Source organism: Streptomyces sp. NPDC111802, from assembly GCF_055634335.1.
The window spans coordinates 1-57202 of the sequence record NZ_JBVKCZ010000033.1; the positions used below are offsets into that span (position 1 = coordinate 1).

The following is a 57202-nucleotide window of genomic DNA, read 5'->3' on the forward strand; positions in this document are numbered from 1 at the left end:
ACGAACTACCCAGTGTCACCAAGGATGAAATCAGCCCAAACCGACCATCAGCGGGCTGCTGACCAGCAGAGTTCTGCTAATTCACTGGCATTGCGCGGACGTCACTGCGGATTGCCCGTCGAGACCTCGAAGGTCATCGTCGGCGGGTCGTCCGGGTCGAAGTCCGTGCGCACCTTGGGCGACTGCCGCATGACGGTGCCCTGCCCGTAGGTGTTCTCGTCGATGTCGACCTTCTCGTACTTCCACCCCGCCTCGTCGAGGCACTCCACTACCGATGGCCAGTACTTGAACGTGAAGTCCGGCATCGTCACCTTGTCCGGGTCGGAGTACGACTCCGAAGGCTCGGTGCAGTCCGTCGTCTCGACCGTCTTCGAGCTGTCCCCTTCGCGGTAGCCCGCCTTCTTCGTCACCGGGGACGTGGCGGTCGCGCCGCCGCTGGCGCCCGCGTCGTCGTCGGAGCCGCCACCGCCCTTCAGGGCGAGCGCCGCGATCAGTCCGACCACCGCGACCATGGACACCACGATCGAGCCGATGATCACCGGCTTGTTGTTCCTGCCGCCGCCCGAAGGGGGCTGTGTCCGGGGCGAGATGGAGTACGGCGGCGGCGTCGCATGGCCCGGCTGCGGGGAGTACGCCATCGGCTGGGGCGTCTGGAAGCCGGGCTGCTGCTGCGGGTAGCCGTAGGCCGGCGAGGGCGCGGACGGCGGCGGGGTGCCGTACGGGTTCGGGGCCGGGGCCGGGGTCGGCTGGTACGGCGACTGGACCGGGCCGCCCGGCGGGGGCGTCTGGCCGACCGGCGGGAACACCGAGGCGCCGACGCCCTGGCCGCTCTGCGTCTGCGCGCCCGGCACGATGCTCGGCGGGGCGGCCTGGAAGGACGCGGCCACGCGCAGGCACTCGTCGCGCATGGACTCGGCGCTCGGGAAGCGCTCGTTCGGGTTCTTCTTCAGGGCGCGGGCCACCAGCGCGTCCACGGCCGACGGCAGCGCGCGGTTGATCGAGGACGGAGCCACCGGCTCCTCCTGTACATGCGCGTACGCGATCGCCAGGGGGGAGTCCGCGTCGAACGGGAGCCGCCCGGTGACGAGTTGGAACAGCATGATGCCGACCGAGTAGAGGTCGGAGCGGGCGTCCACGGCCCGGCCGAGCGCCTGTTCCGGCGAGAGGTACTGCGGGGTGCCGACGACCATGCCGGTCTGCGTCATCGAGGTCACACCGGACTGCATGGCGCGCGCGATGCCGAAGTCCATCACCTTGACCACGCCACGCTTGTTCAGCATCACGTTGCCCGGCTTGATGTCCCGGTGGACCAGCCCCATCTCGTGGCTGATCTCCAGAGCGGCGAGCACATCCGCGGTGATCTTCAGCGCCTTGTCGGCGGGCACCGCGCCCAACTGCCGTACGTCCTCGTCGAAGACCGAGCTGAGCGGGCGGCCCTCGATGTACTCCATGACGATGTACGGCGTCGTCATGCCCCCGACGGTGTCCTCGCCGGTGTCGAAGACCGAGACGATATTGGTGTGCGTGAGTTTGGCCACGGCCTGCGCCTCGCGGCGGAAGCGCTCGCGGAACGCCTGCTCACGGCCGAGCTCGGTGTGCAGGGTCTTGATCGCGACCTGTCGGTCGAGCACGGAGTCGTACGCGAGGTGCACCGCCGCCATGCCGCCCTGGCCGAGCAGGTCGCGCAGCTGATAGCGGCCACCGGCCAGCGACCGCCCCGCGTTCGCGCCCTGTGTGCCGTCCTGGCTCATGTTCTGCGTCCCCCGTGCCTCTCGGGCGCCTGCGGCCGCTGGACCGAGTGGTCCCGAGTGATCCAATGTGCTATTCCCGGCCAAGTCTGCCCCACGGCACTGACAGGTCAAGCGCGGTGCCCGTTCCGTGACCGTACGCGAAGGGAGCGTCGCGGAAGCGTTACAGGGGCCGTACGGTCGCTGCACAGAATTTGCACGAGGGGACGGGGTACCGGTTTGATGGCCGGTCTGTCTCCGTCCGGTTGGGGCGACCGTCTCGGACCGGCGGCTTGCGCCGAGGCTGTAGCGTGGCCGACGGAGACCGTAACAACACCGCGCGCACCGCGGGCAGAAACGACGGCGAGGACCGATGGCACAGCAGCAGCGCGCTCAGGGCCCGTCCGACCCCGAGGCGGCTGGCGGCGGTATGTCAGACGCGCCGGAAATGTGGGGTAATGGCGGACTTGTCGGGGACGGCCGTTACAGGCTGACCCGCAGACTCGGCCGGGGCGGCATGGCCGAGGTGTTCGCGGCCGAGGACGTGCGTCTCGGCCGCACCGTGGCGGTCAAGCTGCTGCGCTCCGACCTTGCCGAGGACCCGGTGTCCAAGGCCCGCTTCACGCGCGAGGCCCAGTCGGTGGCCGGTCTCAACCATCACGCGATCGTCGCCGTGTACGACTCCGGCGAGGACTTCGTGAACGGCCAGAGCGTGCCGTACATCGTCATGGAGATCGTCGAGGGCCGCACCATCCGCGACCTCCTGATCAATGCCGAGGCACCCGGCCCCGAGCAGGCGCTGATCATCGTCTCCGGCGTCCTGGAGGCCCTCGCCTACTCGCACCAGCACGGCATCGTGCACCGCGACATCAAGCCCGCCAACGTCATCATCACCCACAACGGCGCCGTGAAGGTGATGGACTTCGGCATCGCCCGCGCCCTGCACGGCGCGCAGTCGACGATGACGCAGACCGGCATGGTCATGGGCACCCCGCAGTACCTCTCGCCCGAGCAGGCGCTCGGCAAGGCCGTCGACCACCGCTCCGACCTGTACGCGACGGGCTGCCTCCTCTACGAACTCCTCGCGCTCAGGCCCCCGTTCACCGGCGAGACCCCGCTGTCGGTGGTCTACCAGCACGTCCAGGACATCCCGACCCCGCCGTCCGAGGTCTCCGACGCGACGCCCCCGGAGCTCGACGGCCTCGTCATGCGTTCGCTCGCCAAGGAGCCGGACGACCGGTTCCAGACGGCCGAGGAGATGCGCGGCCTCGTCCAGTACGGCCTGCAGATGCTGTACGACCAGGGCGGCCACACCGGCACCTGGAACACCGGCCCGGTGACCATGCACGAGGGCCGCCACACCCCGGCCGCGGGCTTCGCCAACACGACCGTCATGGGCCATCCCGGCGACCCGGCCCCCGGTACGACGCAGATCCCGCAGCAGATCCTGCCCTCCGGGTACGGCGGCGGGGACGACGGCGGCTTCGAGGGGCACGGCAACCGGGGCAGCGGCCGCGGCAAGCTGTGGATCCTCGCCGTCCTCGCGGTGATCGCCATCGCGGCGGGCGTCGCGCTGGCGCTGAACAACGACGGCGGTGGCGGCGGCGGTAAGGGCACCACCCAGACGCCGACCACGTCCCAGACCAAGGACGAGGACAAGGCGACCGAGGAGCCGACCGACGAGGCGACCGAGGAGCCGACCGAGGAATTCACGGACGACGGCACCGGCACGGGCACCGACCCGGACTACACGCCGACGGAGGAGCCGACGCAGGAGCCCACCGAGGAGCCGACGCAGGAGCCGACGGAGGAGCCGACCACGGCCGAGCCGACGGAGGAGCCGACGGAGGAGCCCACCGAGGAGCCGACGGAGGAACCGACCACACCGCCGACGCTTCCCACCGCGCCGACGGACGGCGCCGGAGGCTGAGCGGCCTGTCGACACCGTCCCGCCGCTGAGCGGGACGAACCCTCACGCGCGCGTGTGCGGCCCGGGACGGGCTCCACGCGCGCGTGCCGTTCGCGGCACCCCGGCTGTCCGCGGAGACGCCGTCACGTCAGTCCGCGAAGGCGTCGCGGACCGCGTCGTACTCCCGGGTCCACCACACGGCCAGTGCCGAGACGGCAGGGAACTGCGGGTCCGCGCGGGTGTCGCCGCGCTCGTAGTGCCAGCGCAGCATCCAGAAGTCGTTGAGCCGCTCCCACCAGACACGGTGCACGGCCGCCGCGAGCTCGTCGGCGGTGGCGCCGGCCGTACGCCGGTACGCGCGCGCGTACGCCCGTACCTTCGCCAGGTCGAGTGCCCCGGTGGGCCGTACGAAGAAGATCGCGGCGGCGCGTACGGCCTCCTCCGCGCGGGGCTGCACGCCGAGGCGGTCCCAGTCGACGATCGCGGCGGGGGCGTCACCCCGGTAGAGCAGGTTGAAGGGGTGGAAGTCGCCGTGCACCCAGCCGACGCAGGCGCCGCGCGGGGGACGCCGGCCGGCGTGCCGCTCCAGGAGTTCGCGGCGTTCCAGGAGGCGGTGCCGGGCGAGTTCGTCGAAGCATTCGGCGGGGCGGTGGCGGCGCACCCGGGCGAGCAGGTCGTCGATGACGGTGAACGTCTCGGCGGGGTCGGCGCTCTCGACCGGCGCCCGCCCCTCCACCGGCATCACACGCTCCAGGCTCGCGTGCACCACGCCTAACAACGCCCCCAGCCGCTCGCACTGCCCGCGCGTCAGCTGGCCGCCGTGCCGGTGCCGGCCGTCGATCCAGGGGTGCAGGGCGTACGCGCGGCCGCCGACGACGGCGACCGTACGTCCGTCCCGGCCGGGCAGCGGCGGGGCCACCGGGACGCCGAGGTCGGCCAGGCGCTGGGTCGCCCGGTGCTGGCGGGCGATGGCGGCCGGGTCGGCCGTCTCGGGGTCGTAGTGGTGCTTGAGGAAGTAGCGGCCGCGGGTCGTGCGCAGCCGGTAGCCGCGGTTCAGCAGGCCCTGGTCGACGGGATCGCAGGCGAGGGCGGAACCGGCGGCGTACTGGCGGAGGAGGGCGCCCAGAGGGGGCGTGTGGGGCACAAGGGGTGGTACACAGGAGCGCGGCACGCGCCGATGCTAGGGCACCGGCGGATCCTGTGAGCTGGGCGTTGTCACAGCCAGTCGTTGCCAGTCGCCGTCAGTCACTTCCGGTCGCGGGACCGATCACCGGACGCCTCGCCATTCTTGATCGTCTTCTTGATCGTTTTAATCGAGCGGGAATACCGGGACATTTCATTCTTCGCATACGAGGCTGATGTCACATCGACTGAGTGATCTGCCCCGCGGCGACTCTTCCCGTGGCCTGGCTCACCGATATAACGTGCCGTTGTTCCGGCCCCCTGCAAGGCTGTGACCAGGAGTTGTTCCCGACTTTCGAGATTTACTTGGAAATCCAAGCAAAATCGCAGGTCAGGAGGGGTTTCACAGAAATGTGGAGCACTGGGTAACGTGCCTTTTGCAGGATGCTCGCCGGGGCACTTGTCACGCCTGTCCCCATCGAGCGCACCCACCCTGTGCGTCCGTAGGGCTTCAGGTGAGCCGCACTGGCACCCGGCGAACCCGGGCGCCGGACCGACGGAGGAGCACACGTGACCGTGGAGAGCACTGCCGCGCGCAAGCCGCGACGCAGCGCCGGTACCAAGAGCACGGCCGGCAAGACCACAACCGCAAGGAAAACGCAGGGCGCGGACCCCGAACTCGTGCAGTTGCTGACGCCCGAGGGCAAGCGCGTCAAGAACGCCGAGTACGACAAGTACGTCGCCGGCATCACTCCCGAAGAGCTCCGCGGCCTCTACCGCGACATGGTGCTCACCCGACGCTTCGACGCCGAGGCCACCTCCCTGCAGCGCCAGGGCGAGCTGGGTCTGTGGGCGTCGCTGCTCGGCCAGGAGGCCGCCCAGATCGGCTCCGGCCGGGCCACCCGCGAGGACGACTACGTCTTCCCGACCTACCGCGAGCACGGTGTCGCCTGGTGCCGCGGGGTCGACCCGAGCAACCTGCTCGGCATGTTCCGCGGCGTGAACAACGGCGGCTGGGACCCGAACAGCAACAACTTCCAGCTCTACACGATCGTCATCGGCTCCCAGACGCTGCACGCCACCGGCTACGCGATGGGCATCGCCAAGGACGGCGCCGACAGCGCGGTCATCGCCTACTTCGGCGACGGCGCCTCCAGCCAGGGCGACGTGGCCGAGTCCTTCACCTTCTCCGCGGTCTACAACGCCCCCGTGGTGTTCTTCTGCCAGAACAACCAGTGGGCGATCTCCGAACCGACCGAGAAGCAGACCCGCGTGCCGCTCTACCAGCGTGCGCAGGGCTACGGCTTCCCCGGCGTCCGGGTCGACGGCAACGACGTCCTGGCGTGTCTGGCCGTGACGAAGTGGGCGCTGGAACGCGCCCGCAGTGGCGAGGGACCGACGCTGGTCGAGGCGTACACGTACCGCATGGGTGCCCACACCACCTCCGACGACCCCACCCGCTACCGGGGTGACGAGGAGCGCCAGGCCTGGGAGGCGAAGGACCCGATCCTGCGCCTTCGCCGCCATCTCGAGTCCTCAAACCACGCGGACGAGGGATTTTTCGCGGAACTGGAGGCCGAGAGCGAGGCGTTGGGCAAACGAGTGCGCGAGGCGGTCCGCGCCATGCCGGACCCGGACCACTTCGCCATCTTCGAGAACGTGTACGCGGACGGGCATGCGCTCGTCGACGAGGAGCGCGCCCAGTTCGCCGCCTACCAGGCGTCGTTCGCGGACGTAGAGGGGGCCTGACATGGCAGCGGAGACAGTAAAGAACCTGGCTCTGGCCAAGGCGATCAACGAGTCGCTGCGCCACGCCCTGGACGCGGACCCCAAGGTCCTGATCATGGGCGAGGACGTCGGCAAGCTCGGCGGTGTCTTCCGGGTCACCGACGGCCTGCAGAAGGACTTCGGCGAGAGCCGCGTCATCGACACCCCGCTGGCCGAGTCGGGCATCGTCGGCACGGCGATCGGCCTCGCCCTGCGCGGCTACCGCCCGGTGGTGGAGATCCAGTTCGACGGCTTCGTCTTCCCGGCGTACGACCAGATCGTCACCCAGCTCGCCAAGATGCACGCGCGCTCGCTGGGCAAGGTCAAGCTGCCGATCGTGGTCCGTATCCCCTACGGCGGCGGCATCGGCGCGGTGGAGCACCACAGCGAGTCCCCCGAGGCCCTCTTCGCGCATGTGGCGGGCCTGAAGATCGTCTCGCCGTCCAACGCGTCGGACGCCTACTGGATGATGCAGCAGGCCATCCAGAGCGACGACCCGGTGATCTTCTTCGAGCCCAAGCGGCGCTACTGGGACAAGGCCGAGGTCAACCCCGAGGCGATCCCGGGCCCGCTGCACAAGGCGCGGGTCGTCCGCGAGGGCACGGATGTCACGCTGGCCGCGTACGGCCCGATGGTGAAGCTGTGCCAGGAGGTCGCCGACGCGGCCGCCGAGGAGGGCCGCAGCCTGGAGGTCCTGGACCTGCGCTCGGTCTCCCCGCTGGACTTCGACTCCATCCAGACGTCGGTCGAGAAGACCCGCCGGCTGGTCGTGGTCCACGAGGCACCGGTGTTCTTCGGTTCGGGCGCGGAGATCGCCGCCCGGATCACGGAGCGCTGCTTCTACCATCTGGAGGCCCCGGTGCTGCGGGTGGGCGGTTACCACGCCCCGTATCCGCCGGCGCGTCTGGAGGAGGAGTACCTGCCGGGCCTGGACCGGGTGCTCGACGCCGTCGACCGTGCCCTGGCGTACTGAGGAGAGGGTCGTGACGACGATGACTGAAGCGTCCGTGCGCGAGTTCAAGATGCCCGACGTGGGCGAGGGACTCACCGAGGCGGAGATCCTCAAGTGGTACGTCCAGCCGGGCGACACGGTCACCGACGGCCAGGTGGTGTGCGAGGTCGAGACGGCCAAGGCGGCCGTGGAGCTGCCCATCCCGTACGACGGGGTGGTCCGTGAGCTGCACTTCCCCGAGGGCACGACGGTGGACGTCGGTACGGCGATCATCGCGGTGGACCTGGCGGGCGGGGCGGCCCCGGCCGCCGAGGCGCCCGCCGCGCAGCCCGAGGCGCCGGAGGAGGAGCCCAAGTCGGCGGGCTCGGGCCGCCAGCCGGTGCTGGTCGGCTACGGCGTGGCCCAGACCTCGACGAAGCGCCGCCCGCGCAAGGGGGCCGACGTCCCGCGCCAGGAGCCCGCGCCCGCGGCGCAGGCCCTGCAGTCCGAGCTGAACGGCCATGGTCCCGCGGCGGAGGTGACGCCTCCCCGGCCGCTGGCCAAGCCGCCGGTGCGCAAGCTGGCGAAGGACCTGGGCGTCGACCTGGCCACGGTGACTCCCACCGGCCCGGACGGCATCATCACCCGCGAGGACGTCCACGCGGCGGTGGCCCCGCCGGCCCCGGCCGCCGAGCCGGTGGCGCAGGCCGCCCCGGCTCCCCCGGCCGCCGCGCCCGCCGCCGCCGCGGCGCCGGTGGTCACGTACGACACGGCTCGCGAGACCCGTGTCCCGGTCAAGGGCGTCCGCAAGGCGACGGCCGCGGCGATGGTCGGCTCGGCGTTCACGGCGCCGCATGTCACGGAGTTCGTGACCGTGGACGTGACGCGCACGATGAAGCTGGTCGAGGAGCTCAAGGAGGACAAGGAGTTCGCGGGCCTGCGCGTGAACCCCCTGCTGCTCATCTCCAAGGCCCTGCTGGTCGCGATCAAGCGCAACCCGGACGTCAACTCGTCGTGGGACGAGGCGAACCAGGAGATCGTGCGGAAGCACTACGTCAACCTGGGCATCGCGGCGGCGACCCCGCGCGGTCTGATCGTCCCGAACATCAAGGACGCCCACGCCAAGACGCTCCCGCAGCTGGCGCAGGCGCTCGGCGAGCTGGTGTCGACGGCGCGGGAGGGGAAGACCACCCCCGCCGCGATGCAGGGCGGCACGGTCACCATCACCAACGTCGGCGTCTTCGGCGTCGACACCGGCACTCCGATCCTCAACCCCGGCGAGTCCGCGATCCTCGCGATCGGCGCGATCAAGCTTCAGCCGTGGGTCCACAAGGGCAAGGTGAAGCCGCGTCAGGTCACGACGCTGGCGCTCAGCTTCGACCACCGCCTGGTGGACGGCGAGCTGGGCTCCAAGGTCCTGGCGGACGTCGCGGCGATCCTGGAGCAGCCGAAGCGGCTGATCACCTGGGCGTGAGCCACGGGTGACAGCGAAAGGGGCGGCCACTGTCGAGTGGCCGCCCCTTTGCGTGCGAGTGTCAGCAGGCGTCAGCTGATGCGGGCGTAGCCGTAGCTGATCAGCTTCTTCACGTCCGACGTGCGGTTGGCCTCCGAGGAGGCGGTCAGGACGGCGCCCATGACCTGCTCGCCGTTGAGCGTGGCGGCGAAGACGAGGCAGTACTTGGCCTCGGTGCCGGAGCCGGTCTTGATGCCGAGCGTGCCGTTCCAGCCGAGCAGGACGTTGGTGTTGGTCCACGGCGCCATCGTGCGGGTGGAGCCGCTGCTCGTGATCGTCTTGGCCGTGTACGACTTCGTCTTCACGACGGCCTTGAACGTGGTGCTCTTCATCGCGCTGCGGGCGAGCTTCGTCAGGTCGCGCGGCGTCGAGTAGTTGGAGCCATTGCTTATGCCGTCGAACGAGTCGAAGTGCGTGTTGGTCATGCCCAGGCTCGAGGCCATGGTGTTCATCTTGCCGATGAAGTTGGCCGTGCGGGCCTTGACCGTCGTGCCGGAGCCGAACTTGTCGGCGAGGGCCATCGCGGCGTCACAGCCGGACGGCAGCATCATCCCGTAGAGCAGCTGGCGGACGGTGACCTTGTCGCCGACGATCAGCCGGGCCGAAGAGGCGCCCTTGGAGACGATGTAGTCGCTGATCTCCCTCCGGATCGTCACCTTGGTGTCGAGGTTCAGGTTCGTCTGCGAGAGCACGACCTTGGCGGTCATGATCTTCGTGGTGGAGGCGGTGAGCCTCTTGGTGTCAGCGGCCTTGGTGAAGAGCGTCGTGCCGGTCGCGCTGTTCATCAGGTATCCGCCCGGGGCGGTGATGGTGGGCGCGGTCACGGCTTGCGCGGGAGCCGCGGTGAGGCCTCCGGTGACGAGCACCGCGCCGGTCGTCATGGCGACGGCGGCGGCTCTACGGATACGGAAGCCCTTGGTGGCTGTTAGCAACTGAAATACCCCGATTACGTCGAAATGCCCCGAAAGTGCGGCCGAGTTCGTGGGGAAGATGGTGGGGCCGCACGTGTGTGACACGTAAGTAGCACACAAGGTTGTGCAACGGCTGGCATCAATGTTGCTTTTTTGACCGAGGGTTTGACCGAGGGTTTGACCGGGGGGTTGGCTGAGGGCTTGGCTGCGGTCCGGATGCTGGACGAGCACTGCCATGCGTACGTGTTGTATCTATGCTGTGGCCATGCCTTCCGCCCCGCCCGCACCCGTGAAGCGGCCGCCCGCCGCCGACCGCGTCTACACCCACGTCAAACAGGGCGTCCTGGACCGCCGTTACGAAGGCGGGACGCTGCTCACCGAGGGCGAGCTGGCGGAAGCCGTCGGGGTCTCGCGCACTCCGGTGCGGGAGGCGCTGCTGCGGCTGGAGGTCGAGGGGCTGATCAAGCTCTACCCGAAGAAGGGCGCACTGGTCCTGCCGGTCTCCGCGCAGGAGATCAAGGATGTCGTGGAGACGCGGCTACTCGTCGAGGAGCACGCGGCGCGCAAGGCCGTCCCCGCACCGCCCGGACTCATCGAGCGACTCGAGGAACTGCTCGCCCGGCAGAAGGAACAGGCCGCCGCCGGCGACCTCGCCGCAGCCGCCGTCACCGACCGCTGCTTCCACGCGGAGATCGTCCGCAGCGGCGGCAACGAGATCCTGTCGCGGCTGTACGACCAACTGCGCGACCGCCAACTGCGCATGGGCGTCGCCGTCCTGCACTCCCACCCCGACCGGATCGCCAAGACCCTCGTCGAGCACGAGGAGATCCTTCAGGCGCTGCGTTCCGGGGATCCCGAGGCGGCCGTCGGGCTGGTCCACCGGCACATCGACTGGTTCTCGCATCTCGCGCGAGGTGACGAGCGATGAGGTCCGCCGCACTGCCCGGCGATCCTCCGGGCGGCCGCCGCGCCGTCGCCGTCTGGGGCATAGGCGTCTCGGTCTACTTCGTCGCCGTCATCTTCCGTACGTCGCTGGGCGTCGCCGGCCTCGACGCCGCGGACCGCTTCGACGTGAACGCCTCGGCCCTGTCGACCTTCTCGATCCTCCAACTGCTCGTGTACGCGGGTATGCAGATACCCGTCGGCCTGCTGGTCGACCGGCTCGGCACCAAGAAGGTGCTCGCCATGGGCACGGTGCTGTTCACCCTGGGCCAACTGGGCTTCGCCTTCTCCCCGTCGTACGGCATGGCCCTCGCCTCGCGTGCGCTGCTGGGCTGCGGCGACGCGATGACGTTCATCAGCGTGCTGCGGCTCGGCACCCGCTGGTTCCCGGCCCGGCGAGGACCGCTGATAGCGCAGCTCGCCGGTCTCGCGGGCATGGCGGGCAACCTGGTCTCCACGCTGGTGCTGGCCCGGCTGCTGCACGGGTTGGGCTGGACGGCCGCGTTCGCGGGCAGCGCGGGCGCCGGGGTCGTCGTACTCGTGCTGTTGCTGCTGTTCCTGAAGGACCACCCCGAGGGACACGAGCCGGAGCCGCTGCCGCACCTGGGCGCGGCCTACGTACGACGCCAGATCGCCGCGTCCTGGCGGGAGCCGGGCACCCGGCTGGGGCTGTGGGTGCACTTCACGACGCAGTTCCCGGCGATGGTCTTCCTGCTGCTGTGGGGGCTGCCGTTCCTGGTCGAGGCGCAGGGGCTGTCGCGGGCCACGGCCGGTGAACTGCTCACCCTGGTCGTCCTGTCGAACATGGTGGTGGGCCTGGTCTACGGCCAGATCGTCGCCCGGCACCACGAGGCCCGGCTCCCGCTCGCGCTCGGGACCGTCGCGGCGACGGCGACGCTCTGGGCGACGACGCTGGTCTGGCCCGGTCAGACGGCGCCGATGTGGCTGCTGGTCGTGCTGTGCGGGGTGCTCGGGGCGTGCGGGCCGGCCTCGATGCTCGGCTTCGACTTCGCGCGGCCGGCGAATCCGCCGGAGCGTCAGGGGACGGCGTCCGGCATCACCAACATGGGTGGTTTCGTGGCCTCGATGACGACGTTGTTCGCGGTCGGTGTGCTGCTGGACGCGACGGGCGGCGACTACGCGGTCGCCTTCTCGGTGGTGTTCGTCCTTCAGGCGCTGGGGGTCAGCCAGATCCTGCGGCTGCGGAAGCGGGCGGCGCTCAGAGAGCGGGAACGGCTGGTCGCCAGCAGGGTGGAGACAGTGCACGTTCCCGCTTGAGCCGGCGTGCGCGTGACTCAGAGGGCCGGGACCAGGGTGAGGTACGCCAGTCCCAGCACACCTCGGTAGCTCATCCACTGGGCGCGGTGGCGGTCCAGGCGTTCGCGGGTCTCGGCGGCCAGGGGGTGGTCGGGGTGCTGGGCCAGCCATATCTCGGCGTCCGCCTGGTACGCCGATTCGAACTCCTCCCACTCGTCGAGGCTCGCCGTCTCCGTCCACTCCGGACGGAAGCCCGCGGCGACCGCCAGGTCGAGGAGGGTGGCGAGGTCGTGGTGGTCGTCGGCAGAGGCTCCCGGCCACATGCCCTTGAGCTCGGCGGGGGTCGGGGGCCGCTGCCAGAAACCCTCGCCGAGCAGCACGCGGCCGTTGTCGGTGACCAGGCGGCGCAGTTCGCGAAGGGCCTCCGTGAGGTGGTCCGCCGCCTCGGCCGTGCCGAGGGCTTGGCTCGCTCCCACGCACAGGACCAGGTCGGCGGGGCCGCGCGAGGTGTTGGTGGCCGACTCCTCGACGAACTCGGCCCGCTGCCCGAGCCCTCTGTCCTCGGCGTTGCGGCGGGCGCGGGCGAGGTCGTCGCCGTTGAGGTCTATGCCGACGCCTGTCGCTTCCGGGGTGGCCGCGAGGATGCGGAGCATCAACTCGCCCCAGCCGCAGCCGATGTCGAGCACGGTGGCCGGGTTCGTACGGGAGAGGCGCTGTACGAGGGCGGCGGCGCGGGACTCCGACAGGGGGCCGTGGAAGGTGAGGCGGGTCAGGCGCGGGGGGTGCGTGGGTGTGGTGTGGGTGTCTGTCACGCCGGGACGGTAGCCGTGGGTGGGGGGTGGGCGACAGCGGTTTTCGCCTCCGTCGCCTCCGCCCGCCCCACCGAGTGGCCGTCCGGACGCCCGGAACTACTGCGTCACCGTGAAGTTGCGCAGGATCGCCTTGGTCAGGTCCGGGTCGCCCTCCGCCTTCAGACGGTCCGCCACCGCCTCCGGGGTCACCCGGCCGCAGGCCAGGCGGAAGTACGTCTCCCAGTCGAGGGTGAGGGTGGCGGCGGGGCCGAGGGCGGGGGCCGTTTCGAGGGTGCCGCGGCCCTGGATGTCGATGCGGATCGTGCGCAGGAACTCGATCGGGCCGTGGACGTCGAAGACGATGGCCGAGCTGCGAGGGGCCTCCGCCTTGATGGCGACGACATCGGGCAGCTGAGCGAGGAGGTGGTCACGGACGATGTGCGCGCCGGGGGAGTCGAGGTTGCCGGGGCGGCCGAGGGCGGTGCGCAGGTCCTGTTCGTGCACCCACAAGTCGAAGGCGTGGCCCCGCATGGACTCTTCGAGGGTGAGCTCCGCGCCGAGCGGGCCGCGCACCTTCGTGCCGGGGTCGCGGGACTCGTTCCGCAGCTGGCGGTTGCGGCGGATGATCGTGTACTCCAGCTCGGACGTCATCTCCGGCGCCGTGTGGTGGCGGCGGACGTCGACCTGCATCTCCATGTAACGCTGGTGGTCGTTGGTGACGTGGAAGAGGTCGCGCGGCAGTGTGTGGATGGGGCGCGGGTCGCCGAGCATCTCGCAGTCCAGGCCGATGACATGGGACACGACGTCACGGACCGACCAGCCGGGGCACGGTGTCCGCCGGTTCCACTCGCCCTCCACGAGCGGCGTCACCAGCTCGGATATCGCTTCGATGGAGTGGGTCCAGGCGTCGGCGTAGGGCTGGAGGGTTGGATGCAGACTCACGGAACGGGACCCCTCGGCGGTTGGTACGTCGGTACGCGGGCAGGTTGTGGCGTCGGTGCCAGTGGGCGGCGGCTGCTGTCGGCGGGTGTCTTGAAACGCTAAGTTACGCTGCTGTGAGGCACCCCGGCAGTGCTTTCGTGTGACGATCGTAGGCCTGTGTGGAAGCCTGTGTGGACCGCTCGAATGCCAGGACGGTGGTAGTGTGCGCGCCTCTTTGCTCCAGATCGACGTCAATGAGGGCGAATCGGTCGAATCGCGTCGGGTGAGGGTCGCCTCTCTGGTACGGGAACAGGCCGGGGCGGATCTGGTGGTACTGCCGGAGCTGTGGACCACCGGGGCGTTCGCCTACGAGGCCTTCTCCGACGAGGCCGAGCAGCTCGAAGGGCCGACCTACGAGGCGATGGCGAAGGCCGCGAGCGACGCGGGCGTGTGGCTGCACGCGGGCTCGATCCCCGAGCGGGACCCTGACGGTCCGCTCTACAACACCTCTCTTGTCTTCTCCCCCTCCGGTGATCTGGCCGCCGCGTATCGCAAGATCCATCGGTTCGGCTTCGACAAGGGAGAGGCGGTGCTGATGGGCGCGGGCGAGGAACTGGTGACGGTCGCTCTGCCCGAGACCGTCCTGGGTGTGGCCACCTGCTACGACCTCCGCTTCCCCGAACTCTTCCGCGGTCTCGTCGACGCCGGCGCCGAGACCCTGGTCGTCCCCGCGGGCTGGCCGGAGCGCCGCCGGGCGCACTGGACGCTGCTGGCTCAGGCGCGGGCGGTGGAGAACCAGGCGTTCGTGCTCGCCTGTGGAACGGCCGGTACGCACGCCGGAGTTCCGCAGGCCGGTCACTCGATCGTGGTCGATCCGTGGGGCGAGGTGCTGGCCGAGGCCGGCGCGGGGGAGCAGGTCCTCACGGTGGAGTTCGACCCGGGGAAGGTCGCGGTGACACGGGATCAGTTCCCGGCGCTGAAGGATCGCGTGCTGGGGCTGGCGGCGCCGCGTCGCTGACGGCGCGCCCGCGGGCGGGTGCCCCGCAGGCTCGCCGCCTCAGTCGTCCCCGCGTTCCTTCTCCGCCAGGTGGATCACACACACGGTCACCGCGATCAGCAGCGCCGGGTCCGCGTCGTCCCGTACGACGTCCACGCCGTACGTCTCCCGCACGTGCAGCCATCGCCGGGAGACGACGGCCAGCAGTTCGCCGTCGTACTCGATGGCGAACTCCCGGTCCAGGATCTTGCCGCTGACGTCGAGTTCCGTGCTGCCGTCGGCCAGGGACACCCGGTAGTGGTTGCGCAGCAGGGACAGGCGTTTGCGGCGGATCGTCGCGAGGGGCTCGCCACCGCGCTCGATCACCATCGTGTCCCGCAGGGCGAACATCTTCTGGTGGATGTCGACGAGGACGTGCCCCTGGGTGTCCTTCAGCTCGAAGGTGTCCCGCAGCCGCATCGCCTTGCCGTCGACGAGGTACACCTTGCTGCCCCGGTCGTCCTCGATCCAGTAGTCGTCACCGAAGCCGAGGAGCCGGTCGCGTACGAGGAATCTCATGACACCAGAGGTTCCCCGCCGCCCGGTCCGAAACGCCGTCTGTAGGCCGACGGGCTGAGCCCGGTCTCGCGCCGCACGCGGGCGCGCAGGTTCGCCGCGGTGCCGAGTCCGCTGCGGGCCGCCACCACGTCCAGCCGCTCCTCGCCGCGCTCGATCAGCCGACACGCGAGCGCCACCCGCTCCCCCGTCAGCCAGGCCAGCGGCGTCGTCCCGAGCTGTGCCCGGAAACGCCGGTGCAGGGTGGCCGGCGACACCGCCGCACGGTCCGCCAGGCCGGCCACCGTCAACGGCTCCCCCAGCCGTGCCCGCGCCCACGCCAGCAGCGGGGCCAGCGACTCGTCCGGCACGTCCGGCACCGGCCGCTCCACGAACTGCCGCTGCCCGCCGTCCCGGTGCGCGGCGAAGACGAGCCGTCGGGAGACCGCGTTGGCGACCTCCGCGCCATGGTCCCGCCGTACGACATGCAGGCACAGGTCGAGCGCGGCGGCGCTGCCCGCCGCGGTCAGGATGTCGCCCTCGTCGACGAAGAGCACGTCCGGTTCGAGCAGCACCTTCGGATGGAGCTCGCGGAAGATGTCGGCCCACCGCCAGTGGGTGGTGGCGCGGCGTCCGTCGAGCAGCCCCGCCTCGGCGAGCGCGAAGCTGCCGGTGCACAGGCTGATGACGCGGGCCCCACGCGCGTGCGCGCGCCGGATGGCGTCGAGTACGGCCCCACCGCGCGGGACGACGTTGTCCGGGCGGCCGGGCACGACGAGGGTGTCGGCCGCGTCGACCGCGTCCAGTCCGGGCACGCCGGTCAGCGTGAAGAAGCCGTGGTTCATCCGCACCACGCGCGCGGGCGCGCACAGGGTCACGTCGTACAGCGGCCCGGCGAGGCCGAGCTCGGGCCGCGGCAGTCCGAACAGCTCGGTGGCGACGCCGACCTCGAAGGGGTTGGTGCCCTCGTCGACGATCACCGCCACGCGATGCGGTCGTTGAGAGGATCCTTGCGTCATATGCGATTCCTAGCACTCGTGGGAAGCGCGGGCCACCCCACAAGCTGGCCGCATGGAACCCATCTCCCTGGAAAAGGCCCTCGCGTCGTTCACAAGTACGTGGAGCCCCCGCATCGTCACGCGCGTCAACGACTACGACGTCCGCGTGGCCAAGGCCGACGGCGAGCACGTCTGGCACGTCCACGACCACACCGACGAGTTCTTCCTGGTCCTGGACGGCGAGCTGCACATCTCCCTGCGGGAGGCGAGCGGCGAGCGCACGGTCGTCCTGCCCAGGGGTTCCGTCTTCACGGTCCCGCGCGGCACCGAACACAAGCCGTACGCCCCGGCCCCCGCCGCGATCCTCGTCCTGGAACCCACCGGCACCCTCACCGTCGGCGACCGCCACGACGAGGTACCGGCCCATGTGGACGCCACGACGGGACACGCCCTGACCTGACTGTCAGTGCGGGGTGGCACCCTTGGGGCATGAACGACTCCGCCCCCCGCCGCGTCCGCGTCCGCGCCCCCGAACTGGTCGGCAAGGGCGGCTGGCTGAACACGGGCGACCGCTCGTACACGCTGGCCGACCTGCGCGGACGCATCGTCGTTCTGGACTTCTGGACGTTCTGCTGCATCAACTGCCTGCATGTCCTGGACGAGCTGCGGGAGCTGGAGCACAAGCACCGGGACACGGTGGTGGTCATCGGGGTGCACTCGCCGAAGTTCGTGCACGAGGCAGAGCACGAGGCGGTCGTGGACGCCGTGGAGCGGTACGGCGTCGAGCATCCCGTCCTGGACGACCCGGAGCTCGCGACCTGGAAGCAGTACGCGGTTCGGGCCTGGCCCACGCTCGTGGTGATCGACCCGGAGGGGTATGTCGTCGCGCAGCACGCCGGCGAGGGCCATGTGCACGCCATCGAGCGCCTGGTGACCGAGCTGGAGGCCGAGCACGCGGCCAAGGGCACCCTGCGCCGCGGCGACGGGCCGTACGTGGCGCCGGAACCGGAACCGACGGTGCTGCGCTTCCCCGGAAAGGCCGTGCTGTTGCCGTCGGGGAACTTCCTGGTCAGTGACACGACCCGGCATCAGCTGGTGGAGCTGGAGGGGGACGGGGAGAGCGTCGTACGGCGGATCGGTCAGGGCAGCCGTGGGCTCACCGACAGCACCTCGGTCCGCTCGCGGTTCAACGAGCCGCAGGGCCTGGCGCTGCTGCCGGACGGCTCCGTGGTCGTCGCCGACACGGTGAACCACGCGCTCAGGCGCTTCGACCCGGAGAGCGGCCGCACCACCACCCTCGCGGGCACCAGCCACCAGTGGATGCAGGGCGACTCGACGTCGGGCCCCGCGCGCGAGGTCAATCTGTCCTCACCGTGGGACGTGGCGTGGTGGCACGGCAAGGTCTGGATCGCCATGGCCGGCATCCACCAGCTGTGGGCGTACGACCCGGCCGACGGCACTGTCTCCGTCGCCGCCGGCACCTCCAACGAGGGCCTCGTCGACGGCCCCGCCACCGAGGCCTGGTTCGCCCAGCCGTCGGGCCTCGCGGCGACGCCGCAGCGGCTGTGGCTGGCCGACTCGGAGACGTCGGCCCTGCGCTGGGTCGACCTCGACGGCACCGTCCACACCGCCGTCGGCACCGGCCTCTTCGACTTCGGCCACCGCGACGGCGCCGCCGAACAGGCGCTGTTGCAGCACCCGTTGGGCGTCACGGCACTCCCCGACGGCTCGGTCGCGGTCAGCGACACCTACAACCACGCCCTGCGCCGCTTCGACCCGGCGACCGGCGAGGTCACCACCCTGGCGACCGATCTGCGGGAGCCGTCGGACGCGGTCCTGGTCGGGGACGACATCGTGGTCGTGGAGTCGGCCGGACACCGGCTGACCCGGCTGCGCCTGCCGGAGGAGGCCGTACGCGTCGAGGCGGTCGCCCACCGCACCCGGCGCGCCGCCACCGAAGTCGCCCCCGGCAAGCTCCACTTGGATGTGATCTTCCAGGCCCCGGCGGGCCAGAAGCTGGACACCCGGTACGGTCCGTCGACCCGCCTGCTGGTCTCGTCGACCCCGTCGGGGCTGCTGCGCATGGGCGAGGGTGCGGGGACCGATCTCTCCCGCACCCTCGAATTCGACCCCTCCGTCCCGGAGGGCGTCCTGCACGTCTCAGCGATGGCCGCGTCCTGCGACGACGACCCCGCTGACCAGTACCCGGCATGCCATGTCCATCAGCAGGACTGGGGAGTGCCGGTCCGCCTGGCCGAGGCCGGGGCGGACCGCCTCCCGCTGGTGCTCGCCGGGATGGACGGCGAGGCGGACTCTCAGACGCCGTAGCCGTCGCTGTACCCGTCCCGTCGATGGTGGTGGGGCTCCTCGCCCACGACCGGGGTCGAAGGCGGTACCACCACACGCCTGCGCCTGGCGATGCTGCTGAACGTCGTGACGCCGATCAGCCCGACGATCATCAGGATGATGCCGACCAGGTCGAGGTTGACCCCCTCCATGTCCCAGTCGGTCGCAAACGTGAGAATGGCTCCCGCGGCGATGAGGATGATGCATCCGCCGAGGCCCATGAGTGTCGCCTCCTGTCCGGTCCGGTCGTTCCGGTCCGGACCGCCGGGTACCCCGGTCGGCGGCACCCATGCGGCTGCCTCCGCGAACTACCCCTCCAGGAACGACACCAGCGAATTCGCCAGCAGCCACGGGTCGTCCACACCGCACAACTCCCGTGCGCTGTGCATCGAAAGGATCGCCACGCCGATGTCGACGGTCATGATGCCGTGTCGGGCCGCGGTGATCGGGCCGATGGTGGTGCCGCAGGGCATGGAGTTGTTGGAGACGAAGGACTGGAAGGGCACGTCCGCCTTCTCGCAGGCCGCGGCCCACACAGCGCGGCCCGAACCGTCGGTCGCGTAGCGGTTGTTGACGTTGACCTTGAGGATCGGCCCGCCGTTGACGCGCGGGTGGTGCGTGGGGTCGTGGCGCTCGGCGTAGTTGGGGTGGACCGCGTGGCCCGTGTCGGAGGAGAGGCAGACGGTGCCGGCGAAGGCACGTGCCTTGTCCTCGTACGATCCCCCGCGCGCGAACACCGAGCGCTCCAGGATGCCGCCCAGCAGCGGCCCGTCCGCGCCGGTGTCGCTCTGCGAGCCGTTCTCCTCGTGGTCGAAGGCGGCCAGCACGGGGATGTACGGCAGTCCGGCGCCCGCGGAGGCCACCGCGGTCAGCGCGGCCGTGCCCGCGTGGACCGACAGCAGGTTGTCCATGCGCGGGCCCGCGACCAGTTCCTTGTCCCGGCCCAGGTACGCCGGCGGCTCGACCGAGTGGACCATCAGGTCCCAGCCCGTGACCTCGCCCGCGGCCAGCCCGGCGGTCTCTTCCAGGAAGGCGATCAGGTCGCCGTCGCGCACGGTGTCACCGAGGCCCCAGACGGGCTGCAGGTGGCGCTGCTTGTCGAGCTTGAGCCCCTCGGCCGACACCGAGCGGTCCAGGTGGATGGCGAGCTGGGGGACGCGCAGCAGCGGACGGTCCACGTTCACCAGCCGTGACGAGCCGTCCCGCAGCGTCAGCCGGCCCGCGAGGCCCAGGTCGCGGTCGAGCCAGGAGTTGAGCAGCGGTCCGCCGTAGATCTCCACGGCCACCTGACGCCAGCCGTGCGCCCCGGTGTCGGGCCGGGGCTTCACCCGTAGGTTGGGGGAGTCGGTGTGCGCGCCGACGATCCGGAACGGCGTGTGGGGCGCCGCTCCCTCGGGGACGTACCAGGCCACGATCGCGCCACCGCGCAGCACGTACTTGCCACCGCTCGTCGCGTCCCAGGCGTCCGTCTCCGCGACCTGCCTGAATCCGGCCTTCTCCAGCCGCTCGGCGGCGTTCGCCACGGCGTGGTACGGCGACGGGCTCGCCGCCAGGAAGGACATGAGGTCGTCGGTGTGGCCGCGATCGAAGCGGGGGGGTTCGCTCATGGGGTTCACCTTAACGACGTACGAGGGCCCGCTCCCGGAGAAGGGGAGCGGGCCCTCGTAAGGGCGATGTGGAATGTCCGTGAGTGACGGGAACGACTGGCCGGAAAAGGGGCGGTGGTGACGCCCCTCGTCCGGCCAGATGGCCGCTCGTCCGGCTAGAAGGCCGCCTCGTCCAGCTCCATCAGGTCCAGGTCGACGCCCTCGGCGAGCTTGCGCGCACCGGTGACGCCCGGCAGGACGTTGGCCGCGAAGAACTTCGCCGCCGCGATCTTGCCCTGGTAGAACGCCTTGTCCTTGGAGGACGCCGACGCCAGCTTCTCGGCGGCGACCGCGGCACCCTTCAGCAGCAGGTAGCCGACGACGACGTCACCGGAGGCCAGCAGCAGGCGGCTGGTGTTCAGGCCCACCTTGTAGATGTTCTTGACGTCCTGCTCGGTGGCCGCGAGGTCGGTCAGCATCAGGCCGACGATCGCCTCCAGCTCGACGGCGGCTTTCGCGAGGTGCTCGCGGGCGCCGGCCAGCTCCTCGCCGCCCTCTGCGAGCGCCAGGAACTTCTTGATGTCCTCGGCGAGGGAGTTCAGGGCCGCGCCCTGGTTGCGGACGATCTTCCGGAAGAAGAAGTCCTGGCCCTGGATCGCGGTCGTGCCCTCGTACAGGGTGTCGATCTTGGCGTCACGGATGTACTGCTCGATCGGGTACTCCTGGAGGAACCCGGAGCCACCGAAGGTTTGCAGCGACTGGGCGAGCTGCTCGTAGCCCTTCTCGGAGCCGTAGCCCTTGACGATCGGCAGCAGCAGGTCGTTGAGCGCGTGCTCGGTCTTGGCGTCCTCGCCGGCCGCCTCCTTCACCGCGATCGCGTCCTGCACCGACGCCGTGTACAGCACCAGCGCGCGCATGCCCTCCGCGTACGCCTTCTGCGTCATCAGCGAGCGGCGCACGTCCGGGTGGTGGGTGATGGTGACCTTGGGCGCGGTCTTGTCCATGAAGTTCGCGAGGTCCGGGCCCTGGACGCGCTCCTTGGCGTACTCCAGCGCGTTCAGGTAGCCCGTGGACAGCGTTGAGATCGCCTTCGTGCCGACCATCATGCGGGCGAACTCGATGATCCGGAACATCTGGCGGATGCCGTCGTGCTTGTCGCCGATCAGCCAGCCCTTGGCGGGGTGCTGGTCGCCGAAGGTCATCTCGCAGGTGTTGGAGGCCTTCAGGCCCATCTTGTGCTCGACGTTGGTGGCGTAGACGCCGTTGCGCTCGCCCAGCTCGCCGGTCTCGAAGTCGAAGAGGTACTTCGGAACGAGGAAGAGGGACAGGCCCTTGGTGCCGGGACCGGCACCCTCGGGGCGCGCCAGCACGTAGTGAAGGATGTTCTCCTCCATGTCGTGCTCACCGGAGGTGATGAACCGCTTCACACCCTCGATGTGCCAGGAGCCGTCCTCCTGCTGGACCGCCTTGGTGCGGCCCGCGCCGACGTCCGAGCCGGCGTCCGGCTCGGTCAGCACCATGGTGGAGCCCCAGGTCCGCTCGACCGCGATCTGCGCGATCTTCTTCTGGACCTCGTTGCCCTCTTCGTGGAGGATGCCGGCGAACGCCGGGCCGGAGGAGTACATCCACACGGCCGGGTTCGAGCCGAGGATCAGCTCCGCGTACGACCAGATCAGGGACGGCGGGGCTACGGTGCCGCCGATCGCCTCGGGCAGGCCCAGACGCCAGTACTCGGAGTCCATGAAGGCCTTGTAGCTCTTCTTGAAGGACGCCGGAACCGGCGCGGTGTTCGTCTCGGGGTCGAAGACCGGCGGGTTGCGGTCGGCGTCGGCGAAGGACTCCGCGAGCTCGTTCTCGGAGAGGCGGGTCAGCTCCTCCAGGATGCTCTTCGCGGTCTCGACGTCCATCTCCTCGAACGGACCCGTGCCGTACAGCTTGTCGCGTCCGAGTACTTCGAAGAGGTTGAACTCGATGTCGCGGAGATTCGACTTGTAGTGCCCCATGGTCAACGACTCCGTAGCGGGATCGGCGAGGCACTTGGTTCCTCGCGCTAGTTCACGTACCAACAAGTAGCTACGATGATGCTACCCGTCAGTAATAAGACGCAACCCCGATCCGCAATCTGTGACAGGTCACACCGGAACCGTCAGTGTCGCCGTGTATCCCTCGGCCACGCCGCCGGTCACCGTCGCCAGCTGCTGGTCGTGGCCGTCGCTGAAGATGCCGTCGGTCTCCAGGGAGAGGCTGCTCAGATTGCGCACGCTCGCGTCGTAGCCGTCCGAGGCGTACACCGTGTCGCAGACGTCCCTGGGGAAGGCCAGCTGAGAGGTGTTCGTGATGGAGGTCGCGGCGGTGGCGTCCGCGAGGCTGCCGTACACCTCGAAGTGGATGTGCGGCCAGCGGCCCTGGTAGCAGGCCGGAAAGATGCTCTTGAAGGTGACCTGGCCCTTGTCGTCGGTCTCCTGCACACCGCGCAGGTAGTTCTCCTCGGTGACGCCCTCCGAGTACAGGGAGTAGTTGCCGTCCCGGTCGCAGTGCCAGAGGTAGACGGCGGCGCCCTCTTTCGGCGTTCCGCAGCCGGAGGCGGCGTCCACGACCGTGAGCGTGACGGTCAGCGGCACGCCCTCGGCGGTGCCGCCCGCCGAGTCGCCGAAGCTCTTGGTGATGTCGCTGCGCACGACACCGCTCTCCTTGAGGACGTTCACGCCGTTCGAGCCGTCGCCGGGGAAGGGACCGGCGGTCTCGTTCGGGATGGTCGCGCACTCGGCGGACGAGGAGGAGCCGGCGGAGCCCTTGGAAGAGGCGGCCGCCGAGGTCTCGTCCTGTGAGCTGCAGCCCACCAGCGGCACCAGGCCGGCCCCCGCCATCAACCGGATCATGCGGCGGCGGGCGAGGACGGGAAGGTCGTAGGAGAGGCCTCTGTCGTGCTCGTGGTCCTCGTCGTCGTGGTGTCGGTGCATGGTTGTCCCCTTGCCGGTGCGGTGCCGCTTCTGGCACTTCTCTCGATACGGCAGACGCTAGGAGCGGCGGCTGTGCGAAACCAGCGAGGGAACTGTCGAGTCGCTGTCAACCTGCTGTCGCTTTGCCGGCACCCCCGTACCCGCTCGCCCAGGCGGCCTCTCTCGGTACGCTTGCGCCCATGTATGGATACGGCCAGCCCATGGACGGCGGTGCTGCACAGCAGCAGTACGCCCCGCCGCAGCAGCCCATGGCCGGTGGCGTCGGCGGATACGGCCAGCAGCCGCCGCTCTACCCCGAGCCGTCCCCGCCCTCGCTCGCGGACGCGGTGCGGGCCTTCACCACCGGGCAGATGTCCGCCGAGGACTTCCAGCAGGTCTTCGCGACGTCCAAGGTGTACTGCCCGCGCGGCGACAACCCGGGTTTCCTCGCCCTGCACAACACCCAGCAGCCGGTGATCCCGATGTTCACCTCGCTGAAGGAACTGCGCAGGTACGCGGGCAAGGAGTCCAAGTACTTCGTCATCACCGGCGCCGAGGTGATCGACCTGCTGCCGACCGGCTACGGCTTCGTCGTCGACATGGAGGGCGAGCACCGCATGGTCTTCGACGCGAAGGCCGTCGAGCAGATGGTCGAGTTCGCGATGCGCCGGATGTACGGCTAGAACCTGCCGCCCTGCCGCCCTGCCTCGGCAGACGCAGGGCGAACTCCTCGTCGCACAGGCCCACGGGGTCCGTGCCGGCCGTGACGGCCTCGGCGTACCCGTCGGCGAGGTGCTCGTGGCCCGCGGCTGCCCCTGAACGACACCATCCAGCAGGCCGGAATCGCCCTCGGCATCGCGATCCTCGGCTCGCCGCCGCCGAGCGGCTTCGCGGACCGGATGCCCGAGGGGGTGCCGGAGGAGGCCAGGCAGTCGATCGCCGTGCGGTCTCCGGTGGCGGCGCCGGTCTGATCGCCGCCGCCTGCTGCCTTCACCGCCTCCATGTCCACCACCTGCTGCCACACTGAGCCGCTGCCGAAGCACCGGGTCCTCGTGATGAAGGCCGGCGTCCGCCCAGGGCGCCGGCCTTCGGCCGTGTCCGGGGGGAATGCCTTCCGGGTTTTTCCGGTTAGGGGTGGCAAGAAGTTCAATGCTCAACTAAACTTGCCGCACAAGGAGGTACCGACATGCCTGCAGTGACCGTCGAGAACCCGCTGACGCTGCCCCGTGTCGCCGCGCCCGCGGAGGCCGTGGCCCGTCCCGTGCTCGCCGTCACGACCGCGCCGAGCGGTTTCGAGGGTGAGGGCTTCCCGGTGCGCCGTGCGTTCGCCGGGATCAACTACCGCCACCTGGACCCGTTCATCATGATGGACCAGATGGGCGAGGTGGAGTACGCGCCGGGCGAGCCCAAGGGAACCCCCTGGCACCCGCACCGCGGCTTCGAGACCGTCACCTACATCATCGACGGGATCTTCGACCACCAGGACAGCAACGGCGGCGGTGGCACCATCACCAACGGCGACACCCAGTGGATGACGGCCGGTTCGGGCCTGCTCCACATCGAGGCCCCGCCGGAGTCGCTGGTCATGTCCGGCGGTCTCTTCCACGGCCTGCAGCTGTGGGTGAACCTCCCGGCCAAGGACAAGATGATGGCGCCGCGCTACCAGGACATCCGCGGCGGCAACGTCCAGCTGCTCACCACCCCCGACGGCGGCGCCCTGCTCCGCGTCATCGCCGGTGAGCTGGACGGTCACCAGGGCCCCGGCATCACCCACACCCCGATCACGATGATCCACGCGACCCTCGCCCCGGGCGCGGAGATCACCCTGCCCTGGCGCGAGGACTTCAACGGCCTCGCGTACGTCCTCGCGGGCCGCGGCACGGTGGGCGCGGAGCACCGGCCGGTCCACATGGGCCAGACGGCGGTCTTCGGCGCCGGCGGTGCGCTGACCGTCCGCGCCGACGAGCAGCAGGACTCCTACACGCCGGACCTGGAGGTCGTCCTCCTCGGGGGGCAGCCGATCCGTGAGCCGATGGCCCACTACGGCCCGTTCGTCATGAACACCAAGGACGAGCTCATGAAGGCCTTCGAGGACTTCCAGAAGGGCCGCCTGGGGACGGTCCCGGCGGTGCACGGCATGTCGGAGGGCGGGCTGTAACCCGCCCGGGTCCTCTCGGACTCACTTCCCAGGCCCGGAGCGGCACGCCCGTCGTGCGGTTCCGGGCCCTTCGCCATCCGTCACCCACCCGGTCCGCCCGCACACGACAGCGCCGCCCCGCGCATGATCCGCTGGAACCGTGTCGGCCCCCACCCCGCTGCTCCCCGACCCAGTCCGGCGGCTCGCCGCCTGGTGCGTCGTGGTGTTGCTCGTCGCCGGGGTCGTCTACCTCGGGATCCGGCTGGCGGTGGAGTTCAGCACCGCCGTAGTGCCCGTGCTGCTCGCGCTGCTGGGGACGGCGCTGCTCGGGCCGTTGCACCGACGGCTGGTGAAGGCCAAGGTCAACCGGTCGGTGGCCGCCGGGCTCACCTGCGTCGCCGTGGTGGCCGTCGTCGGCGGGGCCGTGTACATCGTCGTCGCCGCGATCGTGGACAGCGGCCACGAGATCGTCGCCTCGCTCAAGCAGGCGGGCGAGGACCTCGCCGAGCACTTCGGGGCCGCCGGGACCTCACTGGACGACCTCGCGTCCAACTCCCGGGAGCTGCTCACCAAGTTCGGCGGCACGGCCGCTTCCGGGGTCATCAGCGGGGTCAGCGTCGTGGGCGAGACCATCGCCATCGCCGTGCTCTCGTTGCTGCTCGTCTTCTTCTTCCTGCGGGACTCCGACCGCGCGGCCGACGTCCTGCGGTCCGTCGTTCCGCACGGGAGCGCGGACATCGTGGAGGCCATGGCCCGGCGGGCCTTCCAGGCCGTCGAGGGGTTCATGCGGGGGACCACCCTCATCGCCCTCATCGACGCCGTGTGCATCACGGTCGGGCTGCTGATCCTCGATGTGCCCGGCGCGGTCGGGCTCGGAGCGCTCGTCTTCGTCGGGGCCTACATCCCCTACCTCGGCGCGTTCGTCTCCGGGGCCGTCGCCGTGCTGGTCGCGCTCGCCGACCGGGGTTTCGTCGTCGCGCTGTGGGTGCTGGGGCTGGTGGTCGCCGTGCAGGTGCTGGAGGGGCATGTGCTCCAGCCCGCGATCCAGAGCCGGACCGTGCAGATGCACCCGGCCGTCGTCATGGTGGCGATCACCGCGGGGGCGTCCGTCGCCGGGATCCTCGGCATGCTGCTCGCCGTACCGCTCACCGCCGCCGCCACCGGCGTCGTGCACGAACTGAGAGAGCTCTACGGCAGCTCGACGCCCGCCGGGCCGGCGGCGCCCCCGGAGACCTCGGCGCCGTCGGACTCGTAGAGCTCGAACCAGATGCTCTTGCCCTCGCCGCGAGGGTCGACGCCCCATGCCTGGGCCAGCAGCTCGATCAGCATCAGGCCCCGCCCGGACGACGCCAGCTCACCGGGGCTGCGCCTGTGCGGCAGGTCGTCGCTGTTGTCCGTGACCTCGACACGCATCCGCCGGGCGCCGGGCTCGCCCCGCACCTCGGCGAGGAGAAGGGCGTCGGCGTCGGTGTGGACCAGGACGTTCGTCAGCATCTCGGACAGCAGCAGGACCGCCGAGTCGACCTGGTCCTCGGAGGCCCAGTCGTGCAGCATCTCCCGCAGCTGCAGGCGGGCCACCGCGACCCGCTCCGGCTCGGCCTGCGCGACCGACAGCACCGTGCGCCGGACCGTCGGCCGTACGGTCGCCGTGTCCCCGCAGCCGCAGCCCTCCCCCTCCCGCCACAGCAGCAGCACCGCTATGTCGTCCTCGCGCCGGTCGGCGAGCGGGCCGGTGGTGTGGTGCGAGGACGGGCCGTGGACGGCCTGGACCAGGGCGTCGGCAAGCGCCTCAAGGTCGCCGTCGTGTTCCTCCAGGATCGTGCGGATGCGCTTCCAGCCGGTCTCCAGGTCGTGGCCGCCGGTCTCGATCAGGCCGTCCGTGCAGATCAGCATGGTCTCGCCGGGCTCCAGGGTGATCCTGGTCGTCGGATAGTCGGCGTCCGGGTCGATCCCGAGGGGCAGACCGCCGGCCGTCGGGCGGGCGAGCACCGTGCCGTCGATCATGCGGATCGCCGGGTCCGGATGGCCGGCGCGGGCGATGTCCAGCAGACCGGTCGTGGGGTCGACCTCGACATACAGACAGGTCGCGAAGCGAAGGTCGGACGGGTCGTCGTCGAGGGAGCCGAACGTCATCCCGTGCAGGAAGCGGGAGGCGCGGGACAGAACGGCGTCGGGGCGGTGGCCCTCGGAGGCGTAGGCGCGCAGCGCGATACGGAGCTGGCCCATCAGGCCCGCCGCCCGCACGTCATGGCCCTGGACGTCGCCGATGACGAGGGCGAAGCGGCCGTTGGGCAGCGGGATCATGTCGTACCAGTCGCCACCGACCTGGAGCCCGCCACCGGTGGGCACATAGCGGGCGGCGACGCTCATGCCCGGTATCTCGGGGCCCAGCTGCGGCAGCATCGAGCGCTGGAGCCCGTCCGTCAGCTCCCGTGCGGTCTCGGCGGCCTCGGCGCGGGACAGGGCCTGGGCGAGCATTCGGGCGACCGTCGTCAGCACGGACCGTTCGTCGGGGGTGAATGCGACCGGATAGGTGAACGCCGCCATCCAGGCGCCCATCGTGCGGCCGGCGACGGTCAGCGGCAGGAACGCCCAGGACTGCCGGTTGAAGTGCGCGGCGAGCGGCCAGGTGAGCGGGTAGCGGTCCTTGTAGCGCTCGGGCGAGGAGAGATAGACGGCACGGCCGGTACGGACGACCTCGGCGGCCGGGTAGTCCGTGTCCAGGGCCATATGCGTGAAGGGGTCCTCGTCGCCGGGCTGATGGCCATGGTGGCCGATGATCGTCAGGCGGTCGCCCGTGACCCCGAACACCGCGAGCCCGTCCGGTGAGAAGCCCGGCATCGACAGTCCGGCCGCGACCCGCAGGACCTCCGCCGTCGACCTCGCCTCGGCCAGCGCCCGGCCCGCGTCCAGCAGGAACGCCTCCCGAGAGCGCCGCCAGTCCCCGGTGACCGCCGTACGCCCGGCCGAGGTGCCCGGAGCCGGTTCGGTGACCTCCTGGAGGGAGCCCGTCACCTCGTACGACCGCTTCTCGCGGTCGAAGGAGGCGTGGAAGCGGCTGCGGCCGACCCGGACGACCCGGCCCCGCTCGTCCATGATCCGCACCCGCACCTCGCCGAGCGTGCCCTCGGCGACGCAGAGCTGGATCACTCCGCTGATCTCGTTCCAGTCCACCGGATGCAGGCGGGAACGCACCTGGGCCTGACTGAGAGTGGCCTGCTCGGCGGGCAGTCCGAGGAGCCGTGCCGCCTCCGCGTCGACCGTCACCAGTCCCGTGGCCGTGTTCCAGTGCCACAGACCGGTCGCGAGGGCGGCGAGAACCGCCCCTACGCCGGGCAGGGGCTCACCAGTGCGCATTGCCCCACTTTAAGAAGAGGTGATCGCAGACTGCCACCGAAGCTGTACGGGGCATCTGTCGCGAGGGGCCAGGGGTGCGGCGAAATGGTGGGGAGGCGATCTTGGGGTGCCCGGTAGGCTTGGGGGGAGTTTCACGTGAAACAAGCCCAAGATCGACCCCAGATCCACGGGCGGAGAGATTCACGGGAACCACGCCCCCGATCCGCGAAGACTGGATGAACGACGATGCATCGGTACAGGTCCCACACCTGCGGCGAGCTCCGCTCCTCTGACGTCGGCACCGACGTCCGGCTGAGTGGCTGGCTGCACAATCGGCGCGACCTGGGCGGCATCCTCTTCATCGATCTGCGCGACCACTACGGCATCACGCAGCTCGTCGCCCGTCCCGGCACGCCCGCGTACGAGGCCCTGGACAAGCTGTCCAAGGAGTCCACCGTCCGCGTCGACGGCAAGGTCGTCTCCCGTGGCACCGAGAACATCAACCCCGACCTGCCGACCGGCGAGATCGAGGTCGAGGTCTCCGAGGTCGAGCTGCTCGGCGCGGCCGCCCCGCTCCCCTTCACGATCAACACCGAGGACGGGGTCAACGAGGAGCGGCGCCTGGAGTACCGCTTCCTGGACCTGCGCCGCGAGCGCATGCACCGCAACATCCTGCTGCGTACGGCGGTCATCTCTGCGATCCGCCACAAGATGACGGCGCTGGGCTTCAACGAGATGGCGACGCCGATCCTGTCCGCGACCTCCCCCGAGGGTGCTCGCGACTTCGTCGTCCCCTCCCGTCTGCACCCGGGCAAGTTCTACGCGCTGCCGCAGGCCCCGCAGCAGTTCAAGCAGCTGCTGATGATCTCCGGCTTCGACCGCTACTTCCAGATCGCGCCCTGCTTCCGTGACGAGGACGCGCGTGCCGACCGCTCGCCGGGCGAGTTCTACCAGCTCGACATCGAGATGAGCTTCGTCGAGCAGGAGGACGTCTTCCAGCCCGTCGAGAAGCTGATGACGGAGCTGTTCGAGGAGTTCGGTGGCGGCCGCCATGTCACCTCGCCGTTCCCGCGGATCCCGTTCCGCGAGGCGATGCTGAAGTACGGCTCCGACAAGCCGGACCTGCGGGCCCAGCTGGAGCTCGTCGACATCACCGACATCTTCGAGGGCTCGGAGTTCAAGGCGTTCGCCGGCAAGCATGTCCGTGCCCTGCCGGTGCCGGACGTCTCCGCGCAGCCCCGTAAGTTCTTCGACCAGCTCGGTGACTTCGCGGTCTCGCAGGGCGCCAAGGGCCTGGCCTGGGTCCGCGTCGCCGAGGACGGTTCGCTGTCCGGCCCGATCGCGAAGTTCCTCACCGAGGAGAACGTCGCCGAGCTGACCAAGCGGCTGTCCCTGGCCGCCGGTCACGCCGTCTTCTTCGGGGCGGGCGAGTTCGACGAGGTCTCGAAGATCATGGGCGCGGTGCGGGTCGAGGCCGCCAAGCGTGCCGGGCACTTCGAGGAGGGCGTCTTCCGGTTCTGCTGGATCGTCGACTTCCCGATGTACGAGAAGGACGAGGAGACCGGCGCGATCGACTTCTCGCACAACCCGTTCTCCATGCCGCAGGGCGGTCTGGAGGCCCTTCAGACCCAGGACCCGCTGGACATCCTGGGCTGGCAGTACGACATCGTCTGCAACGGCGTCGAGCTGTCCTCCGGCGCGATCCGGAACCACGAGCCGGAGATCATGCTGAAGGCCTTCGAGATCGCGGGCTACGACCGCGAGACCGTCGAGGAGAAGTTCGCCGGCATGCTGCGCGCCTTCCGCTTCGGCGCCCCGCCGCACGGCGGCATCGCGCCGGGCGTCGACCGCATCGTCATGCTGCTCGCCGACGAGCCGAACATCCGCGAGACCATCGCCTTCCCGCTCAACGGCAACGCCCAGGACCTGATGATGGGCGCGCCGACGGAGCTGGAGGAGGCGCGGCTGAAGGAGCTGCACCTGTCGGTGCGCAAGCCGCAGCCGAAGTAGGCGACAGCAGGCTGTACTTGGAGAAGTGGCTCGGAACCGGCGTCGGTTCCGAGCCACTTCTCTTTGTGCGCCACATACAGGGCTCTCACCCAGCCCCTACCTAAGCTTCTGACAGGCGCCGTCCCTAACTTCCCTGCACATGACGGGAAACCAGACGGCCGAAGGGCCGAAACACAAGCGGGACCTCACACGTCGCAAAGTCGTCGTCGCCGGTGCGGGAGCCGCCGTCGCGGTGGGCGTGGGAGGCACACTGGCCGCGGGTGCCTTCGCCGGTGAGACGGACGGCAAGGCCACGACAGCGTCGGCGAGCAGCAGCTCCAGTGCCGGGGAGACGTGCTACAAGCTCACCTCGGAGACCACCGAGGGCCCCTACTACATCGACGCCGACAAGCTCCGCCAGGACATCACCGAGGACAAGGAGGGCATCCTGCTCACCCTTCGCATCAAGGTGATCGACTCCGAGACCTGCAAGCCGGTCAGCAACGCGGCGGTGGACATCTGGCACTGTGACGCGCTCGGCCTGTACTCGGGCTACGAAAGCTTCTCGGGCGGCGGCGGGGGTGGCACCCCGCCCACCGACGCACCCTCGGGCACCCCGACCGGTGAGCCCCCGACCGGCGGCGGTGGCGGCGGGCACGAGGAGCCGACCAGCGACACCCGCTATCTGCGCGGTACCTGGCGGACGGACCGCAAGGGCTTCGTCACCTTCACGACCATCTTCCCGGGCTGGTACCAGGGCCGGTGCGTCCACATCCACACCAAGGTGCATGTGAGGGGCGAGTGGACGGACGCCGGTTATGAGGGCGGCACCACCTGCCACACCGGCCAGTTCTTCTTCGACGAGGAGACCGTTCTCCTCTCCGCCGAAGTCGAGCCCTACTCCACGAACACGACCACGCGCACCACGCTCGACGAGGACACGATCTACGACCAGAGCGGGACGACCGGCGGCCTGCTGAAGCTCAAGTACAACAAGAAGAACATCGCGAAGGGCGTCCTCGCCACCATCACGGTGGGCGTCGACCCCGCCACATCGTCGCCGTCGTGACCCCGGACGCGACCGACTCACGACGGTAAAGGCGCCCGGGGACATCGGTCTCCGGGCGCCTCCGCGAGGATCGATCGCTCGTCTATGACTCGTCTATGAAAGGGACTTGTAGCCGCTCCATCCGCTCGCGATCTGTGCCCGCGAGCCGAACGACCCCTTTCCGTCCCCGCTGTTGCGCCACGTGTTGCCGCTGGTGTCGCGCGAGACGATGTCCGGCCTGCCGTCGTCGGTGATGTCGCCGACGCCGACGACGGCGTTGTAGTTGCCGCCCCAGTCGGTGAACACCTGCACGCGGGCGGCGAAGGTGCCGTCGCCCTTGCCGTTGTAGCGCCAGAGGGTGTTCGCCGTGTCCTGGGCGAGGAGGTCGGGCCGGCCGTCACCGGTGATGTCGCCGACGCCGACGATCTTCTTGTAGCCCTTCCAGCTGTCGTAGAGCTTCACACGGGAAGCGAGCTTGCCGTCGCTGGTGCCCTTGTAGAGGTAGACCGTGCCGGTGGAGGCCTGGCGGGCGATCAGGTCCGGGCGGCCGTCGCCGCTGACGTCGCCGGGCGAGGTGAGCGCGTTGTACTGCGTCCAGCCGCTGCTCGCGAGGGTGGTGTACGACGTCGACGGCCTGACCGCCGCGCCGCAGCCCGGCTTGTACAGCCGCAGCGCGCCGCTGCTGTAGCGCACGAGGACGTCGTTGCAGCGGTCGCCGCTCAGGTCGCCGAAGGGGACGGCCGTGACGGTGGTGGGCCAGCCGGTGCCGGTGTACTTGTCGCCGAACTTGCCGGTGCCGGTGCCGCTGTGGAAGGTCAGGCCTCCGGAGGAGTTCAGGGTGAGCAGGTCGCCGCGGCCGTCGGGCCCGTCGGGGCTGACGAAGTCGTGGCGGACCGCCGAGCCCCGCTCCAGGTAGCCCTCGCCGGACGTCACCGTGACCGGTGTGGTGGTGCCTAGGCCGGTCGCCTTCAGCGTCCACGTGAACCCGCCGGTGGGGAAGTACGCCCCGCTCGACGTCCTGCCGTTCCAGGACGCCGACACCATCGCCGGGGTGGCGCCGCCGGTGAGTGTGCGGGTGGCCCTGCCGTTCGCGCCGCTCTGGACCGAGGTGACGGTCAGGGACCAGGAGGTGACCGGGCGGGACAGCAGCCACTCGCCGGTCCAGGGCATCGAGGGACCCGCGAAGCTGGTGGCCTCCGTGCGGAAGGCCGTCACCGCTGACGGGGTGACGCCGGTGGTGGCGATGTGCGTCTGCTCGAACTTGTCGAACCAGGCGACCAGGCCCGTGTACTCGTCGACCGTCCACCGGTAGCGCCGGTCCACGGCGAGCCCGGAGTCGGGCAGACCCGAGGCGACCACGCGCGTCGTGCCGGTGGCCGCGTCCGTCAGGACGAGCCGGTCGGCCTCGTGGTCGTGGCGGACGGTGAAGCCGTCGCCGAGGAGCACGTCACCGGGGGCGACCGGCCGGGAGGTCCTGGCCTTGGTGTCATAGACGCCGGCCGAGGCGGTCCCGCACGTCCAGTACACCCAGCGGCCCGCCGCCTGCAGCTCGCTCGGCACACAGCCGAGGCCCGGGACGTCCACGGTGGTGAGGGTCTTCCTGGTGACCAGGTCGTACGAGGTCAGCCTGCCGGGGGTGGTCGTCGCGCTCCACAGGGTGGAGCCGTTGAGCCCGGCGGCACGGACCGACCGCTTCAGGATCTGGCTGTACCCGAACTCGCCGACGTACTGCGCCGGCGTCGAGCCGCCCGAGTTGTAGACCGCGTAGTTGTCGGAGACGTCGACGATCGCGCCGTCGGTGGTGCCGTAGGACAGCGTGTAGTTGGACCACCCGTCGTGGATGGCGACCAACTGGTCCTCGTTCTCCAGACCGCTGCCGCCCTCGTCGCTGTTGTAGAAGGTGTTGAGGAAGACGTCCTCGGGCTCCCCGGTGCTGTTGCCCCACAGCGCGGAGCAGGCGGTGTCCGGGTACGGGCACGTGGTGGAGACCGGGTCGCCCTCGGCAGCGGCGGACGCGGTCAGTGCGGTGCTGCCGTTCGTGGTGAGCGTGCGCACGGACGTGGTGTCGCTGTTGGCGTTCCTGGGATTGTCCTCAGCGACGCGCAGACTGCCGCGGCTGAGCGCGAGGCCCGTCTTCTTGTTCTCGTACGGCGCGACCTTGACCAGCTTCTTCACCTGCGGGACGCCGTCGGCGCCGAGGCTCACGCGCTGCACCCACCAGTCGGACGCGGTGGTGCCGCCGGTGACGAGGGCACCGCCGTCGGGGGTGGCCAGCGGGGTGCCGTACGTGGCGGTGAGCAGGGTCTTCGTGGTGCCGTCGGTCAGGGAGACGGCCTTGACCCCGGAGGCACTGGTGAAGACCGCCCAGTCCCCGACGAGGGCGGGCACGGGCTTGGGGGACACATTGGTCTCCGCGCCGGCCACCGGGACGGTCTCCTCGGCCCCGAGTTCGGCGCGCGGCTTGAGGTGCAGACCGGCGGCCTCCGTGTACCAGCCGACGCGGTCGTCGCTGAGGACCGGCTCCGGCACGTCCTGGAGGCCGGTGAAGACCGGCGTGAACCGCGCGGTGGCGAAGTCCAGGTAGCCGACGGTGTAGGACTGGAGCTCGCCGTACTCGTTGTCGATGGGGTACGTCAGCAGGGCGCCGTTCTTGTCGCCGGTGCGCCCGTTGTTCCACTCCCAGTAGGCGTCGGCCGGATAGCCGGTGACGACGCGGTCGCGCTGCTGTCCGTCGACGAGGTCGACGAGGTGCAGGACGTGGCCGTCCAGCTGCTCGCCGTCGACGACGCCGTTGTACTCGACGGTGACGGTCGTCTCGCCGTACGTTCCCACGCGGTCGGCCGACTGGCTCAGGTCCACGGTCCGCAGCGGACCGCCGTCCGGGCTCCACAGGTAAACCGGGTCGCCGTACGTGCGGTGCGGCAGCGCGACGGTGTCGGCGCCCTGCCCGAACACGCCCGTGGCGCAGCGGGTCTGGATGTCGTAGCAGCTGGTGGTGGTCGGTGTGTAGAGCCCGGACGTGCCCTCGACGCCGACGGTGGAGCCGTCGTCTTAGTCCGTCCAGAGCAGGCCCGCGACTCCCGCCTGCCGGTGCAGGAAGCCGGTGTCGCCCGCCGCGAGCAGCCGCTCGGTGCGCCGGGTCTCGCTGTTCGGGTCGTCCAGGACGATCTCGGTGGTTCCGGCCGCGGCGGTCGTGGCCGCCTGCGCGCCGGTGTCCTCCGTGCTGGAGAACAGGGTGATCGATCCGGCCGCCACCGCCACGGCCAGTGCGGAGACGAGCGTGCTACGGCCCGCTCGTCTCGGGGCGTGTCTGCCCACGTGAGTTTTCCCTCCCCTGCGAGGACCCCCTGCCCTCGCACAAGTGCGCGGATATTACCAGTGGCATGTGCGGCCGGCGGGGCCTAGTCACTCGTCCGCGTCCGTCGGCGGCCGGAGCGCCTCCTGCTCCAGCAGCCGCTCCGCGATGTCGTCCGCCCACGCCCGCACCCACCCGCGCAAGGCCGGGACCGAATCCTCGGCCAGGCCCCGGGCGGTGAACTCCCGGTCGTCCAGCAGTTCCGTCGCCTCCAGACGGGACTGCAGGTCGGCCGGGTCGAACTCGTCCCAGGCGTGGCGGCGGCCCTGTTCCTCCAGGTCGGGGAAGCTCCAGTGGGCCGCGGCGGCGTAGACGTCGGTCAGGTCGCGGGCGGTGCCGCGGTCGGTCAGCGCGCGGACCTTGGTGCCGATGAGGTCTTCGAGGGAGAGGACCGGGCCCAGGTCGGTCGTGACGGGCGGATGCCAGAGGGTTTCCTTCAGCAGGTCGACCGGGTGCTCCTCCGCGCCTTCCACACCGGCGACGAGGAGGCGGGCGGAGAGCGGGTCGGTCTCCAGCGGCCGTACCAGCCAGCCGCGGGCCGTCAGGCCCGTGCCGACCACTGCCGCGACCCGGTCCATGGGCTCGGGCGTCTCGGTGGCCACTTCCAGCGGCCCCTCCATGGCGGCCGCCCGCGACGCCTCGGGCATCAGACCATGTGCCCGGACCGCGTACCCGCCGGCCAGGACGAGCGGGTAAGGGGCGCCGATCGTGAGGACGTCGGTCAGCAGGCGGCGGCGGAGCGGGATCATCGTGCGCCGATTATGACGGCCCCGCCGAGGTTGCCGACCTCGGCGGGGCCGGACGGCCTGACTACTTCGCCACGAACTGCGTAAGGATCGCCTGCACCTCGTAGATGTCGACGCCCTTGGTGAACGTCTTCTCGATCGGCGTCGGCGTCCCCGAGACCCAGATCTTCAGCTCGGCGTCCAGGTCGAAGGTGCCGGCGGTCTCCACCGCGAAGTGCGTGATGCTGCGGTACGGGATGGAGTGGTACTCCACCTTCTTGCCGGTGATGCCCTGCTTGTCGACCAGGATCAGACGGCGGTCGGTGAACAGGATGGTGTCGCGTATCAGCAGGTAGGCGGCGTGCACCTGCTCACCGTGGCCCAGCAGACGCGCGTAGTCCTGCTGCGCCTGTCCCTGGTCGATGGTGTGCGCGTTACCGAAGAGCGCCATGAATGGATCCCCCCACTTGATGGCTCTACATGATCTTCGCAATGTATAGCGCCTGGGAGGGGTCCAGGCATAGAGGCGCAAACGATCAGGTGTCGTACGAACCGTCCCAGGGCGCGCCGAAGCCCAGGTTGTCGGGATGGAGTTCGGCCCACGCCTCCTCCTCTCCGGTCACCAGGCCGAACAGCACGCCGTCGACGGTGAGTTGGAAGGGACGTATCGCGATGTCCGTGTATGTACGCCGGGGCAGGCTGCGCAGCAGGGTCGCGAGGTGGGCGCGGGCGCGCGCGAGGACCGACTCGGGGCCGTGCGGGGCGCGCTGCTGCTCGGCCCAGGTGCCGGCGCACCAGATCTCCGAGTCGCGGTACCTGCCCTCGGGGTCGAAGGTGTGCAGGACCGCGTAGAGGCGTTTGTGCTCTTCCCAACCGGTGTCGAGTTCGAAGCCCTTGGGGAAGGCGTAGGTGACCGACCCCATGAACTGCCCGTCCTCGTAAAAGCCGATCGCCTCGGTACGGCCGTGCGGCTCGTACGCGATCGGAATGACCTCAGGGACTGCCATGGCGGAAACCATACGGTCGTGCGGGGGGACATGGTGGCGGTGGGGTGGGATCGATGCCAACCGGATGGGCAACATCCGCGTGATGTACCCGAGTTGGGCACCGATCAGTCAAGAAATTCACGGAACGTCATCATCCGCAACTTCACCTGAACCAGGGCCCTACGACGCCGGCCTCTCCTCCAGGCGCGGGAACAGCACCGCGCCCTTGGTGACCGTCGTACCGGCGGGGAGCCTTCCCCAGTCGGCCGTCTCCTGGATCCTCTGGTCCCGGAGACGGCCCAGGGAGGCTTCCGCGCCCAGCGAGTCCCAGAGTTTCCGGGAGGTCTCCGGCATGACCGGGTTCAGCAGGACCGCCACGGCCCGCAGGGATTCCGCGGCCGTGTACAGGATGGTCGCGAGGCGGGCCCGGCCTTCGTCGGACGGGTCCTTGGCGACCTTCCACGGCTCCTGCTCCGTGATGTAGCCGTTGACCTGCTTCACGAAGTCGAAGACCGCCAGGATGCCGCCCTGGAAGTCCAGGTCGTCGCCGATCCTCCGGTCCGCTTCCGCGACCGCCCTGGTCAGGCCGTCGTGGATCGCCCGCTCGGCCTCGCCGTCGGCCGTCGCCGCGGGCAGCTCGCCGCCGAAGTACTTGCCGACCATCGCGGCGACACGGGAGGCGAGGTTGCCGTAGTCGTTGGCCAGCTCGCTGGTGTAGCGGGCGGAGAAGTCCTCCCAGGAGAACGAGCCGTCCTGGCCGAAGGCGATGGCGCGCAGGAAGTACCAGCGGTAGGCGTCCACGCCGAAGTGCGAGGTCAGGTCCTGCGGCTTGATGCCGGTCAGATTGGACTTGCTCATCTTCTCGCCGCCGACCATCAGCCAGCCGTTGGCCGCGATCCTGCCGGGCAGCGGCAGGCCGTTCGCCATCAGCATGGCGGGCCAGATGATCGCGTGGAAGCGGAGGATGTCCTTGCCGACGAGGTGGACGTCGGCGGGGAAGGTCGTCTCGAACTTCGCCGGGTTCTCGTTGTAGCCCACGGCCGTGGCGTAGTTCAGCAGCGCGTCGATCCAGACGTAGATGACGTGCTTGTCGTCCCAGGGGACCTTCACGCCCCAGTCGAACGTGGAGCGGGAGATCGACAGGTCCTGAAGCCCCCGCCGTACGAAGTTCACGACCTCGTTGCGGGCGGACTCGGGCTGGATGAAGCCCGGGTCGGCCTCGTAGTGGGCGAGCAGCCGGTCGGTGTACTCGCTGAGCTTGAAGAAGTAGTTCTCCTCCTTCAGGAGCTCCACCGGCTTCTTGTGGATCGGGCAGAGCTTCTGCCCCGCGTACTCGCCCTCGCCGTCGAGCAGCTCACCGGGGAGCTTGAACTCCTCGCAGCCGACGCAGTACGGGCCCTCGTAGCTGTCCTTGTAGATCTCGCCCTTGTCGTGGAGATCCTGGACGAACTCCCGCACCCGGTCGGTGTGCCGCCGCTGTGTGGTGCGGATGAAGTCGTCGTTCGCGATCTCCAGGTGCTCCCACAGGGGCTGCCAGGAATCGTGGACGAGCCGGTCGGCCCACTCCTGCGGGCCGACCCCGTTCGCCTGCGCCGTGCGCAGGATCTTCTGGCCGTGCTCGTCCGTGCCCGTGAGAAACCAGACGTCCTCGCCGCGCTGGCGGTGCCAGCGGGCGAGGACGTCGGCCGCGAGGGTGGTGTACGCGTGGCCCAGGTGCGGGGCGTCGTTCACGTAGTAGATGGGGGTCGTGACGTAGTACGTCATGACCTCACTCCATCACACTCCGCGGGCGGCCCTCACGTGCTTTTACGCCGCCTCGCCGCCGAAGCGCTCCTTGTACGCCTCCAGGTCCTCGTCCGTGAGCTTGGCGAAGAGGACCGGGGGGACGGTGAAGGGGGTGCCGACCGGGACGGCGGTCAGGGATTTCGCCTCGTCCGGGCTCACCCAGGTCGCGGTGTCGTCCTTGAGAGCGAAGGCCTGGCGCATGGCTGCCGAGGTGGCCGGGATGAACGGCTCGGAGACCACCGCGTAGAGGTGGATCAGGTTCATCGCCGTGCGCAGGGTGAGGGCCGCGCCGTCCTTGTCGGTCTTGATCTCCAGCCAGGGGGCCTTCTCCTCCAGGTAGGAGTTGCCGGCCGACCACAGGGCGCGCAGGGCCGCCGCCGCCTTGCGGAACTGGAGGGCCTCCATGTGGCCCTCGTACTCCGCGAGCAGCTCGGCGATCTGCTCGCCCAGCTTCGCCTCCGCCTCGCCGGGCTCGCCGCCCGCGGGGACCTCCTCGCCGAAGCGCTTCTTGGAGAAGGACAGGACGCGGTTGACGAAGTTGCCGAGGGTGTCGGCCAGGTCCTTGTTGACCGTGGCCGTGAAGTGCTCCCAGGTGAAGGACGAGTCGTCGGACTCGGGGGCGTTGGCGATCAGGAAGTAGCGCCAGTAGTCGGCGGGCAGGATCTCCAGGGCCTGGTCGGTGAAGACACCGCGCTTCTGGGACGTGGAGAACTTTCCGCCGTAGTACGTCAGCCAGTTGAAGGCCTTGACGAAGTCGACCTTCTTCCAGGGCTCGCGGATGCCGAGTTCCGTGGCCGGGAACATGACCGTGTGGAAGGGGACGTTGTCCTTCGCCATGAACTGCGTGTAGCGGACGTCGGTGTCGACGTCGTACCACCACGACTTCCAGTCGCGGTTCTCCGGGTCCTGGTCGGACCACTCCTTGGTCGAGCCGAGGTACTCGATCGGGGCGTCGAACCAGACGTAGAAGACCTTGCCCTCGGCCGCGAGCTCCGGCCAGGTGTCCGCCGGGACGGGAACGCCCCAGTCCAGGTCACGGGTGATCGCGCGGTCGTGCAGGCCCTCGGTCAGCCACTTGTGGGCGATGGAGGAGGCCAGGTGCGGCCAGACGCCGTCGTGGCGGGCGACCCACTCCATGACCTCGCGCTGGAGCTTGGACTGGAGGAGGAAGAGGTGCTTGGTCTCGCGGACCTCCAGGTCCGTGGAGCCGGAGATCGCGGAGCGGGGGTCGATCAGGTCGGTGGGGTCGAGTACGCGGGTGCAGTTCTCGCACTGGTCGCCGCGGGCCTTGTCGTAGCCGCAGTGGGGGCAGGTGCCCTCGACGTAGCGGTCCGGGAGGAAGCGGCCGTCGGCGGGCGAGTACACCTGGCGGATCGCCCGCTCCTCGATGAAGCCGTTCTCGTTGAGGCGGCGGGCGAAGTGCTGGGTGATCTCGACGTTCTGCTCGCTGGAGCTGCGGCCGAAGTAGTCGAAGGCGAGTGCGAAGCCGTCGTAGACCGCCTTCTGGGCGTCGTGCGCCTGCGCGCAGAAGTCCGCCACCGGCAGGCCCTGCTCCTTCGCGGCGAGCTCGGCCGGGGTGCCGTGCTCGTCGGTCGCGCAGATGTAGAGGACCTCGTGGCCGCGCTGGCGGAGGTACCGGGAGTACACGTCCGCCGGGAGCATGGACCCCACCATGTTGCCCAGGTGCTTGATTCCGTTGATGTACGGAAGGGCGCTGGTGATGAGGTGTCGAGCCATCGGGGGCTGCTCCCAGGTCGGTCTTCTTGCTGCTTTGCGAACCTTGAAATCGTAGCCGACATGGGTGGGCCGCCCGCTTCCCGTTTTGAGGGGTGGGAAGGGGGCGGCCGGTTGTCTCCGACGGTTGAGCGGTGGGTGTACGGGGGTTCTACGGCGTTACGGGCGCCAGGTGGCCAGGATGCCCTCGTAGACCTCCGCGTCCGTGAGCTCCTTCGGGGTCTCGCCCGCCAGGAAGTGGGACGTGTTGTCCAGCTTCAGTTTGCGGAGGTAGTCGAAGGCCTTGTGCTCCGGGTCTCCGAAGGCGACGAAGGAGAAGAAGACGGCGGGGTGGTTCTTCGCGGCGTCCGTGAGGGCGTGGGTGGCCGGGGTCTTCGCGTCGGGGGCGCCGTCGGTCTGGAAGACGACGAGGGCGTGGGTGCCGGGGGCTTCCTTGCCGTGGTGGGCGAGGACTTCCTCGACGGCGGCGTGGTAGCTGGTACGGCCCATGCGGCCGAGGCCGGCGTGGAGGTCGTCGATCTTGTTCTCGTGGTCGGTGAGGGTGAGCTCGCCGGTGCCGTCCACCTCGGTGGAGAAGAAGGTGACGTGGACCTTGGTGTTCTCGGGGCCCTGGGGGTCGAGGTGGGCGGCGAGGGCGAGGGTCTGCTCGGCGAGGGCCTGGGCGGAGCCGTCCTTGTAGTACGGGCGCATGCTCGCGGAGCGGTCGAGGACGAGGTAGACCTTGGCTCGGGTGGCTGTGAGGCCGGCCTGGGCGAGGGTGGTCGCGGCTGTGTCGTAGGCGGTGCGGAGGGTGGGGGGGATGGTGGCGTCCCGGCCTTCGGCCGGGTTTTCGTTCCCACCCGCACCACCCGTACCGCTTTCGTCGTCGGCTGCGAGTGGCCCCTGTGGGGCGTCCTCGCCGTCGGCGGCTGCGACCACGGGCTCCGGCTCGGGGGTGACGGCCACCTCGGGCTCCGGCTCGGGGGTGGCGGCCGCCTCGGGCTCCGGCTCGGGGGTGGCGGCCGCCTCGGGCTCCGGCTCGGGGGTGGCGGCCGCCTCGGGCTCCGGGGTCACCTCGGCGCCCGGCTCCTCCGCAGCAGCGACAGCCTCGGGCTCCGACACCGGCTCCTCGACGGCTGCGGGCTCCTCGGCCGCCGTGGGCTCCTCGACGACCGGCTCTTCGACTACGGGCCTCTCTGCGACGGGCTCCGCCGCGACGGGCTCCTCGGCGACGGGCTCCGCAGTTACGGGCTCGTCGGCGACCGGCTCCTCGGCGGCGGGGTTCGTCTCCGCGACCGGCTCTTCGGCCTCCGGCTTCTCGGCGGCGGGCGTCTCCGCGACAGGCTCTACCTCAGCCGGTTCCTCAACGGCGGGGGTCGTCTCCGCGGCCGGCTCTTCGACTACGGGCGTCTCTGCGACGGGCTCCGCCGCAGCGGGCTCCTCGGCGGCAGGCGTCTCCGTGACCGGTTCTTCGGCCTCCGGGTTCTCGGCGGCGGGTGTCTTCGCGACGGGCTCTGCCGCAGCGGGCTCCACCGCAGCGGGCTCCTCGGCGACCGGCGCCTCGACGGCAGGGGTCTCCGTGACCGGCTTCTCGGCCACCGGCTCGGCCTTGGCCGGCTTCTCGGTCACGGGCGTTTCCGCGACGGGCTCTGCCGCAGCGGGCTCCTCGGCCACCGGCGCTGCCTCGGCCGGCTTCTCGGCCTCCGGCTCCTCGGCGGCGGGCGTCTCTGCGACCGGCTCCACCGCAGCGGGCTCCTCAACGGCAGGCGTCTCCGCGACCGGCTCCTCGGCCACCGGCGCTGCCTCGGCCGGCTCCTCGGCGACGGGCGTCTCCGCGACGGGCTCCGCCGCAGCGGGCTCCTCCGCGACCGGCGTCTCCGCGACGGGCTCCGACGCGACCGGCGTCTCCGCGGCGGGCGTCTTCTCGGGTGTCCGGTCCTCGATCGTCGGGGTCTCCGCAGGCGGCTCCGTCGGCTTGGGGACCGTTACGTTGTCGAACGCCGCCGAGACCAGCTCGTGCTCGTCGCCGTCGTCCTCGTCCGGAGGCGTCGTGGCCTCGGTGCGGGACGGTGCCTGCGGTTCCGCGAGCCGGGGTTCCGGTACCTGGGCGGTGGCCGTCGGCTGGGGTTCCGGGGACGGACCGGGGACCGTCGGCTGCGGTTCCGGCGAAGGCGTCGTCGCACCCTCTGCTTCGGCGCCACGCCCCTTGCGTGACCGGCCGAATGCGTTCCGCAGGAGAGTGAGAATGCCCATGTGCGCAACCCTTCGCGTGAGTTGATGCCCGTAGATCCCTGGCCAGGACGGACACGTAAGGTTAGCGGCCCCAGATGGCGATCTTGGGGAGGGGCGGACACCTGGGGTCCCCATGAGTCAAGGGCCACATCAGGTCGATCGAGGGCGGCGCGGCAACTGCCGTACAGATACCTCTGGTTCACCGTCCGTTCATTCAAACGCCCCGCTGCCGCACAAACGTGCCCCTACCGTCCCCAAGGCTGCATTCAAGGGGAAGCAAGGGGAGTACCAAGAGCCATGCGTATCCAGTTGCCGATCGTCAGTACCAACAGTGACTCGCATCACGGTGGCAGAGCCGCCCTGACCTGCCGCTTCCGGTGTGGTGACGCCTGTTTCCACGAGGTGCCCAACACCACCGCCAACCCGTACGTCGGTGATGTGATCGCCGATGCCCTCAGCCGCCGTACCGTGATGCGCGCCGCCGCCGTCGTCACCGCGGCCTCCGCCGTGGGCGCCTCCGCCACCGTCGCCGCCCCGAAGGCGAGCGCCGCCGAGGACGCCGCGACCACCGCCGCCACGAGCACCCGCCACGCCTCCCGCGGCGCGCGCGGCCTGCGCTTCGAGCCCGTCGCGCCGAACACCGCCGACGCCGTGACCGTCCCGGGCGGCTACGGGCAGAACATCGTCATCCGCTGGGGCGAGCCCATCCTGCGCGGCGCGCCCGCCTTCGACCCGGAGAACCAGACCGCCGAGGCGCAGTCCAAGCAGTTCGGCTACAACAACGACTTCCTCGCCCTGCTCCCGGTCCCGGGCGAGTACAACCGGCAGATCCTCGTCGCCAACCATGAGTACACCGACGAGGTGATCATGTTCCGTGGTTACGACGCCGCCAACCCCACCGAGCAGCAGGTCGAGGTCGCCTGGGCGGCCCATGGGCTGTCCGCCGTCGTCGTCGAGGGTGACCGCAGGAGCGGGAAGCTCACGCCCGTCACACGGCACCCGCTCAACCGGCGTGTGACCGCCACCTCCGAGTTCAAGGTCACCGGCCCGGCCGCCGGCTCCGACCTGCTGAAGACCTCCGCCGACCCGACCGGCACCAAGGTCCTCGGCACGCTCAACAACTGCTCCGGTGGCGTCACCCCGTGGGGCACCACGCTGCACGGCGAGGAGAACTTCAACCAGTACTTCGCCAACGCCACCCGTGCGACCGACAAGCGGTACGGCCTCGGGACCGGTGCGACCGAGCGCAAGTGGGAGCGGTTCGACAAGCGCTTCGACGTGGCGCAGGAGCCCAACGAGCCGCACCGGTTCGGGTACGTCGTCGAGCTCGACCCGTACGACCCCACCTCCAAGCCGCGCAAGCACACCGCGCTCGGCCGCTTCAAGCACGAGGGTGCGACGGTCCGGCTGACCGAGGACGGCCGCCCGGTCGTCTACTCCGGTGACGACGAGCGCTTCGACTACTTCTACAAGTTCGTCGGCAGCAAGCGGATGAAGACGGGCAGCTCGCGCGCTGTGCGGGAGCACAACCTCTCGCTGCTCGACGAGGGCACGCTCTACGTCGCCAAGCTCACCGGTGACTCCCCCGCCATCGAGATCGACGGCACCGGCAAGCTCCCGGCCGACGGCGAGTTCGACGGCAGCGGCGAGTGGATCCCGCTGGGCACCGCGACCGCCGACGGCGCTGTCTCGCACGTCGAGGGCATGACCGCCGAGGAGGTCTTCGTCTTCACGCGCCTCGCCGGTGACAAGGTCGGCGCGACGAAGATGGACCGGCCCGAGGACATCGAGCCGAACCCGCACACCGGCAAGGTGTACGTCGCCCTCACCAACAACACCAAGCGCGGGGTCGACACCAACCCCAAGGCCGACGAGGCCAACCCGCGCAACGCCAACAAGCACGGCCAGATCCTGGAGCTGACCGAGCGCTGGAACCGCGCCGACAGCAAGAAGTTCGCCTGGACGCTGTTCCTGGTGGCCGGTGACCCGAACGATCCGGCCACCTACTTCGCCGGGTTCCCGAAGGAGGACGTCTCCCCGATCTCCTGCCCGGACAACGTCGCCTTCGACTCGTACGGCAACCTGTGGATCTCCACCGACGGCAACCAGCTCGGCTCGCACGACGGCCTCTTCGGTGTCGCCACGCGCGGTGACCGGCGCGGTGAGCTCAAGCAGTTCCTGACGGTGCCGAAGGGCGCGGAGACCTGCGGCCCGCTCATCCAGGACCGCCGTGTGCTCGTCGCTGTGCAGCACCCGGGCGAGATCGACGGCGCGACGGCCGAGAAGCCGCTGAGCGCCTGGCCCGACGGGGCCGGCAAGATCAACCGCCCGGCCGTCGTGGCGGTCTGGCGCGAGGACGGCTGCGACATCGGCGTCTGATCCCGCGGACACCGATCACGGGAGGGCTGGGACCGGCGGCTGCCGCTCACCGTCGTGTTCCAGCCAGACCCGGTACGCCGGCGCCTGCCGCGCCGCCTCCCAGTACGCCTCCTCCAGCGCGGGATAGACCCCGTCGAGGTCCGTCTCCGTACGGGCCGCGAGGAGCAGGCGTACCCCGAGCGGGTCGCCGTGCAGGCGCCGTACCGCCATCGTGGGGCTGTCGGCGTGGGTGGGCTGGCAGACGGCGACCACCTCACCGGTGGCGACCAGGGCGTCGGCCGTGTAGTAGTCGCCGTGCAGGACATGGGGGTTGACGCCGGCCGCGCGGAACATCCGCTGCACGGCGTCCCACTCGCCGTCCACCGTCGGGTCGACCATCCAGCGGTCGTCGGCCAGGTCACGCAGATGGACCTCGGACTGTGCCGCGGCCGGGTGGTCGGTCGGCAGGGACACGAACTGCGGCTCGCGCCGCATCAACACGCGTAGCCGGAGCTCCGGCGGGATGCGCAGCGGGCAGCCCTCCACCTCGTGCACGAAGGCGACGTCGAGCTGGCCGTCGGCGACCATGCGGAGCAGGGCGTTCGGGGAGACGTTCATATGGAGCGTGGGGTCCTGGCCGTGGCCGCGCAGCCGGCGCAGCCAGCCCGCCAGCGCCTTGCTCGCCGTCGAGCCGACCCGCAGCTCCGTGCCGCCCACCGCGGCCGCCCTCGCCTCCGCGACCAGGGCGCGCATATCGGCCACCAGCGGGCGGGCACGGCTGAGGACCAGGCGGCCCAGCGGGGTGGGGCGACAGCCGGTTCGCGCACGCAGGAACAGCTCGCCGCCCAGTTCCTGCTCGATCCGCCGCAGCTGTGTGCTGAGCGACGGCTGGGCGACACCCAGCTGGCGGGCCGCCCGGTGCAGACTGCCGGTGTCGGCTATGGCGCACAGTGCGCGGAGGTGTCTCACCTCGAGCTCCATGCCCTGGGAGACTAAAGCGGACGCACTGGTTTCACCAGCCGCACAAATCCCCCCTGATGCCCGCCAATTGGGGTCCTGATAGGGCCGGGCTATCACCGATTGCCATCATCACAGCGGCCAGACAGGCGCAGACACTCGCCTTGACGACTCACCCCCCACCTAGGAGTCATCGATGCGCATGTCCTTTTCCCTGTCCGCCCGTTCACTGACGGCGGTCGGTCTCGGTGTGGCGGCTCTCGGCCTCGGCTCGGTCGCTCCGGCGACGGCTGCCCCGGCCCCCGCGCACATCGGTTTCGTCGCCAAGTCGGCCGATTCCGACGCCAGTCGGGCCTTCTTCCAGGCGGTCCTGAAGTCCGTCGCCGAGAAGCGCGCCGAGAACCCGAGCGCCGCGGCCGTCACCGTCACCTACGACGCCTCCGGGGCGCCCACGTTCAGCGCGCAAATAGCCCGCAGCACCCAGATATGGAACAGCTCGGTGTCCAACGTCCAGCTCCAGCAGGGCTCGAACGCCGACTTCACCTACCGCGAGGGCAATGACTCGCGCGGCTCGTACGCCTCGACCGACGGTCACGGCAACGGCTACATCTTCCTCGACTACCAGCAGAACAAGGAGTACGACTCCACTCGCGTCACCGCGCACGAGACAGGGCACGTGCTCGGGCTGCCGGACCACTACGAGGGGCCGTGCAGTGAGCTGATGTCGGGCGGCGGACCCGGCCCGTCCTGCACGAACTCCCAGCCGGACGCCAATGAGCGGGCCAAGGTCCAGCAGCTGTGGGCCAACGGGTTCGCCGCCGCGATGGACAAGGCCCTGCACAAGACCGCCCGTCGGTAACACCGGTTCTCCGGACCCCACCCCCCACAAGGCGCGGTCGCCCTCCTGCACGGGGCGGCCGCGCCGATCCGCGCCCGGAAACGGTCGGCTTCAGCGAGGGGAAGCGATCGCGCGTGCCGCCGCCACCTCTTGCCGTAGGGGCTCCAGGACGCTTCCCGAAGGGCCGGTGAGGTCCGTGCGGACCGCGTACAGGGTCTCGGCCTCGCGCACTCCCTGCGCCAGCTCCCGCAGCTGAAGGGTCACTTGCGTCACTTCCGCGGGGGACGGCGATGGCGCCCCGTGGCGCACCCGCACCCCGGCCGCCGTCGTCGCGTCCACGATCCGCTCCACCGCCACGACCAGCGGCCACCACGCGGCCGCCCGGCGTCCGGTGGGCGGTGGTTCGGTCAGGGCGCGCTGGAACTCCGTGCGGATGGCGGAGAGGTCGCGGTAGAGCCGGCGACGCATCCGGGCGCGGGCCGACGGGTCGACTGCGGTCGGTCCGAAGGCGGCCTCCACATAGCGCGCCGTGTCGTCCACGGCGCCCGCGAGCCGGTCGCCGACCCGGGTGTGCCAGCTCTCCGGCCACAGCAGATACCCGGCGACGAGGGCGATGGCGCAGCCCAGCAGGGAGTCGGCCAGGCGGGGCAGCAGCAGCCCGGTGCCCTGGCGGTTCAGGACGTCCGACAGGAGCAGGATCACCGGCGTGATGGCGGCCGTCTGGTAGCCGTACCCGCGCGGGGTGAGCGCCGGGATCAGCGGGGCGAGGAGCAGCAGCACCGGTACGTCCCACCATCCGCGCGGCACCTCCGCCAGCACCGCCGCCGCGATCACCAGCCCGGCGACGGTGCCGAGGGCGCGCAGCAGGGCGCGGGAGAAGACGGAGCCGAAGTCGGGCTTGAGGACGAAGGTGATGGTGAGGGCGACCCAGTAGGAGCGGGGGACCGGGATGATCGACACCAGGATCTGGGCCAGCCCGATGCACAGGGCGAGGCGCAGGCCGTAGCGCCAGGAGGCGGCGGACAGGGCGACGTTGCGGGCGGCTCGGGCGGTGCGGATGCCGAGTGCCGCCGGGCGGCCGAGGCGGTCGTCGATGCCCCGGAGGTCGACGTCCGGGCCGGCGACGACCTCGGCGGCGTGGCGCAGGGCGTGGTCGACGGCGCGGGCGGTCTCGGTGGTGGGGGTGGGGAGCCTCAGGCCTGTCGGTCCCGTGTAACCGGTCTCGACGGCCGAGGCGAGATGCCGTACGGCCTGTGGGACCTCGGGCGGCAGCGGGGTGCCGCTGAGACGGGCGGCGGGGGCGGCCTCGACGACGGGGATGACGGCGTTCAACTGGGCGAGCAGCCGGGCGAGTTCGGGGCTGCGGCCGTGGTGGCGGGCGCGGTGGGCGAGGACGATGTCGTACGACTGGTTCAGGGACTGGGTGACGGCGTGCCGGGCGTCGTCGTACGCCTGGGTGCCGCCGCCGACCGCCGTCAGCAGGTCGGCGGCCGTCCGGTAGGTGTTCGCGACCGCGGTCCGCTCCGGCACCCCCGACCGCAGCGGCCAGGCCAGCAGCGCGAGGGCCAGGACGAGCAGCCCGCCGCCGGACATCAGCAGCGGCGCCAGCCACCACTCGCCCGGCATCGGCAGTCCCGCGCCCACCACGCAGGTCAGCAGCAGCACCAGCCCCGACGCGGAGGCGACCGCGCCGATCGTCGAGATCATCCCGGAGACCAGCGCGACGCCGGTGAGGACGGCGACGGCGAGCCACCCGCGGCCGTACACCAGGGCGCCGAGGGTGATGCCGACGGCGCCGAAGAGCTGCGGGATGGCGATGGTGGGGATACGGACGCGGTAGGCGGCGGCGGTGTCGCTGATGACGCCGTTGAGGGCGCCCATGGAGGCGAGGGCGCCGTAGAAGGGCCGGTCGACCGCGAGTCCGACGGCCAGCGGGAGGGCCATCGCGAGGGCGGCGCGGATCACGGCCGTCCGGTTGACGGGGGCCGGCTGGGCCCGGAGGTTGCGCACGAGCCAGTCGGGGGGTGTGAGGCCGATGGGGAGCTCGCGGGGCATGCGGCCCATTATGGGCACCCCTGTTCAGCTCATCGGCGCTGGTGGAGCGTGAGGTCGGCGACAAGGGCGCGGTGGTCGGTGTCGGTCAGGTCGAGGAAGCGGGCGGTGCGGACGGAGAGGTCGGCGGAGAGCAGGACATGGTCGATCTGCACGCCGAACGCCGGTGCGGTCCGGGCCGGCCAGCTGGGTGTGCGGTCGTGGCCGGCGAGCCGGGCGGCGTCCTGGAGGCCGGCGTCCAGGATGCGGCGGAAGGCGGCGTGGTCCTGGGAGGCGTTGAAGTCCCCGGCGAGGACGAGCGGTGTCCTTCCGTCCTCGGCGGCGAAGTCCCGCAGCTCACCGAGTTCCCGGCGCCACAGGTCGGTCCGGCCGGGCAGCGGCGGCATGGGGTGCGCGAGCTGGAGCCGTACGGCGTGTCCGCGTACGTCGGCGACGGCGCCGGGCATGGCCATGGTGCCGTCGATGCCGGCGGCGGGGTCGAGCGGGAACCGGCTGAGGACCACCGACCCCTCCGACCCGCCGGCCACCCGCGCCGCGCGGTGCGGATAGTCGCCGCCGAGGGCCTTCCTGAGCGTGGCGTCGCAGGTGTACTCGCACTCCTGGACGAACACGATGTCCGGCTTCTCCCGGCGCACGGCGGCGACGAGGGCGTCGGTCGCCTGCCCGAACTCGACGTTCGAGGTCAGCACCCGGAAGGAGACGAGCGGGGGCCCGCCGGGCTGGGTGGTCTTGCCGTACGGCTCGATGAACCAGGCCAGCAGCCCGAGCAGCACGACCGCCCACACGACACCGAACCACCAGCGCGAGAGCAGCGCGAGCAGCAGCCCGAAGCCGGCGGGCACCAGCAGCCAGGGCAGGAAGGCGAGGAACTGCGGGACCGGGGTGATCCCGTCGGTGTCGAAGACCCGGCACCCGACGATCACGCTGACGCCCAGGAACAGCAGCCCGGCCGGCCAGACACCGGCCCGCCGCCGGGCCCGTCGCTCTGGCATGTCGTCCGGGTGAGCCGTCCACTCGGCAGCCGCAGTATCCACGTCCCGGCCTTCCGTTCGCGGGTGGGATGCCCGAATCCTCCCTCAAAGGCGGGGGCCGTGGGGCGAAAGTTGCGCGGGGGCGGGAGGAGTCAGTCCCGGGGGCGCTTGTCGACACGCGCCAGGAACTCCCCCAGCGCGGCGTTGAACTCCCCCGGCCGCTCCAGGTTCGGCATGTGTGCCGCCCCCTCGATCACCCGGAGTACCGAGTCCGGGAGTGCCGTGTGCATGGCCTCGGCGTCCGAAACCGGGGTGTAGGCGTCGTCGGCGCCCACCACCACCAGGGCGGGGGCGGTGACGCGGGTCAGCAGGGCGCGGTAGTCGGGGCGTTCGGCGCGGCCGCGCAGGGCCGCCGCGGCGCCCTCGGGCGGGGTCGCCGTCATCATGCGGTGGACATGGGCCTTGACCTCGGCGGTCGCGTACGGCGCGACCATCTTCTCCAGCACCTCGTCGGCGTATCCGCGCATGCCCTCGCGCAGCAGCCGGTCCGCCATGGCGCCCCGCGACCGCTTGCCCTGCGCCGTCTCCGCCGCCGGGAAGGTGTCGGCGAGGACCAGGGCGCGGACGCGCTCGGGGAAGCGGGCGTAGCACTCCATGACGATCTGGCCGCCCATGGACAGGCCCGCCAGGGCGAAGGTCTCCACCTTCAGGTCGTCCAGCAGGGCCTCGATGTCCTCGGCGAAGGCGGAGAGCGGGGTGATGCCCGGTACGACCGGGGAGGCGCCGTAGCCGCGCAGGTCGGGGGCGATGACCCGACGGGTGGCCGAGAACTCCTCGATCTGCGGGGTCCACATCGTGCGGTCGAAGGGGTGGCCGTGGACGAGGACGAGGGGGACCAGCGAGGAATCCACGCCTTTGTCCTCGTATGCGAGGAAGGGGCTCATACGGACGACCCTAGATCGGCCCAACTCCTCGGTGCAATAAGATCTTTGCCCTCGGTGCAATGTCAGGGTGAGTATCCGGGTGTGTATCAGGGGGAGCATCAGGGGGAGTACGTGGAGGACTACCGGCGCATCGCCGATCGCATCGCCGACGAGATCACCGCCGGACGGCTGAAGCCCGGCGAACGACTGCCCCCGCAGCGGCTGTTCGCCCGGCGGCGCGGAATCGCCGGGTCGACGGCGGGGCGGGTGTACGCCGAACTCGTCCGGCGCGGGCTGGTCGTCGGCGAGGTCGGCCGGGGGACCTTCGTGCGGGCCGCTCCCGCGGGCGCCGGGCCGGCGCTCGTCGAGGCCGCGACCGAGGCACCCGTGAACCTGGAGCTCAACTACCCCTCCGCACCCGGCCAGTCGGCCCTCCTCGCCCCCGCCCTCGCACCCCTGCAACGCCCCGACGTCCTGACCGAGGCCCTGCGCCCGGCCGCAGCCACCGGCACACCCGCGGCCCGCCGGGCGGCCGCCGACCTGCTCGCCACCCCGGGCTGGCGCCCCGCCCCCGACCGGATCCTCTTCACCGGCAACGCCCGCCAGGCCGTCGCCGCCACCCTCGCCTCCCTGGTCCGGCCCGGCGGCCGGGTCGGCGTCGAGGCGCTGACGTACCCCGTGGTCAAGGACATCGCCGCCCGGCTCGGCATCACCCTGGTGCCGCTGGCCACCGACGAGGAGGGCCCGCGCCCGGAGTCCGTCGCCGCCGCCCACCGCACCGCCCCGCTGGCCGCGCTGTACCTCCAGCCGACCCTGCACAACCCGACCTCGGTGACGACGAGCCCCGAGCGCGGACGCCTGCTCGCCCGTACCGCGCTCGACCTGGGCATCCCCGTCGTCGAGGACCGCATCTGGTCCTTCCTCGCCGACGGCGACCCCCTCGCCGCCCACGCGCCCGGCCTCACCCATGTCGTCGACGGCCTGTCCAAGCGCGTCGCCCCCGGGCTCACCGTCGGCCTCGTCGTCGTACCGCAGGAGCGGGTGCGGGCGGTGGCGGAGGCCGTGCGGTCCGGGGGGTGGAGCGCGGGGTCGTTCGCGCTGGAGGCGGCCGTGCGCTGGATCGGGGACGGGACCGTGCGGCGGCTGGTCGCGGCCAAGCGGGCGGACGCGGCACGCAGACAGGGGATCCTCGGCGAGGAGTTGCGCCCCTTCGCCGTACGGTCCGATCCGCGCGCCTATTTCGCCTGGTGGGAGCTGCCCGCGCCGTGGCGGGCCGACACCTTCACGGCCGCCGCGGCGGCGCACGGCATCGCGGTGACGCCGGGCCCCGCCTTCGCCGTCGGCGCCGGCCGCACCCCGGACGCCGTCAGACTCGGGCTCGGGTCGGCTCCTGAGCCGGATCTGCGGCGGGCCCTGCGGACGCTCGCCGGCGTCGCACGAGGAACTCCGTGACCCGGCAGGCCAGGGCCACCGTCAGACCGAGGACGACCAGCAGCCAGGACACCGTGCGCAGGGTCCCCGTCAGGGCGTCGTAGATCGCGCCCGCGGCCGGGCGGTGCGCCGCCTCGGGCACGTCGGCCAGGGTGAGCCGGCGGCCGATCGCGACCGCCAGGGCGAGGAACGCGCCGCCCAGGGCCGTGCCCAGCGCGGTCGCGGTGACCGCGCGGCGGCGGCACGCGGCGACGGCGATGCCGGTCGCGGCGAGGACGGCGGCCGAGACGGGCAGCCAGAAACCGGCGACTTCGAGCACGTCGTACCCCTTCCTGAGCCGGTCCAGTTCGCCGGCCGGGAGCACGGGGACCGCGGTGTGCTCGACCGGGATGCGGTGCGCGAACGGGACGTGGTCGTCGGTGAGCCGGCGCTTGACCTGGGCCGTGACCGGGGCCAGATCGACGGTGACGGTACGCTCGCGGCCGTCCTGAAGGGCCCTCAGCACGGCGTCGTGGACCGCCTTGTTGCCCGCGTTCCACGCCGTGTGGAAGGCCTCGGTCCGGGTGAAGGAGCGCACCGCGTCGGCCACGAAGGGGCGCACATTGCCGGGCGAGGGCGCGGCCGGTGACGCGTCCAGCACCCGATCCACCTCATGCATGATCCCGGAGCCCACGGTGTCCGCGACCGCGCCCTGCACCGCCGGATCCGCGGCGAGCGGCGCCATCGTCGCGACATACCTGCCGGTGTCGGCCAGCCCGTACGTCACCCAGGCCGCCAGCGCGCCGAACGGCACGAGGAGGCACGACAGGGCGATCAGCGCTGCCGACAGGGCGTTCCGCAGACGGGTGGGCACCCCTTCAGGCAACGGCCACGGGGGCAAAGGCGCCAGCGCGGCGCCTGCATACGGCCGCACGGAACCGCTCTCCGGTGGAGGGTTCACCCGAACGGGTGTCTCATGGATCAGGGGAGCGAGCGGGCCGGGTGTGTGGGTGGATGAAGGGGAAACGGGCCGGCCCCGGCCGTGGTGCCGGGGCCGGCCCGTGCACTCCTCAGTCCAGGCGGTGGCCCTGGGCGTCCTCGTGCGTGTAGTAGCGGTAGAACATCACGACGAAGCAGACCGCGCCGACCACCAGCCCCATCGTCGAGGACCTGAGCACGGACGCGTCGGTCTGGCTGTACAGGAAGCCGAACGCGCCGCCGGTGAAGCCCGCCCACACGATGGCGTGCTGCTCGCGCCTCATGTGCGGGGCGAGGGCGCGGACGCCGACGTAGAGGATGATGAACGCGATCGTCGTGACGAAGCCGAAGAGCAGGTTCCAGCCGGTGATCTCGCCGCCGGAGCGCCGGTTCGCCGCCGCCCAGTAGCCGTAGACCAGCCCGAGGACGAGTGGTACGGCCACGCTCGCGATCTGGTGCGTGCGCGCGCCGAACACATCGGGCAGGTGGCTCGGGCCGGTCACCGCCGTCCCTGAGGCCCGTCCGCCGGGCGCGGGTGCCGCATGAGCCATGAGAGCACTCCTCTCTCCTCGCCCCCGCCCTCCAGCGCACACCTGGGGCGCTCGGCAAGCAAGTCGACGTGCGTGTCGATCTCGGTGACATGTGCTCGGGTACCCGGATGCGGCGCGCTGAACGTCGTGCTTGTCTGAGGCGCATGAGGGCCGTCAGCGACGGTGCAACCGGCCTGAAGGGCGACGCGCCCCGGCAGGGGCTGCTGCGCGTGCGGGGCCGCAGCGTCGGCTGGCTCGCGCCGCTGGTGCTGCTCGTGGCCATCGTGCTGATCGACTTCCACACCAGCAGCGACTTCCGGATCCTGTCCTGGACCGTGCTGGTGCCCGGTATCGCCGCCGCTATCTGCGGAGTGCGGGGGACGGCCGTGTACGCGGTGCTCGCGCCCGCCACCTACGTCGCCGCCGACGCCGTGCTGCCGCACGAGTACCAGGCCGGGCCGGCCGACCTCGTGCTGGCCGGCATCGGTGGTGTCCTCGCCACGCTGGCCTGCGCGGTCCGGGTGCGCGGCGAGCGGCGCATGCTGCACATGCAGGACGTCGCCGCGACCATCCGCCGCACCGTGCTGCGCCCGCTGCCGCCGGGCTGGGGCGGTCTGGAGCACGCGGCCGTCTATCTCGCCGCCGACAGCGAGGCCCGGGTCGGCGGCGACTTCTACGACATCCAGATCGGCCTGCACGGCACCCGCGTCATCGTCGGCGATGTCCAGGGCAAGGGGCTGGGGGCGGTGGAGGCGGCGGCCGCGCTGCTCGGCACGTTCCGTGAGGCGGGGTATCACGAGCCGGACCTGGCGACGGTCGCCATACGGCTGGAGGAGCGGATACAGCGACTCATCCGCATGCGGGCAGCGCTCGGGCGGGAGGACGGCGACCGGTTCGCCACGGCCGTTCTGATCAGCTTCCCCCAGGCGGATCGGGAGGGGGTGGACACGGTCGTTCTCGGCCATGACTGTCCGCTGGTCGTCGGCCCCGACGGGGTACGGCCCCTGCCGCCCGGCGGCCATGCCCTTCCCCTCGGCATGGGCGAACTCGACCCCGCCGCCGGCCCGCCGCCCGCCCTCCGCGTGCGGTTGCGTCCCGGGGAGACCCTGCTGCTGACCACGGACGGGGTGACCGAGGCACGGGACGGCGCCGGCGACTTCTACCCGCTCGCCGCCGATGTCGCCGAGGCCGTCGCCGCGGACCCGGGTATCGCACGGCCCGGGCGGCTGGTCGCGTTCGTGCGGGAGCGGACGTTGCGGCACTGCGGAGGGCATCTGGCCGACGACACGACGGTGTTCGCGGTACGGCGGGACGGTGGCGGAAACGGGGTGGGGAAGGTGGGGAATGGGGACGGAAGCGGACGTTTGCCGGCCTGAGATCCCCCCTTTGCACCCGCAGCGGTTACGGTGCTGCCGTAAGTGATCGACGGGGGATGGGGAGGGACCGATGCCCGGAACCGTGCTGCTGCTCGCCGCCTCACCGGTGGGCAGGGGCTGTCTGGTGGACGCCGCCTCCGTGCTTCCCATCCTGGCCGCGGTGCCGCCGGCGGTGCTGTCGGGTACCGAGACCGCGAACGTCGTCGAACTGGCCGACCCCCTGGAACCGCAGGCCGTCCTCACCCGCCTGCGCGCGGCGGCGGTCGCCCCCGGGCCGCTCACCGTCTTCGTCGCCGGCCAGCTCCAGTTGGACCGCCGCCAGCATCTGCCCCACCTGGCGCTGGCCCGCTCCACCCCGGCCACGGTCCGCTACACCGGCTTCCCCTGGCACTGGTTCCGTGAGGAACTGCGCCTGCGCGCGCCGGGTTCGACCTCCCTCGTCGTCGATCTGCACGCCGACCCGGAGACCTGGGAGTGGCTGCGCGGCAACCCCCTCGACTCGGGCCGCGGCAGCGCGGTGTACGGCCGTATCGCCCCGCCCCCGAACCGCCGTACGGTGGCGGGCCCGGCGTACATGAAGGCGGTGGCCACCCTCCTGCGCAGCGGCCATCGCCCACCCCTGGACCAACTCCACCAACAGGCACTCGCCCGCATCGCCCCGGAGGCGGGCCCAGCCACAGACATCGTCCTGACAGCCCAAACCCCCACACACCCCCCCGCCCCGCCCTACCTCCCACCCCGGTCCCCCCTGCCGACCCCGACGCCGTCCCCCGCACCCGCCTCTACGCCGAGCGCTGCGCCGACCTCTGCGTCGAGCCCTGTGCCGGGTTCTGGGTCGGCTTCTGCGTCGAGCGCTGTGCCGGTTTCTGGGTCGGCCCCGATGCCGAGCGCTGTGTCGAGCCCGGCGTCGGCTCCTGCGTCGGCTTCTGCGTCGAGCGCTGTGCCGGTTTCGGGGTCGGCCCCGATGCCGAGCGCTGTGTCGAGCCCGGCGTCGGCTCCTGCGTCGGCTTCTGCGTCGAGTCCTGTGCCGGTTTCGGGGTCGGCCCCGATGCCGAGCACTGTGCCGAGCCTGGCGTCGGTCCCTGCGCCGACTTCTGCGCCGAGCCCTGGCTCGGTTTCGGAGTTGGCCCCCATGCCGAGCGTCTTGCCGAGCCCGGCGTCGGCTTCTGCGTCGAGTCCTGTGCCGGTTTCTGGGTGGGTCCCCATGCCGAGCACTGTGCCGAGCCTGGCGTCGGTCCCTGCGCCGACCTCTGCGCCGAGCCCTGGCTCGGTTGCGGAGTCGGCCCCCATGCCGAGCGCCTCGCCGAGCCCGACGGCGGCCCCTGTGTCGGCTTCTGCGTCCAGCGCTGTGCCGGATTCTGAATCGGCCCTGACGCCGAGCGCTGTGTCGAGTCTCGCGCCGGTCTCCGCGTCGGCCTACACGCCAGGCCCTGTGTCGGCCTTTGGGGCGAGCGCTCCGTCGAGTCTCGCGCCCACCTCCACGCCGAGCCCCTCGCCGGTCACCGTCCCGAGCAACCCGCCGACCCTTGTGCTGGCCCCCCTGTCGAGCACCTCGCCGCCACCCGCACCGAGCGCCCCGCCCAGCCCAGCGCTCAGCCCTGCGGAGAGCCCGGAGCCCAGTCCCGCCCGCCAGGCACCCGCCCCGGCCCAAGCCCCCGGCCGGAGCCCCACCCCCGCCCTCCCGGCACCCACGTCTGACCAAGACCCCGCCTCCAGCCCCGACCAGAACTCCGACTCCGCCCGCCCGGCACCGACCTCTGACCACGACCCCAGCCCCGACCAGAGCCCCGCCCCCGCCCGCCAGGCACCCGCCCCTGACGGCGACCCCGCCCCCAGCCCCGACCAGAGCCCCGCCCCCGCCCGCCAGGCACCCGCCCCTGACGGCGACCCCGCCCCCAGCCCCGACCAGAGCCCCGCCTCCGCCCGCCAGGCACCCGCCCCGGCCAACCCCCACGACGCCATCACCGCTGCCGTGCAGTCAGGGCGGCACGGTGAGGCCGATGTGTTGGCTGCCAGGGAGGAGCAGGGGGCCGTGCGGGCTCATGGGGTGGGTTCTCAGGAGGCTCTGCACTGGAGTGAGGTGCGGGCCGATCTGGCGATGCTGGCGGGGGATCCGGTGCGTAGTTGCCGGACCTGGCTGTCCGTGGCCGCGGCGCGGCTCGGGGCGGGGCAGGCGCCCGACGCGCCCGCGGTGGAGGCCGCGGTCGACCGTGCTCATCACCAGTGGGGCCAGGTCCGAGACGCGGTGCTCGCGCGTGAACTGGGGGCCGCGCTGGCGGAGTTGAGGAGCAAGGTGCCAGGGCGCCGGCGCG

46 protein-coding genes and 1 pseudogene (1 of these 47 cut by a window edge) are annotated in these 57202 nt (G+C 70.9%); 20 read left to right on the plus strand and 27 right to left on the minus strand.

Features of this window, described 5'->3' with window-relative positions; translation table 11 throughout:
• Nucleotides 1-101 precede the first annotated feature (101 nt).
• Complete coding sequence (locus ACZ7NC_RS30920) at nt 102-1751, minus strand: protein kinase domain-containing protein (protein ID WP_471492794.1); 1650 nt, start codon at nt 1749-1751, stop codon at nt 102-104.
• 349 nt (nt 1752-2100) lie between these two features.
• Here ACZ7NC_RS30920 and ACZ7NC_RS30925 point away from each other — a divergent pair, with 349 nt between their 5' ends.
• Entirely contained in the window at nt 2101-3657 is a 1557-nt protein-coding gene (locus ACZ7NC_RS30925) for a protein kinase domain-containing protein (RefSeq protein WP_471492795.1), read from the plus strand.
• Nucleotides 3658-3784: 127 nt separating this feature from the next.
• Here the strand turns inward: ACZ7NC_RS30925 and ACZ7NC_RS30930 are convergent, their stop codons facing one another.
• Entirely contained in the window at nt 3785-4780 is a 996-nt protein-coding gene (locus ACZ7NC_RS30930) for a phosphotransferase (RefSeq protein ID WP_471492897.1), read from the minus strand.
• Nucleotides 4781-5328: 548 nt separating this feature from the next.
• On the opposite strand from ACZ7NC_RS30930, the gene pdhA reads away from it, so the two are divergent.
• Genes pdhA through ACZ7NC_RS30945 form a run of 3 tightly spaced genes read left to right on the plus strand, consistent with a single transcriptional unit; the run spans nt 5329 to nt 8930 of the window.
• Nucleotides 5329-6507, plus strand: a complete 1179-nt coding sequence (gene pdhA / locus ACZ7NC_RS30935) for a pyruvate dehydrogenase (acetyl-transferring) E1 component subunit alpha (RefSeq protein ID WP_471492796.1) — start codon at nt 5329-5331, stop codon at nt 6505-6507.
• 1 nt (nt 6508) lies between these two features.
• Nucleotides 6509-7498, plus strand: a complete 990-nt coding sequence (locus tag ACZ7NC_RS30940; RefSeq protein ID WP_471492797.1) for an alpha-ketoacid dehydrogenase subunit beta — start codon at nt 6509-6511, stop codon at nt 7496-7498.
• 10 nt (nt 7499-7508) lie between these two features.
• A complete protein-coding gene (locus tag ACZ7NC_RS30945) occupies nt 7509-8930 on the plus strand; it encodes a dihydrolipoamide acetyltransferase family protein (protein ID WP_471492798.1) in 1422 nt (473 codons plus the stop codon).
• Between the two features lie 71 nt (nt 8931-9001).
• On the opposite strand, the gene ACZ7NC_RS30950 is transcribed toward ACZ7NC_RS30945, so the two are convergent.
• Complete coding sequence (locus tag ACZ7NC_RS30950) at nt 9002-9850, minus strand: D-alanyl-D-alanine carboxypeptidase family protein (RefSeq protein ID WP_471492899.1); 849 nt, start codon at nt 9848-9850, stop codon at nt 9002-9004.
• 295 nt (nt 9851-10145) lie between these two features.
• Here ACZ7NC_RS30950 and ACZ7NC_RS30955 point away from each other — a divergent pair, with 295 nt between their 5' ends.
• Both ACZ7NC_RS30955 and ACZ7NC_RS30960 read left to right on the plus strand, forming a co-directional pair.
• Nucleotides 10146-10808 carry a GntR family transcriptional regulator gene (locus tag ACZ7NC_RS30955; RefSeq protein WP_471492799.1) on the plus strand — a complete coding sequence of 221 codons (663 nt, stop codon included), beginning with the start codon at nt 10146-10148 and terminating at the stop codon, nt 10806-10808.
• On the plus strand, nt 10805-12100 hold the full coding sequence (locus ACZ7NC_RS30960; protein WP_471492800.1) for an MFS transporter: 1296 nt from the start codon (nt 10805-10807) through the stop codon (nt 12098-12100). The genes ACZ7NC_RS30955 and ACZ7NC_RS30960 overlap by 4 nt, the downstream gene beginning before the upstream one ends.
• 17 nt (nt 12101-12117) lie before the next feature.
• Here the strand turns inward: ACZ7NC_RS30960 and ACZ7NC_RS30965 are convergent, their stop codons facing one another.
• On the minus strand, nt 12118-12891 hold the full coding sequence (locus tag ACZ7NC_RS30965; protein ID WP_471492801.1) for an SAM-dependent methyltransferase: 774 nt from the start codon (nt 12889-12891) through the stop codon (nt 12118-12120).
• Between the two features lie 96 nt (nt 12892-12987).
• Nucleotides 12988-13812: a maleylpyruvate isomerase family mycothiol-dependent enzyme gene (locus ACZ7NC_RS30970; RefSeq protein WP_471492802.1), complete on the minus strand. Its 825-nt coding sequence runs from the start codon at nt 13810-13812 to the stop codon at nt 12988-12990.
• A gap of 202 nt (nt 13813-14014) precedes the next feature.
• On the opposite strand from ACZ7NC_RS30970, the gene ACZ7NC_RS30975 reads away from it, so the two are divergent.
• Nucleotides 14015-14809 carry a carbon-nitrogen family hydrolase gene (locus ACZ7NC_RS30975; RefSeq protein ID WP_471492803.1) on the plus strand — a complete coding sequence of 265 codons (795 nt, stop codon included), beginning with the start codon at nt 14015-14017 and terminating at the stop codon, nt 14807-14809.
• Between the two features lie 39 nt (nt 14810-14848).
• On the opposite strand, the gene ACZ7NC_RS30980 is transcribed toward ACZ7NC_RS30975, so the two are convergent.
• A complete protein-coding gene (locus ACZ7NC_RS30980) occupies nt 14849-15346 on the minus strand; it encodes an LURP-one-related/scramblase family protein (protein WP_404098296.1) in 498 nt (165 codons plus the stop codon).
• The gene (locus ACZ7NC_RS30985) at nt 15343-16341 is read right to left on the minus strand and encodes a helix-turn-helix domain-containing protein (protein WP_471492804.1); all 999 of its coding nucleotides are present in this window, start codon (nt 16339-16341) and stop codon (nt 15343-15345) included. Before ACZ7NC_RS30985 ends, ACZ7NC_RS30980 begins: the two co-directional genes overlap by 4 nt.
• 52 nt (nt 16342-16393) lie before the next feature.
• On the opposite strand from ACZ7NC_RS30985, the gene ACZ7NC_RS30990 reads away from it, so the two are divergent.
• Together ACZ7NC_RS30990 and ACZ7NC_RS30995 are read left to right on the plus strand one after the other, a co-directional pair.
• Nucleotides 16394-16780 (plus strand): cupin domain-containing protein, encoded by a 387-nt coding sequence (locus tag ACZ7NC_RS30990; protein ID WP_471492805.1) that lies wholly within the window; start codon nt 16394-16396, stop codon nt 16778-16780.
• Nucleotides 16781-16809: 29 nt separating this feature from the next.
• Nucleotides 16810-18648, plus strand: a complete 1839-nt coding sequence (locus ACZ7NC_RS30995; RefSeq protein WP_471492806.1) for an NHL domain-containing thioredoxin family protein — start codon at nt 16810-16812, stop codon at nt 18646-18648.
• On the opposite strand, the gene ACZ7NC_RS31000 is transcribed toward ACZ7NC_RS30995, so the two are convergent.
• From ACZ7NC_RS31000 to ACZ7NC_RS31015, 4 genes are all read right to left on the minus strand, one after another.
• The gene (locus ACZ7NC_RS31000; protein WP_471492807.1) at nt 18636-18887 is read right to left on the minus strand and encodes a DUF6458 family protein; all 252 of its coding nucleotides are present in this window, start codon (nt 18885-18887) and stop codon (nt 18636-18638) included. The two genes, ACZ7NC_RS30995 and ACZ7NC_RS31000, sit on opposite strands and share 13 nt — an antisense overlap.
• Nucleotides 18888-18974: 87 nt before the next feature.
• Entirely contained in the window at nt 18975-20273 is a 1299-nt protein-coding gene (locus ACZ7NC_RS31005; protein WP_471492808.1) for a M18 family aminopeptidase, read from the minus strand.
• Nucleotides 20274-20428: 155 nt separating this feature from the next.
• Entirely contained in the window at nt 20429-22255 is a 1827-nt protein-coding gene (locus ACZ7NC_RS31010) for an acyl-CoA dehydrogenase (protein WP_471492809.1), read from the minus strand.
• 129 nt (nt 22256-22384) lie between these two features.
• Nucleotides 22385-23212: an intradiol ring-cleavage dioxygenase gene (locus tag ACZ7NC_RS31015; RefSeq protein WP_471492810.1), complete on the minus strand. Its 828-nt coding sequence runs from the start codon at nt 23210-23212 to the stop codon at nt 22385-22387.
• 179 nt (nt 23213-23391) lie between these two features.
• Here ACZ7NC_RS31015 and ACZ7NC_RS31020 point away from each other — a divergent pair, with 179 nt between their 5' ends.
• From ACZ7NC_RS31020 to ACZ7NC_RS31030, 3 genes are all read left to right on the plus strand, one after another.
• Nucleotides 23392-23874 (plus strand): SseB family protein, encoded by a 483-nt coding sequence (locus tag ACZ7NC_RS31020; RefSeq protein WP_383412208.1) that lies wholly within the window; start codon nt 23392-23394, stop codon nt 23872-23874.
• Between the two features lie 503 nt (nt 23875-24377).
• The gene (locus tag ACZ7NC_RS31025; RefSeq protein WP_471492811.1) at nt 24378-25349 is read left to right on the plus strand and encodes a pirin family protein; all 972 of its coding nucleotides are present in this window, start codon (nt 24378-24380) and stop codon (nt 25347-25349) included.
• Between the two features lie 139 nt (nt 25350-25488).
• Nucleotides 25489-26583 carry an AI-2E family transporter gene (locus tag ACZ7NC_RS31030; RefSeq protein WP_471492812.1) on the plus strand — a complete coding sequence of 365 codons (1095 nt, stop codon included), beginning with the start codon at nt 25489-25491 and terminating at the stop codon, nt 26581-26583.
• Here the strand turns inward: ACZ7NC_RS31030 and ACZ7NC_RS31035 are convergent.
• Complete coding sequence (locus ACZ7NC_RS31035) at nt 26517-28685, minus strand: SpoIIE family protein phosphatase (RefSeq protein WP_471492813.1); 2169 nt, start codon at nt 28683-28685, stop codon at nt 26517-26519. The two genes, ACZ7NC_RS31030 and ACZ7NC_RS31035, sit on opposite strands and share 67 nt — an antisense overlap.
• A 225-nt stretch (nt 28686-28910) precedes the next feature.
• Here ACZ7NC_RS31035 and aspS point away from each other — a divergent pair, with 225 nt between their 5' ends.
• Together aspS and ACZ7NC_RS31045 are read left to right on the plus strand one after the other, a co-directional pair.
• On the plus strand, nt 28911-30674 hold the full coding sequence (aspS, locus tag ACZ7NC_RS31040; RefSeq protein WP_471492814.1) for an aspartate--tRNA ligase: 1764 nt from the start codon (nt 28911-28913) through the stop codon (nt 30672-30674).
• A 139-nt stretch (nt 30675-30813) separates the two neighbouring features.
• A complete protein-coding gene (locus ACZ7NC_RS31045) occupies nt 30814-31722 on the plus strand; it encodes an intradiol ring-cleavage dioxygenase (RefSeq protein WP_471492815.1) in 909 nt (302 codons plus the stop codon).
• 93 nt (nt 31723-31815) lie between these two features.
• Here the strand turns inward: ACZ7NC_RS31045 and ACZ7NC_RS31050 are convergent, their stop codons facing one another.
• The 8 genes from ACZ7NC_RS31050 to ACZ7NC_RS31085 form a co-directional block, all read right to left on the minus strand.
• Nucleotides 31816-34656, minus strand: a complete 2841-nt coding sequence (locus ACZ7NC_RS31050; protein WP_471492816.1) for an FG-GAP repeat domain-containing protein — start codon at nt 34654-34656, stop codon at nt 31816-31818.
• 96 nt (nt 34657-34752) lie between these two features.
• Nucleotides 34753-35019, minus strand: coding sequence for a hypothetical protein (locus ACZ7NC_RS31055; protein ID WP_471492817.1), 267 nt, complete (start codon nt 35017-35019; stop codon nt 34753-34755).
• An 87-nt stretch (nt 35020-35106) separates the two neighbouring features.
• The gene (locus ACZ7NC_RS31060; RefSeq protein WP_471492818.1) at nt 35107-35805 is read right to left on the minus strand and encodes a nucleotidyl transferase AbiEii/AbiGii toxin family protein; all 699 of its coding nucleotides are present in this window, start codon (nt 35803-35805) and stop codon (nt 35107-35109) included.
• Nucleotides 35806-35866: 61 nt separating this feature from the next.
• Nucleotides 35867-36232 (minus strand): PH domain-containing protein, encoded by a 366-nt coding sequence (locus tag ACZ7NC_RS31065; RefSeq protein WP_369170746.1) that lies wholly within the window; start codon nt 36230-36232, stop codon nt 35867-35869.
• An 85-nt stretch (nt 36233-36317) separates the two neighbouring features.
• Nucleotides 36318-36788, minus strand: a complete 471-nt coding sequence (locus tag ACZ7NC_RS31070; protein WP_471492819.1) for a hypothetical protein — start codon at nt 36786-36788, stop codon at nt 36318-36320.
• Between the two features lie 159 nt (nt 36789-36947).
• Nucleotides 36948-38531, minus strand: a complete 1584-nt coding sequence (gene metG / locus ACZ7NC_RS31075; RefSeq protein WP_471492820.1) for a methionine--tRNA ligase — start codon at nt 38529-38531, stop codon at nt 36948-36950.
• Nucleotides 38532-38573: 42 nt separating this feature from the next.
• Nucleotides 38574-40289 (minus strand): methionine--tRNA ligase, encoded by a 1716-nt coding sequence (gene metG / locus ACZ7NC_RS31080; protein ID WP_471492821.1) that lies wholly within the window; start codon nt 40287-40289, stop codon nt 38574-38576.
• A gap of 156 nt (nt 40290-40445) precedes the next feature.
• Nucleotides 40446-42518 (minus strand): VWA domain-containing protein, encoded by a 2073-nt coding sequence (locus ACZ7NC_RS31085; RefSeq protein WP_471492822.1) that lies wholly within the window; start codon nt 42516-42518, stop codon nt 40446-40448.
• A 276-nt stretch (nt 42519-42794) separates the two neighbouring features.
• Here ACZ7NC_RS31085 and ACZ7NC_RS31090 point away from each other — a divergent pair, with 276 nt between their 5' ends.
• Nucleotides 42795-44876, plus strand: coding sequence for a PhoX family protein (locus tag ACZ7NC_RS31090; protein WP_471492823.1), 2082 nt, complete (start codon nt 42795-42797; stop codon nt 44874-44876).
• Nucleotides 44877-44891: 15 nt separating this feature from the next.
• Here the strand turns inward: ACZ7NC_RS31090 and ACZ7NC_RS31095 are convergent, their stop codons facing one another.
• Entirely contained in the window at nt 44892-45836 is a 945-nt protein-coding gene (locus ACZ7NC_RS31095) for a LysR family transcriptional regulator (RefSeq protein WP_471492824.1), read from the minus strand.
• A 172-nt stretch (nt 45837-46008) separates the two neighbouring features.
• Between ACZ7NC_RS31095 and snpA the strand changes: the two genes are divergently transcribed.
• Nucleotides 46009-46671 carry a snapalysin gene (gene snpA, locus ACZ7NC_RS31100; RefSeq protein WP_471492825.1) on the plus strand — a complete coding sequence of 221 codons (663 nt, stop codon included), beginning with the start codon at nt 46009-46011 and terminating at the stop codon, nt 46669-46671.
• Nucleotides 46672-46761: 90 nt separating this feature from the next.
• Here snpA and ACZ7NC_RS31105 read toward each other — a convergent pair whose 3' ends face one another.
• The 3 genes from ACZ7NC_RS31105 to ACZ7NC_RS31115 form a co-directional block, all read right to left on the minus strand.
• On the minus strand, nt 46762-48705 hold the full coding sequence (locus ACZ7NC_RS31105) for an FUSC family protein (protein WP_471492826.1): 1944 nt from the start codon (nt 48703-48705) through the stop codon (nt 46762-46764).
• Nucleotides 48706-48734: 29 nt separating this feature from the next.
• A complete protein-coding gene (locus tag ACZ7NC_RS31110) occupies nt 48735-49694 on the minus strand; it encodes an endonuclease/exonuclease/phosphatase family protein (protein ID WP_471492827.1) in 960 nt (319 codons plus the stop codon).
• Between the two features lie 131 nt (nt 49695-49825).
• A complete protein-coding gene (locus ACZ7NC_RS31115; RefSeq protein WP_471492828.1) occupies nt 49826-50617 on the minus strand; it encodes an alpha/beta fold hydrolase in 792 nt (263 codons plus the stop codon).
• Nucleotides 50618-50728: 111 nt separating this feature from the next.
• On the opposite strand from ACZ7NC_RS31115, the gene ACZ7NC_RS31120 reads away from it, so the two are divergent.
• Nucleotides 50729-52048: an aminotransferase-like domain-containing protein gene (locus tag ACZ7NC_RS31120; protein ID WP_471492901.1), complete on the plus strand. Its 1320-nt coding sequence runs from the start codon at nt 50729-50731 to the stop codon at nt 52046-52048.
• Here the strand turns inward: ACZ7NC_RS31120 and ACZ7NC_RS31125 are convergent.
• Together ACZ7NC_RS31125 and ACZ7NC_RS31130 are read right to left on the minus strand one after the other, a co-directional pair.
• Entirely contained in the window at nt 51963-52880 is a 918-nt protein-coding gene (locus ACZ7NC_RS31125; RefSeq protein WP_471492829.1) for a hypothetical protein, read from the minus strand. The genes ACZ7NC_RS31120 and ACZ7NC_RS31125 overlap by 86 nt on opposite strands.
• 196 nt (nt 52881-53076) lie before the next feature.
• On the minus strand, nt 53077-53535 hold the full coding sequence (locus tag ACZ7NC_RS31130) for a hypothetical protein (protein ID WP_471492830.1): 459 nt from the start codon (nt 53533-53535) through the stop codon (nt 53077-53079).
• Between the two features lie 143 nt (nt 53536-53678).
• On the opposite strand from ACZ7NC_RS31130, the gene ACZ7NC_RS31135 reads away from it, so the two are divergent.
• Complete coding sequence (locus ACZ7NC_RS31135; RefSeq protein WP_471492831.1) at nt 53679-54890, plus strand: PP2C family protein-serine/threonine phosphatase; 1212 nt, start codon at nt 53679-53681, stop codon at nt 54888-54890.
• Between the two features lie 70 nt (nt 54891-54960).
• Nucleotides 54961-55596, plus strand: a pseudogene (locus ACZ7NC_RS31140) (hypothetical protein); the annotation flags it as partial.
• Between the two features lie 20 nt (nt 55597-55616).
• Here ACZ7NC_RS31140 and ACZ7NC_RS31145 read toward each other — a convergent pair.
• Nucleotides 55617-56180: a hypothetical protein gene (locus ACZ7NC_RS31145; protein WP_471492913.1), complete on the minus strand. Its 564-nt coding sequence runs from the start codon at nt 56178-56180 to the stop codon at nt 55617-55619.
• A 142-nt stretch (nt 56181-56322) separates the two neighbouring features.
• On the opposite strand from ACZ7NC_RS31145, the gene ACZ7NC_RS31150 reads away from it, so the two are divergent.
• Nucleotides 56323-57202: the 5' portion of a hypothetical protein gene (locus ACZ7NC_RS31150; protein ID WP_471492904.1), read on the plus strand. The gene runs 53 nt beyond the window's last position; 880 of the gene's 933 nt are visible here — the first part of the coding sequence; the start codon lies at nt 56323-56325; its stop codon lies beyond the right edge, outside the window.

Coding starts and splice junctions, on each gene's coding strand:
- ACZ7NC_RS31135 (WP_471492831.1), top strand. CDS start 53,679: ATGAGGGCCGTCAGCGACGGTGCAACCGGCCTGAAGGGCGACGCGCCC.
- ACZ7NC_RS30920 (WP_471492794.1), bottom strand. CDS start 1,751: ATGAGCCAGGACGGCACACAGGGCGCGAACGCGGGGCGGTCGCTGGCC.
- ACZ7NC_RS30990 (WP_471492805.1), top strand. CDS start 16,394: ATGGAACCCATCTCCCTGGAAAAGGCCCTCGCGTCGTTCACAAGTACG.
- ACZ7NC_RS31005 (WP_471492808.1), bottom strand. CDS start 20,273: ATGAGCGAACCCCCCCGCTTCGATCGCGGCCACACCGACGACCTCATG.
- ACZ7NC_RS31045 (WP_471492815.1), top strand. CDS start 30,814: ATGACGGGAAACCAGACGGCCGAAGGGCCGAAACACAAGCGGGACCTC.
- ACZ7NC_RS31065 (WP_369170746.1), bottom strand. CDS start 36,232: ATGGCGCTCTTCGGTAACGCGCACACCATCGACCAGGGACAGGCGCAG.
- ACZ7NC_RS31105 (WP_471492826.1), bottom strand. CDS start 48,705: ATGCCCCGCGAGCTCCCCATCGGCCTCACACCCCCCGACTGGCTCGTG.
- ACZ7NC_RS31015 (WP_471492810.1), bottom strand. CDS start 23,212: ATGCACCGACACCACGACGACGAGGACCACGAGCACGACAGAGGCCTC.
- ACZ7NC_RS31020 (WP_383412208.1), top strand. CDS start 23,392: ATGTATGGATACGGCCAGCCCATGGACGGCGGTGCTGCACAGCAGCAG.
- ACZ7NC_RS30985 (WP_471492804.1), bottom strand. CDS start 16,341: ATGACGCAAGGATCCTCTCAACGACCGCATCGCGTGGCGGTGATCGTC.
- metG (WP_471492820.1), bottom strand. CDS start 38,531: ATGACGTACTACGTCACGACCCCCATCTACTACGTGAACGACGCCCCG.
- ACZ7NC_RS30940 (WP_471492797.1), top strand. CDS start 6,509: ATGGCAGCGGAGACAGTAAAGAACCTGGCTCTGGCCAAGGCGATCAAC.
- aspS (WP_471492814.1), top strand. CDS start 28,911: ATGCATCGGTACAGGTCCCACACCTGCGGCGAGCTCCGCTCCTCTGAC.
- ACZ7NC_RS31090 (WP_471492823.1), top strand. CDS start 42,795: ATGCGTATCCAGTTGCCGATCGTCAGTACCAACAGTGACTCGCATCAC.
- ACZ7NC_RS30995 (WP_471492806.1), top strand. CDS start 16,810: ATGAACGACTCCGCCCCCCGCCGCGTCCGCGTCCGCGCCCCCGAACTG.
- snpA (WP_471492825.1), top strand. CDS start 46,009: ATGCGCATGTCCTTTTCCCTGTCCGCCCGTTCACTGACGGCGGTCGGT.
- ACZ7NC_RS31000 (WP_471492807.1), bottom strand. CDS start 18,887: ATGGGCCTCGGCGGATGCATCATCCTCATCGCCGCGGGAGCCATTCTC.
- ACZ7NC_RS31130 (WP_471492830.1), bottom strand. CDS start 53,535: ATGGCTCATGCGGCACCCGCGCCCGGCGGACGGGCCTCAGGGACGGCG.
- metG (WP_471492821.1), bottom strand. CDS start 40,289: ATGGCTCGACACCTCATCACCAGCGCCCTTCCGTACATCAACGGAATC.
- ACZ7NC_RS30955 (WP_471492799.1), top strand. CDS start 10,146: ATGCCTTCCGCCCCGCCCGCACCCGTGAAGCGGCCGCCCGCCGCCGAC.
- ACZ7NC_RS31025 (WP_471492811.1), top strand. CDS start 24,378: ATGCCTGCAGTGACCGTCGAGAACCCGCTGACGCTGCCCCGTGTCGCC.
- ACZ7NC_RS30980 (WP_404098296.1), bottom strand. CDS start 15,346: ATGAGATTCCTCGTACGCGACCGGCTCCTCGGCTTCGGTGACGACTAC.
- ACZ7NC_RS31035 (WP_471492813.1), bottom strand. CDS start 28,685: ATGCGCACTGGTGAGCCCCTGCCCGGCGTAGGGGCGGTTCTCGCCGCC.
- ACZ7NC_RS30960 (WP_471492800.1), top strand. CDS start 10,805: ATGAGGTCCGCCGCACTGCCCGGCGATCCTCCGGGCGGCCGCCGCGCC.
- ACZ7NC_RS31070 (WP_471492819.1), bottom strand. CDS start 36,788: ATGGCAGTCCCTGAGGTCATTCCGATCGCGTACGAGCCGCACGGCCGT.
- ACZ7NC_RS31110 (WP_471492827.1), bottom strand. CDS start 49,694: ATGCCAGAGCGACGGGCCCGGCGGCGGGCCGGTGTCTGGCCGGCCGGG.
- ACZ7NC_RS31115 (WP_471492828.1), bottom strand. CDS start 50,617: ATGAGCCCCTTCCTCGCATACGAGGACAAAGGCGTGGATTCCTCGCTG.
- ACZ7NC_RS30950 (WP_471492899.1), bottom strand. CDS start 9,850: ATGACGACCGGCGCGGTGCTCGTCACCGGAGGCCTCACCGCGGCTCCC.
- ACZ7NC_RS31085 (WP_471492822.1), bottom strand. CDS start 42,518: ATGGGCATTCTCACTCTCCTGCGGAACGCATTCGGCCGGTCACGCAAG.
- ACZ7NC_RS31060 (WP_471492818.1), bottom strand. CDS start 35,805: ATGATCCCGCTCCGCCGCCGCCTGCTGACCGACGTCCTCACGATCGGC.
- ACZ7NC_RS31145 (WP_471492913.1), bottom strand. CDS start 56,180: ATGGGGGCCGACTCCGCAACCGAGCCAGGGCTCGGCGCAGAGGTCGGC.
- ACZ7NC_RS31010 (WP_471492809.1), bottom strand. CDS start 22,255: ATGGGGCACTACAAGTCGAATCTCCGCGACATCGAGTTCAACCTCTTC.
- ACZ7NC_RS31095 (WP_471492824.1), bottom strand. CDS start 45,836: ATGGAGCTCGAGGTGAGACACCTCCGCGCACTGTGCGCCATAGCCGAC.
- ACZ7NC_RS30925 (WP_471492795.1), top strand. CDS start 2,101: ATGGCACAGCAGCAGCGCGCTCAGGGCCCGTCCGACCCCGAGGCGGCT.